The organism is Priestia sp. VA7 (assembly GCF_055710015.1).
The window spans coordinates 1,144,636-1,202,306 of sequence record NZ_JBVQPN010000001.1 but is presented as its reverse complement, the minus strand read 5'-3'; the positions used below and the strand labels follow the sequence as shown (position 1 = coordinate 1,202,306).

The window sequence follows — 57,671 nt, the reverse complement described above, 5'->3', positions numbered from 1 at the left end:
ATTACATATAATGAAATTAAAAACTATTAATGGATTTTATTACTTTAGGTCTTTCTATTCTAAAAACAATCTATATAAAAATTAAATTACCTTTAATCAGTAACAAAAATTAGTCGTTTTTGTTACTGATAACTCAAAAGTACAAGGAAGCTCTGAAATCCTTAATCCCTTTACATTGATTTATCAAGGATATAATACATAATCTATGATTAAGGCTGTCTAATGTAAATAATCTAAAAACGTATACCTTGACGGACTTTTATTGGTTCTTGTAATCCGTTTTATGAAACTAACTTTGTATATCATATATAGCCTAAATACAAAAAACAACTGGGTCCGTTCAGTTGTTTTTTCTGGTTCATGAATGATAAATCAATGTTTGGCTGACGTTGCAGAACGTCTTAAGTAGTTTGCTCAAGAGAGTAAAAAATATGTATTTACATTTATGTTTTGAAACATACACAAAAAGGGAAAAGTAACTTAGTTTTATTCTAAATGAATGTTAAATAAGAAAAATGGTTAATATGGGGAACGACCTATATTAGTGAATCAGGAGGGAAGGTATGTCAATTAATAAAGAAGTTTTATACCGGGGTAAACGATTTAAGATTATTCATATTTATAGTTCTGGTTATTGTAAGCTTAGAAAAGTTAATGATCCTTTTAAAGTAGAACTAGCTTTATTGAATGATATCCTACTAACAGGATAATGATTACTGCACATTCTTATTTAACTGACCAAACCGACTTCATTTGATTTTGTTATTAATGAAACGTATTAATCATTTTTCGATAAAAGTAGAAGCCAAATTCCTTATATATAAAGAATTTGGCTTCTATTAATGTTGATTATACTAACTAAAAAAGTATATGGTATCGAGTGTGAAAACAGAAAAATTCAGTTTTACAAACAATTAGTCGTTATCACGTTTGTTAGTGGATTTTCCGCCTTTTTCACCGATTTCCTGATAAAATTCTTTATCCTGGTTTTTAGATGTAGCTTTTCCACCTTTTTCGCCAATCTCCTGATAAAATTCCTTATCATGATTTTTGGCTGTAGTTTCTCCGCCCTTTTCACCAATTTCTTGGTAAAATTCTTGGTCATGATTTTTAGATGTAGCTTTTCCACCCATTCTTCCAGCTTCTTCACGGCTCATTTTGTCATTATTTTTATTAGTTGTCATTTTACATTCCTCCTAATAATTTTTAATATGTTTTTTATTTTCCACGTTTAAAAGGAGCTAAACTATTTATTTTATTTTCCTAGTAATTGAGAATCATGTCTCATTTTTTATTTTGTAACTCCCCTTTTTTAAAAATCTTACTTATATTTGCTGATATGCTTTCTTTTGATATGAGAGTGCCTATAAAGTACATTACGTTAAGTTATATAGGTTATACATATTTAAAATTAACACCCTAAATTTAACAAATAACCCAGTTATTATTCTGGAAAATGATACAATTCTCTAGTGAGGAGGATTGTATATGAGTACCTATGTTAAAAATAATTTTACAATTTCAAGTAACAAAAACTATTTAGATGTAGAGCTAATTTATAATTACCTTCATGATGAAGCTTACTGGTCTAAAGGAATACCTTTACGTTTAGTAGAAAAATCAATTCAACATTCAATCTGTTTTGGCGTGTTTGCGGGAGATCCTAAAAAGGAAAAATCTAAACAAGTTGGATTCGGAAGAATTATTACAGATTCATCAACTTTCGCTTACCTTGCTGATGTATTTATACTTAATGAATTTAGAGGATTAGGTCTTGGCAAATTACTTGTTCAAACTATGATTAATTGTCCAAGTATTAGAGAGGTACGAAGGATTTTGTTAGCAACAAAAGATGCTCATGGATTATATAAACAATATGACTTTCAAGCTGTTAAAGATAAAAACTTGTTCATGGAGATTACAGAAGGATATCTATAATAAGTTATCCTAAGGACCTTTCTTAATATTATGAGCGACAAAGCCTGTAGAATAATAATTCTACAGGCTTTTATATATATAAATACCGATAACTGTGATTATGGTGCGACAAGAAGTCGCTTTCTTACAGTGTAGCTGACGCTACTCATCTAGACGCGAAGATGATCTCCATCCGAAACGGCATTCTTGGTAACGAGCCTGTCGGTTGCATGAGGGGATGCGGAAACAGAGGACAATTGCATGGTCCAGAATACTGCTAGGAGAAGATAGGCATGGTAAACGCAAGTGAAGGTTTGTAAGCTTCGTAAAGGTTAGCCTAAGATAATGCATAAGTTTTGCTTGGGTCTTGGTAAGAGGAAAAGTAGAATCATAATGCTACTCTGATGCGTCCCGCATCTTACCCGGAGTAAAGAACCTACCTACCCCTATCGTATCTGTAGAAAGTGGAACTTGGTAAGCCCTATGTCATCTGCGTAAGCAGTAGGATGACTGCAAAGTCAAACGATGTGGCAGAGGGTATGGGATATGAGAAAAAGCGAAAGCCGTTACCCTGAAAAGGGACAGGAAATCAAGAACATTGTATAACTGGACGGATACTGTCGTCTTTACAGACGATGACAGGCTCGAAAGAGCGCCTACTTCTCATGGGTCTTCAACACGAAAATAAATTTGTGGCTATCTTCTAACGAAAAGGAGCGTGCTGTTATGAATACCTCTCTACGAGCGTCGGCGCACGTCTCGCATAAAGGTTGGTACTCTATTGATTGGAATACTATACAACAATATGTAACGAAGTTACGACAAAGAATTTATCGTGCCGAACAGCAAAATCAACGAAGAAGAGTAAGAAAACTTCAACGTTTACTCCTCCGGAGTAAAGCTAATTTACTACTCTCCATTCGCAGAGTGACGCAACAAAATACCGGCAAGCGAACACCTGGTATAGACGGCTATACGGCCTCACAACCAAACGAACGTATCAAACTGTATCAAGAACTACTAAGACATAATGTTTTTCAGCATCGCCCAAAGCCAGCGAAACGAACGTTTATCGCTAAGAAGAATGGGAAATTAAGACCTCTCGGTATACCGACGATACGAGATCGAGTTTATCAAAATGTCGTAAAGAACGCACTAGAACCGCAATGGGAAGTCAGGTTCGAAGCCAGTTCCTACGGTTTCCGCCCTAAAAGAAGCACTCATGATGCCATTAGCAATCTCTTTAACAAGCTCAATACGAATAGTAAGAAAAAGTGGGTGTTTGAAGGAGATTTCCAAGGGTGTTTCGACCATCTCAACCATAATTGGATAAGTAAGCAAACGTCTATGTTTCCAGCAAACAAGCTGATTGGAAGATGGCTCAAGATGGGATATATGGAACAAGGTACGTTACACAACACAATGGAAGGAAGTCCCCAAGGAAGTGTAGCTTCTCCCCTTCTAGCTAATATAGCGCTAGATGGAATGGAAAAAGAGATTGGTATCGTCTATAGAAAGACATACAAATCAAATGGAGGATATAAAATCGATCCCAAATGTAAAATAGGACGTATTCTTTACGCAGATGACTTCGTCATCGTAACGGAAACGAAGGAACAAGCTGAAAGTATGTATCAGAAACTCAATCCTTACTTACAAAAGCGAGGAATTAAATTGAGTGAAGATAAAACCAAAGTTACACATATCGAAAGTGGGTTTGATTTCCTTGGTTTTTCACTCCGACAATACAAAACGGAACAAGGCAATAAGTTATTAATTAAACCCAGTAAAGACAGTATCAGAAAAGCAAAAAGCAAGATAAAAGATACGTTCGCAGTGATGCGAGGTCGACCAGTAAAAGAAATCATACGTGTCTTAAACCCTATTATTAGAGGTTACGGACAGTATTGGAAACATGTCGTATCAAAGAAGACATTTAGTTACATGGACAATTATCTTTTCTTAAAGGTAAGAAAACACCTTAAACAATTACATCCAAGGAAGTCGTGGAAGTGGATTCGAAAGCGTTATTTTAAGAAACCCCACCATGGAGGAAATGATAAATGGATTCTCACATGTCCAATCACTAACATTCAATTGATGAAGATGTCCTGGATTAAAATAGAACGACATGTCATGGTAGCCTACAAAAACAGCCCAGATGATCCTAGTCTAAATGAATATTGGGAAAAGCGAGACCGAAAGGTCTTCAATCATGAAAATACCCTAGATAGGATGAAACTTGCAAGAAAGCAAGGGTATCGTTGTGCACTGTGTAAACACACTCTTCAAAATGGAGAAACGGTTACAGTACGAAATCTAGAAGTTACTACAGGTAAAGTTACTAAATTGGTACATGTACCCTGTATAAAGTAAAAGAGATGTTCGGATAAAAAGAAGGCTTGAGCCGTGTGAAGGGAAACTTTCAAGCACGGTTCTTAGGGGGGCGGGCGCTCGTGAGAGTGCCTGCCTACCCGACTTAACTGATATACACTATACAAAATATTTAAACAGATCCAGACTCTTGAACTTTAATAATAAGGATATTCATCCTTTTGCATGACAACAGAATCCCATATCCAATATATGATTCCTGCACCTGTTGCCCATATAACCATTCTGTCAGGTCGAAATATGGGTGTAGATATTCCTCCCTCAATTTTATAAGAAAAATAAAGAAAAATAATTGCTACAACACAATATATTATTAAATAAAAAACATTAAACTTTTTTGGCCTTTTGTTTACAAGCAACTGTAAGGGTACGGCAATAATTAAATAAGGGATAGATGCAACGAAGGGAATAAAAAGAAAAGCAATAAGAGCTCTATAACTTGGCTCAATGATAACCATAAATACAGCATAAGAAATACTAGAATAAATAACCGTCTTAAAGCTGTAATACAAAAGATCCATAGATTTCAACAATAAAGTACGCCCTCTTTTCTATAGTCAAGTACGTACTTTTACTATAATGCACAAGTGAATAGGAAACAATTACCTAAAAACAATTCAGGTAATACGTTTTATGGTAATTAAAAGTATATATACATAGTGATTTAAATCAATACTATTGATAAAATGGAAAAATAAAGGTAGTAGTGGAGGTTTAATATGTATATATGGAGTAATAGTGAGGGAGCTATAAGCCTTTTGTATTCAAGACCATTATTTATATTTTTCATTGTTGTATTGTTTGCTTTGTTCATCACAATTTTAATGCAAAATAAGAAGCAATTAGTTACTGGTTTGCATGTAATCACTATAGCAATCATTAGTTTATTTATTTCAGGCTTAATCCTTTTCTTAGAAGGGATAATTGTAGATGATCTTAATCTATCAGGAGATACGATTTCAACTTATATGTTTTTAATAATAGTGGCCCTATGTCTCATTAACTCAGTAACGTATTCTTTTAAAAATAGAAAGCTTTGATAAAGGTTAAAAAGAGGTCTCTTTTAGAGAGCTTCTTTTTTATTTACTACTTAGAATCCGTTTTATGTTAACTAGAAAAGACTACTTAAACATATAATTTAACACCGCTATATATAAGGGTGTTAAGTATGGGTATATCTTTTTATAATGGCCAAATATGCGTTGAAGGGATAATCTGCGGATCGTTTATAGAAATAGGCATTACTTTTATAGCCCTATTCGTCATATATGTAGCTTACGAAGCAATCTATAAAAAAGACCGTCCATAATTTTAGAAATTGTGGACGGTCTTTGATTTGTTTATTCGTCAATCTTTACTAAATGTAAATCGCTCTTGATAGTTGCTTACACAATATCTCGATTCAATTTTTCATCTTTAACCACTTTAATTCTTTCCACTTTTCCTACAAGGAAGATATACGAAAGTGCTCCTAGAAGAGCCAATGCCGCTATAAATACTAGCGCTGGGGCAAAGTTTCCTCCTTTTGCTAAGAAACCAATAACAATCGGAACAATAATAGAGGCTAGACCTCCGATAAAGTTAAACACTCCACCCGTTAAACCGACTAAATGTTTAGGCGCTAAGGTTGAGACAAAGACCCACGTAATAGAGGCCAGGCCATTTCCAAAAAACGCAATAGCCATAAACATGATAATGAGAGATGTGCTATTTACATAATTGGCTCCGATAATTGAAGTTGATAAAAGCAGCCCTACGATAATCGGTGTTTTTCTTGCAATCCCTAGTGATACTCCTTTTTTCACTAAGGCGTCAGATACAAAGCCTGATAATAATACCCCTACAAACGCTGCTAAAAACGGAGCAGATGCTAGGAAGCCTGATTTCAAGAAATCTAACCCTCTATATTCCACAAGATATGTTGGAAACCAGGTAAGGAAGAACCATAAAGTAGAGTTTACGGCAAACTGACCTAAGTAGATGCCCCATAGCTTCCGGTGAGAAAAAGCTTCTTTAAGATTTCCCCATTCAAATTTTGCTCTTTCTCCTTTCTTATACGCAGCTTTAACTAAGCCTCCACCTTCTTCGATATGCTGTAGCTCTGCTTTATTTACTTTGCTATGCTGAGAAGGATCACGGTAAAAAATGTACCATATAATGCCCCATGCTATACCGATAACCCCTGTAGTAATAAACAGACCTCTCCACCCTAAAAAGTGCTGAATGGTCACCAATGTAGGTGTTAAAAATGCTAGCCCTGCAAACTGTCCCGAAGTATAAAAAGCAATTGCTGATGCTCTTTCCTGATTTGGAAACCAGCTGGTAACTACTTTATTATTGGTAGGAAAAGCCGGTGCTTCGAATGCTCCTGTGGCTAAACGCAGACCAAAAAGACTCACAAATCCCTTAGTAAACCCTTGCAGCAGCGTAACAATAGACCAGGTAATTAGACTAACGGCATACGTAACACGAGCACCAAAACGGTCAGCCATTACCCCTCCTGGTATTTGTAAAGCGGCATAAGCCCATCCAAAGGCTGAAAATATAAGGCCCAGTTCTACTGATGATAGCTTTAAATCCTTGGACATGGCTGTGGCGGCTACAGAAATATTACTTCGATCCATATAGTTGATGACAACGCTTACGAAAATAAATGCTAAAACACGAAATCTAACGCGAGTCGGCTTTTCGCTATACCCCTTCATTCCCTTATCCCCCTGTATATGACTAGTTTAAAAAGGAGATCTGACTGACCGTTATTTATCAATCAGACCTTTCCTGCTAAAATGGTTTCCCCATTACCATTCTGCTACAGAACCATCTTTATGACGCCATACTGGATTACGCCAATTATGACCGATATCAGCCATTTTTCTAACATGGTCTTCATTAATTTCAATACCTAAGCCAGGTCCGTCAGGAATCTTTACGAATCCTTCTTCATATTTAAATACGTGGTTATCAACAATATAATCTAGTAAATCACTGCCTTGGTTATAGTGAATGCCTAAACTTTGCTCTTGAATAAATGCGTTGTGGCACGTTGCATCTACTTGAAGACAAGCGGCTAATGCAATAGGTCCTAACGGGCAATGAGGCGCAGCTGCTACATCAAAGGCTTCAGCCATTGAAATAATTTTCTTACATTCTGTAATTCCTCCTGCATGTGATAAATCAGGCTGAATAATATCAACGTAGCCGTCTGTTAAGAGCTTTTTAAACTCCCATTTTGAAAACATTCTTTCTCCCGTCGCAATAGGAATGGATACATGGTTGGCAATTTCTCTTAATGCCTCATTGTTTTCGGACAAAACCGGCTCCTCGATAAACATTGGACGATAGACCTCTAGTTCTTTAGCTAAAATTTTTGCCATTGGCTTATGTACTCGTCCGTGAAAATCAATACCTATTCCTACATAAGGCCCCACTGCTTCTCTGACAGCAGCGATACGTTCTACTACTTGATCAATTTTTTCATATGAATCCACGTATTGAAGCTCTTCTGTTCCATTCATTTTTACTGCTGTAAATCCTTGTGAGACAACTTCTCTGGCTGCTTCGCCTACATCTGAAGGCCGGTCTCCTCCAATCCACGAATACACTTTAATGGATTCTCTTGCTTTTCCGCCTAATAGTTGATGTACAGGAGCATCGTAATATTTTCCTTTTATGTCCCACAAAGCTTGGTCAATCCCGGATATGGCACTCATTAAAATAGGTCCACCTCGATAGAAACCACCTCGGTACATAACGTTCCAATGATCTTCAATATTTAACGGATCTTTGCCAATAAGATACTCCATTAGCTCGTCTACTGCAGCTTTAACGGTAGAGGCTCTTCCTTCAATAACTGGTTCTCCCCACCCAACAATTCCTTCGTCCGTTTCTATTTTTAAAAATAACCAGCGTGGCGGCACTTGAAACAATTCATAATTAGTAATTTTCATGTAATTTTTCCCCTTTCGTTATACCATTCACTGCGGCTACGTATGCTTTAGCCTTTTGTGTTAGCTCCTGCAGGTATGCATAAGTAATTTCACGATTTGTATCTACTAAAGAACTTCCAATCCCAAACCCTACAGCACCTGCTTCTTCAAATTCTTGAATATTGTCTAAGCTCACTCCTCCTGTTGGAAGAAGTGGAATATGAGGAAGCGGCCCTCGAATATCTTTAATATAGCTAGCCCCCAGCCTAGCAGGAAATACTTTGATAATATCTCCCCCATTTTCAAATGCCGTTAGGATTTCAGTAGGTGAAAAAGCACCAGGGATACTAACCGCACCGTATCTTTTTGTTAGTTTAATCGTTTCCGTGTTAACAGTTGGAGAAAGGATAAATTTTGCACCTGCTAAAATAGCTGACCGTGCTGTTTCAGGGTCAAGCACTGTACCCGCTCCTACTAGCACTTGATCACCAAGCTCTGTAGAAACCTCTTTAATGGCTGAAAGTGCGTCCGGCGAATTGAGAGTAATCTCTATATTTTTTACACCGCCGTCATTCAGCGCAGAGGCAATTTTCACTACATCCTGCGGTTTGGCTCCTCTAATAATCGCAACGATTTTATGCTCTAATAAATGTGATAAACTATCCGTCATGGGTAAGCCCCTTTCTTTTATCGTATAACGTCTTCTCTTGTAATCGCATTCATAAATTCGTAAAGCTCTTTCTTATCAGGCAAGCCTTCAATATCACCCTCTACGGTTACGACCATAGCTCCTATAGCGCACCCTCTTCTAACTGTTTCTATCAAAGAAGAATTATCTATTAGTCCCGATAGTATCCCAGCGGCGAACCCATCGCCAGCTCCTACTGGATCTATCACTCTAGCAACTTTAAAGCCTTCTACGTAAGCGGATTCATTTTCAGTTGAATAATAAGCTCCCTCCTCGCCTAGCTTAATAACGACTAGCTCTGCACCTAATTGATGAAGCGCTGATGCAATGTCTTCAGGGTTATCTTTCTCAAATAAAAACTGACCTTCATTCACTCCTGGTAAAATAACATCTGCATATGTAGCCATTTTAATGAGTGTTTGACGCGCAGTTTCTTCATCCCAAAGCGTCTTGCGTAAATTCGGATCAAACACTATTTTTACACCATTTTTTTTAGCTGCTTTCATCGCTTGAAATACAGCTTCGTGGCAGGAATCGCTTAGTGCAGGTGTAATCCCTGTCACGTATAAGTATTTGGCAGAAGTGATGTACTCTTCATTCATATCATGTGGATTCATAAAGCTTGCTGCTGAACCTTGTCTGTAATAAAACACTTTACTGTTCATTTCATTTGTTTTTTGCTTTAAAAAAAGACCTGTAGGAGCATGATCATCAAATGTCACATGTCTTACATCTATTCCTTCTCCTTTTATACTTGAAAGAATTCGCTCTCCTAACTCATCTTTTCCTAATCGGCTAACCCATCCCGTTTGATAACCGAGTTTTGACAGGGCAATTAACGTATTGCTTTCTGCCCCTGCAATTTTCGAAGAAAAATCTTTAGCGTATCGCATCTTTCCATTCGAGTGTGGGGTAAACAGAATCATTGTTTCCCCCATGCTTATCACATCCATTTTACCCCTCTTTTCATTTATCTCTTCGCCTCTTCATATCCAGCAATAAAAGATATGTTAGTTGCTGTTTGAAGCAGCCTTTCTACAATAAACTCCTTATGCTTCAGCATTCTTTCCTTAGGACCAGCTACACTAATAGCAGCTTGAATGCTTCCCTTTGCTCCAAATACAGGTGCAGCAAGGCAAAACAACCCTTCCTCATTTTCTTCATCATCAATTGCATAGCCCATTTGGATAAAAGAGTCTAGATTGTCATTAAGAACTTTTTTATCTGTAATTGTATAATCCGTAATAGGTAGCAGCTCCGTATGTTCAAGCAGCTGTTCTCGCTGATCTTTAGGAAGAAAAGCTAAAAAGGTTTTTCCTAATCCAGTACAATAGAGCGGCTTTCGGTTACCAGGCTGAGCTGTTGTTCTAATAGAGCGATTATTATCAATCTTAACAACATAGACCAACTCTCCATCTGACAGCAAGGCCATAAACACAGTTTCTTGAACATCCTCCATCAGCTTCTTTAAATACGGTTTTCCTTCTGAAGAAATATCCAACGATTCCATAGCCGCTGCTCCAATTTGAATTAGCTTTGGCCCTAGCTTGTACTTCTTTAATGAGTCCTGATTTAAATACCCTTCATTATGAAGTGTTCCCACAAGATTAAACGTACTGCTTTGTGGAAGCGAAAGTAAATCGCTAACTTCTTTTACTGTTAACCCCTCGGGATGTTGAGCAATCAATTCAAATACCCTTAATACACGTTCTGCTGATTTTACCGACATAAAGAAATCCTCTCTAAATCACATATGTGATTTTAAATTTTATATATGATTTAATGATTTAAATATTATCATAGACAGATCATTAATTCAAAATATTTTTATAAATCCAACAAAATATTTATGACAGAAAATGAAAAACTAGATTTATTGACCTAAAAGCCGTTTTAATTGCTGAAACAGGTATTATATATTAACCTAACTTATTTTTTCACTTCTTCCAAAGCAGCTTTAATAATATTAATTATGACCTGGAATGGGTTAACATGAAGAATTTTCTATGTCGTTAAAGAAACATTGGACGAATTATTTTGGATAGACAAGGAGTGATTTTGAATGAAAAAGATAGTTGATCAGAGGTTCACCTTTTTAAATTTGCAGCATATTAAAATTGCATATATTATTCAAACACTTGGAGTTTTACTTATTCTTGGTCATGATTTCTTAAAAGGTGGATTAGAAAAGATGAAGGCAAATTCACTATGGGTTTTGTTCATTCTATCTAGCGTTGTATACGGCTATTTATCTCTAAGTATTAGCGTAGAACAGGAAAAAGAAATAAAAAGACCTTTTCGCTCTTTTTTGCTGAGTTTATTCGTCCTGTTAGTAATCGGTTCAATTACTGCCTATTTAACATCTGTGACTTCAGGATTTAATTGGAGTAATGGAGTATTATTTGGAGGCATTATTTTTGTATGCGGTCTTATAGCCATGAACTATACGTACCATTTAAGAAAAAACAACAAAATGAATGGGAAGATGATGAATAAAAGAAGACCTTGTTCAAGGTCTTCTTTATTTCTACGGATAATTCACATTACGATAACTAGAAGTAACCCTATTTTATGCTATCAATACTTCACATTAAAATTTAGATGATTCCATATACCTTGGGTAGCTTGCTCAGTTTATAAAATTCACCCTAATTTGCGTTTGAATCCTTTACTAGCTAAAAAGTAAGCGATGACCATGATACCTAGGCACCAGGCGAGGGCACTCCAGATATCGTTGCCAACTGATCCTTCATACAAGAGTGCACGAATTGTATTCACGATTGAAGTCACGGGCTGGTTCTCAGCGAATGCACGAACAGCTTTAGGCATCGTTTCAGTGGGAACAAAGGCGGAACTAATAAAAGGCAGGAAGATTAGCGGGTACGAGTAGCCTGTGGCTCCTTCCATAGATTTTGCTGTCAATCCTGGAATAATGGCCAACCATGTCAGGGCTAGCGTAAACAGCCCGAGTATCCCGGCTACCGCAAACCAATCTAGGATATCAGCGCTGGAGCGGAAACCCATCAAGAGCGCGATGAGGATAACTACTACGATAGTAAGCGCATTGGAAACAAAAGATGTCAACACATGAGCCCATAATACCGAAGAACGTTTGATAGGCATAGTAATGAAACGGGCCATCAGTCCACTTTTCACATCATTAAATAGCCGCACGGAAGTGTAAGCGACGCCGGATGCGATAGCCATCAGCAGGATTCCCGGCAATAAATAATTGACGTAATTGGCTGTTCCTGTATTTATAGCGCCACCAAACACGTAGACAAACAGTAGCATCATCATAATTGGCGTAATTGCCACCGTAATGATCGTATCCGGGCTGCGCATAATATTTCGCATCAAACGTCCTAGTAATACACCTGTATTGTTTTTCATTTATATTTCCTCCTTTTTGCCGATGATTGCGAGGAAGATTTCCTCCAATGTTGGCTGTTTCTCAATGTATTCCACTTTTGCTGGCGGGAACATCTCTTTAAGTTCGGTAAGGGTACCGGTTTTGATGATTTTTCCGCCATGTAGGATGGCTATCCGATCTGCCAGTTGTTCAGCTTCCTCCAGGTACTGAGTCGTGAGCAAGATGGTCGTACCATCGCCAGCAAGCTCTTTGATGGTGTTCCAGACTTCAATCCTGGCTTCCGGATCAAGTCCGGTCGTCGGTTCGTCGAGAAAAATAACCGCTGGCCTGCCAATCAGACTCATAGCTATATCAAGTCGGCGCTTCATTCCACCGGAATATTGATCCGCCCGGCGATTGGCTGCATCGGTCAAGCTGAATCTTGCAAGAAGATTGTCAGCTACTTCATTAGGATTAGATACCCCTCGCAATTTGGCGATCATTATCAGGTTTTCCTTCCCAGTAAGCATGCCGTCTAACGCTGCGAACTGCCCCGTTAGGCTGATGTTCTGGCGGACGTCAGCCGGTTGACGTTGGACGTCAAATTCGCAAATACTTACTTCGCCGCTATCAGCCTTCATCAGTGTTGAAAGAATGTTAACTGTCGTCGTCTTGCCTGCTCCATTTGAACCCAGCAGTGCAAAAATTTCACCGCGCTGCACCTCAATATTCACCCCTTTTAAAACTTCTTTGTCTTTAAAAGACTTTTTTAACTCTTTTACAAAAATCGCTGTATTTCTCATACGTTTTTCCTCCTTTTAAAAAGCTCCACAAGCGGGTTCGCTAGAACTGTCATGATGTAACTAAGCTGAGCGTCTCGTAGAGCTAGTTTTTTTATACTCTACTATTAAGTCTGACTTATATTCTGTATTACTTAGTACTGAGTTTAAAAAATGACCGAATAGCGAAAGCAACTAGCTATTCAGTCGATGTTATTGATTAAATTTATTTTTTCCTAATCGTTCCTTAATACTCTGATTCAAATCTTCACGATACTTAACCATATAAGTTTTAGCATTTGCCACTAATTCGTCAGCAAAGGAAGCCACATCGTCTCCCGTAATTTCGAGCACCTGTCTACCTTCTGCAGCACCTGCTTCGAATAAATCAATTAATTCATACTGTATGTGTAGCATATCCATTCCATTGCCCGATGAGAAATTCCACATGTAGTTTTGAATTTTTTTAAATACAAACTGATAGTCCTCTGGCAAGGCTTCAACCCGTGCCATCATCATTTTATACTCTTTTTTATCACCAATCATTTTTTTGAATATTTCCAGCATGTCATTTTTCCTCCTTTTTATAAAACTTCATAAGATGCTTTAAAACTATCCGACGGTCTATCTTATGAAGTTAGTTTGACTTCAAGACGTTGATTTTTGATGATACAAAATCCCACCTTTTCCAAAACAGCTCAAGCTCCTTGTAGCCTGCCTCATTAAGCGAATAAAATTTGCGGGGTGGGCCCATATCTGATGGTTTTTTTTCTATATTCACAAGTTTTTTCTTTTCTAATCGTACGAGAATAGTGTAGACCGTCCCTTCCACGACCTCGATAAATCCAAGCTCGTTCAGACGGCGTGTAATCTCATAGCCATAGGTTTCATGCCGGCTGATAATTTCTAACACACAGCCTTCCAGCGAACCCTTCAGCATTTCAGTTAAATTTTCGATCTTCAGAACCTCCTCTATATCGTCTGACTTATATTCTGTATCACTTAGTACCAAGCCAATTTTCACTTAATAACTTTTAAAAATTAAGCTATTAAGTAATACTTAGTATATGTAGATTGTATTACTTAGTACCGGGCATTTCAACTATTTTTTAAAATATTTTCAAATGTATAGATATATTCAGGGATAATACTAAGCAAAAAAACTTATTAAAAGAATTCCATAAATCCTTTTAATAAGTTTTTTTCTTTACAGATGTACAGATGCTTTTACAGTTTTTCCGTATAACCCCTTGAATTTCGAATTAAAAAAGATATCCCTGTCAGTAAACAATTAAGAAACAAATATTTCGTCAGGTAGTGTTGAAAGCTATAGGTGAAGTAGAAGTATAAGAAGAACACAAAGCTAAAATAGAAAATAAATTTTAAATATTTTTTTAAAACAGTGTTATGAGGAGAATTCACGTTGACTACTCCTTTTAAAGTCATATAATAAAATTATTTTTCAACCTATATTCGAACGTGTTTCTGTGTCATTTTATAAAACAATTAGAAAAATGATAGGTAATGTAGCAAGGCTTAGAGAGGTACTAATTAACGTTGCGCTTGATACAAACTCCGGCTCTGTATTAAATTGCAGCGCGTACATAGTTGTATTCGCAGCTGTGGGCATAGCAGCCATAATAATCATAATTTGTTTCACCATCTCATCCACCGGTAACAGAAGTGTTAGTATATAAGCGATAAATGGTGAGATTACAAGCTTGATAGCTAATGACCATGAAACTTTTGCTTTGGCTAAATTTCTAATTGATATTTTAGCTAGCTGCATGCCCAGTACGATCATGATGGTAGGAATAGCTGCACCCGCTACTAAATCAACCGCTTCTTTTACAGAGTTGCTTAATGGAATATGAAGAAACTGAAATATAGCTCCTAAAAGTCCCCCATACACAATGGGTATTCGTCGAACTGCGTCAATGGCTGATTTTATACCATTTCCTTGTGGACTCCCTTTAGCGGCATAATAAACTCCAACTGTACACATGACCAGTTGCTGTATCACCATTAGAATGATGGCAGAGTCTAAGCCTGTAACGCCGAAAAGTAATAAAACAACAGGTGTACCGTAGTTTCCATTATTCATAAATGAGGACGCTAATATCATTCCACAGGTTTCTGAAGTAGAATATCGCTGAAAATAAGCAATAATATAGACGACAACAATTAATGCAAAGCAAAGTGCAAATGTGTATAACGTAAGATATAAGTAATCAATCGTAAATTTGGTTGTGTAAAATGTTTTGAACACTAGAACTGGAGACATCAAATAAAGTGCCATTGTTGAAATCGTTTTTGTATCAAATCCTATTTTCTTTTGTCCAATAAATCCAAGTGCAAAAATCCCGAAAATAGGAAGAAGGATTGTTAGGAACTCCATATTTGTTCACCTTCGTCATTTTTTCTTTGTTATTTTCCAAATGAAAGACCTAGAAAATTAAAAATCTAGGTCTTTCATTTAAACTAATAAATTATAAATTTAGAACAATGATACGTTCTTCCGTCATTTCTTCAATTGCATATTTCGGCCCTTCTTTTCCGTTACCGCTCTTTTTCACACCGCCATATGGCATGTGATCGACACGATACGCCGAAGCATCATTTACAATTAATCCGCCTACTTCGATTTCACGAGCTGCCTTCATAGCAAACTGTAAGTCGTTCGTAAAAAGGCCTGCCTGTAACCCATAGTCAGAATCATTTACTTTTGAAATCACTTCATCAATCTCATCATATTGAGCAATAGCTACTACTGGCCCGAATACTTCTTGACGACAAACTTTCATCTCATCATTTACATTAGTCAAAATTGTAGGAAGATAAAAAGCACCGTCACGCTTTCCTCCTAGTTCAATTTTTGCCCCTTCTTCCACCGCTTCTTTTACCCATTCTTCCACTCGCTCTGCTTCTTTAAGACGAATCATAGGTCCAATATCGGTTTGCTCATCCATTGGATTACCGACTACTAACTTTTCTGTTTTTTCTTTTAGCTTATTAACAAAAGCAGTATAAATATTCGTATGAACATAAATTCGTTGAACGGAAATGCAAACCTGTCCTGCATTATTAAAGCTTTTTTGAGAAATTAAAGATGCAGCTTTTTCTAAATCAGCGTCTTTATGTACGACAGTAGCCGAATTATTTCCTAGTTCAAGTGAAACTTTACGTAAACCTGCCTTAGATCGGATAAGTTCTCCTACTCTTGGGCTTCCTGTGAACGTAAACATATTAACATCCTGATTTTCTAATAACCATTCACCAATTTCTGCTCCATCTCCAGTCAATACTTGAAGGCGCCCTTTTGGCAGGCCTGCTTCTTCCATTAATTCAGCTAGCTTGAGCGCACAAATTGGAGTGACTTCAGCAGGCTTTAATACTACACTATTCCCAGCTGCGATTGCCGGTCCAAGTTTATGACAAACTAGATTGATAGGTACATTAAACGGTGTGATAGCTGCAACAACTCCAACCGGGACTTTTACTGTAAAAGCCATACGATTCTCCGAGCCTTGAGCCGATTCAACAGGCACACCTTCTCCATGAATACGTTTTGCCTCTTCCGCTGAAATTTGTAAAGTTGTAGCTGCGCGCTCAACTTCTCCGCGAGATTCACGAATAGACTTTCCAACTTCAGTAGCCAAAATTTCAGCAAATTCTTCTTGGCGGCTTAGTAATAACTCAGCTGCCTTCATTAATACCTCGTAGCGTTCATATGGTGAAAAAGTGTTTTTTAAAGCCTCTTTCGCGCTGGCCACAGCTTTATTTACATCATCTTTTGTAGCTACTGAGATTTCAGCTGCAGGCTGCTGTGTATATTTATTTAAGACTTCCATTTTTTCTGCTGTTGTTTCCCATTCCCCATTTACATATAAACCATATTGTTTGACTTGAGTTAAACTTGTCATTATCTCCACATCCCCAATTGTATTAGCGTTTTATCTTGTAAGCTCAATATTGTAATGATATTTATCACTGCGATATTTTGTTACCGTAAATTCAAGTGGCTTATCATCAAAACCGTAACTTACTCTTGTCATTTCAAGTAAAGCTTCTCCGCCTCGTATGCCTAACAGATCGGCTTCATAAATCGTTGCATTAATCGCAGATATCTTCTCTTTAGCTCGTTTTAAGAAGATTTCATTCTCTTCTAGCACTTCATAAAATTTTGCACGATTTAAATCTTGTTCAACTAGTATTTTCCCAATATGCAGAGGCCAGCAAGAACGTTCAATGGCAATAGGCACCTCATCGGCAAAACGAATTCGTTCAATAACTAAAACCTCTTCTCCAGCATCCAATTCCATCATGGAAGTTTCATAATATAAATCTTTTTTAAAATCAGTACGAATGAGTTTTGAATTCGGTGTTAATCCTTTTTCCGCCACTTCTTCTGCTAGTCCTTTAAGCTTGCCTAAGCTGCCGCCAATAAGCGGCTGAGGTTTTACAATTGTTCCTCTGCCTTGTTTTTTTTCCAGCAGTCCATCCTGTACTAGCATAGAAATAGCTTGTCTTAAGGTAGTACGGCTTACATCAAATTCTTGCATTAATTCTTGTTCTGTTGGAATTAACGTATTCGGCTTCCAAACTTTCTCTTGTATACGTTTAATTAAGACATCTTTTACTTGAAGATAAAGCGCGATATTTTTATTAGAACCTATTGTATCTTTCATGTTCTCAAACTCCTTTTAAGTTAGCGTTTGGTATTATTATATAGTATTGGCTAACTTTTACTGTAGCAGAGAAGTACGATTTTCTTAGATATAGACTTTTGTTTCTAGATTAAGCATACGGCCTAGTTCAATTAGATGTTCTGTCACATCACCATACACTAGTGCAAAGTGAGGTTCATACCCCGCGTGCATAAGTTCATAAAGTGTGTCTGATGCATTTGTCGCCAGTTCCACTTCTACAGATGTACCTGTAAAAGGCTGCTCTACATCTAAGGCATCTCCTTTCATCACTAGAAGGCGATACCCATCAGGCGTATGACTTACCCTGAAGATCGTTACTTCTCCTGCTTTTAATCCAAAATCCATCGCAAAACCGATTTTTCTGTTAGGATGTACCCCTGCTGTTGCTCCAGTAGAAGGGTTGGCAAGCGAATATGCTCCTGCACCGCAGTGCCAAAAAACAACTGAGTTTTTTTCTTCGTCTATGTGAACTAAATCCCCTAGGTAAGGTGCATTTCCGCCTGCTAACTCACGCAGGATAAACATGGAGATTGATCCGTGAATATCCGACTCACAGGATGTCACCATTCCGTCTTCCGTAAACTGAGATAGAGTTGAGCACGGAGCAGCTCCTAAATCATTAAAGAAATCGGGCCAGCACCGCATAGCTAATGCATCTAACTCTTCACGTTGAATGTGCTTTTTAATATATGTGGAAAATTGAGCGAATTTAGTAACGGTTTCATCGTTTCGATTTAGACCAATCACCTGCTTTTCTGCCCGCTCAACTTCACCTATCCATTCGTGTTCTGGAAGCTTTACGCACTCTTTAAACGCTTCTTGTAAATCCATCTTATGAAGCGTTACGCCAAGTGCGCTTTTTAATTCTTCTTCGTTAGCTTGTGAAAAGAAGAATCCCGGCGGATAATCTCCCACTACCCCAATTTTTAATTCATTTAATGCTTTTAACACGCGCATAACGTTAATTTGTCTTAATAGACGATCCTGCAACGCTTTCTCATCTGGATTTCCAAATACAAACGCAAACGGATGCTGATGATTACGCAGCACATTACTGGTGCTATTTCCGCCTGTTAGCGAGTTTAAACGTAAACGTCCCCCTACACTTGGCTCACGTACGGACCAAACAATTACAGGTTGTTTAAAATACTCCAATATCTTAACCATAAATTCACCGTCGGCAAACGTAACGCTTTGATATAAGACGGTATCAATCTTATCCCCTTTAATTGAATCAAGAAACCCCTGTAGTTCTTCAACTGAAGTTATAATTTGCTCCGGCGCGATAAGAGTACTACAGTTACCTTTCAGCCACTCCATACTTTTTTGACGATACATTTCAGCTGCTTCAATATCAAATGTTTTTCTACCTATAGGCACATATAAAACTGTTGTATTTTGCATATAGAGTTCCCCTTGTCATAAAACTATTTGTTATAACCATTTTAAAATACATCATTACCTTTATCAACACTATTTTTCCGTTTGAATTTTTCCGTTTGACTACATTTCTTATATAAATAGCTCTTAAATTAGATGTGAATTAGTTTAGAAAACAACTCACTCCATATAGATTTTTTACGGTAAAATACAGGTGGATAACCTAATGGCGCTTGAACAGTAACCGATCCTCCTGTGTGCTCTTCACCGCTCCATACATGGACCCACTGATCTTCTGGTAAATATACTTCCCACTCTGTTTGGTTTTCTTGATGAACCGGCGCAACAAGTACATCTTCACCAAATAAATATTGGTATTGAATATCATATGTTTTTTCGTCTTCTTCATAGTGCATAAACAAAGGTCGCTGAACAGGAATTCCACGTCGCGCATTTTCTTCTACAAGCGATTTAATATAAGGTGCCATCGTTACATAAACATTAGACATCCTTGCTAAATGCTCTAGTGTCTCCTCATCACCGTCAAACTGGAAACAATCATCCGGACGGTTTCCTTCGTGTGTTCTCATCATAGGCGTGAAGGCTCCCATTTCTGCCCATCTCATCAGCAGCTCTTTTGAACGTTTATTACCATGTAGACTTGTGTACCCTCCAATATCACTATGGTGTAAGCCACAGCCACTCATTCCAGATGATAAAGCTGCAGGAATAACGGAAGCCAAACCATCATCCAGCGACCAATCTACGCTTTGATCTCCGCCCCAAAGAAGCGTACAGTATTTTTGTATGCCCGTATATCCGGCACGCATAAAGTATACAATTTCACCAAGTTTCCCTGCCTCTGATACCGCTTCATAGTTCGCTTTTGCCCACATTGTCGGCCAGGCATTATGCATAATCTTAGCGTCGACTTCATTTTTGAGCACAACGTCAGTTGGTAAGTATTCGCCAAAATCGGCCATCCATCCGTCTAATCCAAAGTCAATCATGTTCTCTTTAATAACTTGTTTATACCATTCGGTAGCCTCTTCGTTGGTAAAATCAACAACTCCGCAATAAAATTCACCGAAATCCACTAAATACGTATTTCCTTCCGTATTTAATGCTAAGTATCCTTTATCTTCAGCTTCCTTATATAAATCACCTTCAATGGCTACATATGGATTAATGTAACCTAGAAAACGAATATCATTTTCTTTCCACTCTGCAATTTTTTTATCTAGCTCCGGGTATTCATTCTCGTTCCATTTCCAATTCCACATTAAACGTTTACCAAAAGAAGTAATACGTTTGCCCTGCCAATCTTGGCACCATACTCCAGATACTTTCATACCTTTTGCTAAAACTTTTTCTAATTTTTGTTCAACAACATCTGTACCACCTTGAATACCTAAAACCACGCCGTTATATACCCAGTCTGGTAGCTCGGGCTGTCTTCCGAATAAACCCGTAATCTTTTCAACTAATTCAAGGTACGTATCCGCCGTTTCAAACAGCATATATTCAGGTACTTCCCAAACCTGCAGTTCATGGAACGCCTCATTACGAAAATCAAAGTCCGCGTATGCCGTTGTTTCTACGTGACAATAGTACTTTTTACTAGATACATATGTAGGCTGAGGAAAGTTGGTATTATAGTAATCTCCTCCAGCCTTATCAATTACATCAGCTTGCCATGTTACATATGTTTGTTTATTTCTTCCTACACCCGGCTCAGATGTCCATAAAGGAAAGTTTTTTCCTCTCATATTAAAATGAGAAAGTTGTTCTCCGCATCCATAGACTTTTTCCTGTTCATCTGCAGCTACTCGTAGCCAAAAGCGATTAATGTTCGCATCGTGTTTTTGATATTCTACTTTTAGGCGGTTCTCTTCTTCCTTAACTATAAGAGACAGCATATGATCTCCATTTTTATAGTTGGAGAAATCTATTTTATATGCCCCTTTTACTTCTTCAACAGTTGCGTAGCGAAGAGCTGTACGTTCAGTCACGTAATCTTTAATATCAAAGTTCCCTCTATACATTTCAATCGTTTCTTCTCCATAACCAACAAACAACATTGGCTTTTGTATTGTATGCTGAAGCAGAACTACACCGTTAAGAGCAACTTCAAATCCATCTTGTAAGATCTCCACATTGACTCCTTTAGTTACGTTTAAGGTACCTGACATTTTTCTCTCTCCCATCAATTAATAGAGCTTAGTCTTTTGTCTAACATTCATGCGCTCTATTGATAAACTTTAATATTTTCTCCTTTTATACCTGGGTGTGCACCTTTATTGATTAATTGCTCTCTTTCAGGATGAGCAATTAACCATTTATTTTTCATAAACAATAATTCATCTTCTTTTGTTCTTTTTTGAATATTAGTTGACAACGGATCATTTGTTCCTTTAGGTAAAATGACGATTGTTTTAAATCCTTCGTTATTTACCTTGCAAGGAGCAAAATGTAATGTCGTACTATACAATTCAACTGCTGTTCCTTCAGGTACAAGGAAAGCGATTACATCACTTGAATTAAAAAAGTTATTTTCAACTCCCTGTACCTTACCTAATAAAAGAACCATATCCGTTATAGCGATATTAATTTCACTGCTTTTATGATACTCAAGACCATTTAAGGTTGAATTAGGACCATTACAATATCCAATTTGAATAGGCATCTCACCATAAAAAGCTTCTTGAAGCTGATCTTTAATAATGGTGTTTTCCATCTCAGTAACGGATGCTACGTATACATTCTGATCTTGAGGAATAGTTAAACTATCCATATATGTTTCTAGTTCACTGAAATCGTATTCATTAATTACCTTTCCATAAGGCTTAAATTTGCTGTCCTCTATATGATAAAAAGGTACATGTTTATTTAAGTCTTTCATGTATTGAAAGCTGCTCAACGTTTTCTTCTCTCCTTTTGCTATATAAAAAGCCCCTCCAAGAAGATAATAAGATTCTAAGAGGCGCCTTTTATAAAATACATATGTTTATTTTAAGACAGGAGCTTCTGTGACTGTATTATCCCAAGCGTTGCGGAATTTGTTTAAACCATAGTCTGTGAACGCATGCTGGAAGCTTTCTTTATATACATCAAATCCGCAAGTCACAATATGCGCACCAGCTTTTGCCGCATCTACAATTTGTTTACCATTACGTAAAGCAGCAACAATGATTTCTGTGTTGTAATCGTAGTTTTTATAGATATTCACAATATCCTGAATGTATTGAGTTGTATCGTCCCCGCTATTTTCTTTCCAGCCGACAAATGGAGATACAAATTTAGCTCCAATTCTTGCAGGCTGAAGTGCTTGTGATGGCGAGAAGACAAGAGTGACGTTAGTAGAAATACCTTCTTTTTCAAATTCCTTTGCTGCAATTAAACCAGGCTCTGTGCATGGAATTTTAATAACAAAGTTTGACGATAATTTAGAAATCTTTGTCCCTTCTTCTACCATATCTTTAGCATTATCTAAATGAGGATTGATTTCCACTGAAATTGGGAAATTTTCGACTCCTTTAAACTCACTTGCAAATTCATCTAGAACCGTTAAAAATGGTTTACCGCTGTTCATAATGTGGCGAGGGTTTGTTGTAACTCCATCAATTGCCCAGTTTTCATACGCGTAACGAATTTCCTCTAAAATTGCACTATCTAAAAAATACTTCATCTTTATACCTCCAGTTAAGTGACTATTACCTTAAAAGATAATAACCTTTATATAATTTGTAATAACCTTTGTATTTATAATATGAAAACGCCACCAATATTTCAAGTACTTTTTGCTAGATTATTAAATTAATTTTGTATTTCGTCCATTTTACCTATCATCTTACATTGGTATTCTATTTTTACTTTTAGCAAGATCCGCTACGATTTTATTGTATTTTTCATCTGAAAGTTTATAAAAGAAAAACATGACAATAATCGTTGCAATGGCTAATGCACTTGGATAAATAAACATTAACCCTCTGATTCCCTCCAGTACATTTGCACTTTGCACCGCGTTTGGAACGTAACCCACAACTCCTAACACAACGCCAGGAATAAAACCTGCAAGCGCTTGAGAAAGTTTACGGAAGAACGTAAAGAAAGAATACACAACACCTTCAGATCGATTTCCAGTCTTCCATTCGCCATACTCTACAGCATCAGAAACTAATGCCCAGTTCAAACTGTTTACAAATGAGCTTCCGAAGAAAGCAAAGCAAGCTAATGTAATAAAAATCACTGCGTTATCTGCAAAAACATAAGCTAAAATATCTCCTACAGCCCAAATTGCGCACCCTAATATGTACGTAGATTTCTTTCCAATTTTTTTAACCATGAAAGGAACCATTGCTACGCCGATAAATACACAGCCGATACTAAAAAAGCCCATATAAGGAACGATTGCTACATTTTTTAAAACGTACTGACAAAAATAGACTTGTACAGCAAGCTTGACGTTAAAAGCTGAAAAGGTAAATAAATTAACTAAACAAAGAATGAGTAAAGGCGTATTCTTAAAAAGCCCTTTATAGCTGTCAGTCAGCTTTACATTTGTATTTTGGGGTTTTTCATACACATATCTTTCTTTTACATTGGCATAACAATAGACTTGTAATAAAACGCCCAAAAATGCAAAAATAGATACAGCCACTAAATAACCAGTAGATTGATTGTTAAACATTAAGACAATCGGCATAAACCCTACAGTTGTAATAAGAAGGCCTAAATTTGAGCCTGCTTGTCTAAATGATGCCATTTCTGCTCGTTCAACGGGATCTTTTGTCATCGCAGGTACCATTGATCCATAAGGAATATTTGAAATGCTATAAATCGTTCCAAATGCCATATACGTTACATATGCCCATATAATCTTTCCGGTTATTGAAAAATCGGGATTAGTAAAGCTGACTATCGTTATCAAAGCAAGCGGTATTGCAGCATAGAGAAAGAATGGTCTAAATTTGCCTTTAGGACCTATCTTCTTTCGATTATCAATCCAAGTACCTACTGTAATATCAGCGAACGCATCCCATATTTTTGTAATTAAAAATACTAAACCTGCTGTTGCAGAAGGCAAGCCTAACGCGTCGGTATAAAACTTCAGCAAATAAATTTGACCCAAGTCTAACATAAAGTTATTTCCTACATCTCCCAATCCATAAGCAACCTTCTCTTTAAGTCTTAGTTTCTTAGGCGTATTAATTGAATGTTCTACATTTTGAACCAATGGCTGTTCCATAAGTCCTCCCCCTTTGATTAACACATTTTAAGACTTCACATTAAAGATAAATCACACAGAAGATTACAATTTTGATAGACTTCAAAACTTATAATCTCCTCTAGGCCGATACTAAAATCACCTCCTCCTCCATAACATCACAATGTTTTTAAAAAAGTTACTACCTTTTTATTTATAATATGAAAACGCATACAAATTATCAAGTGTTTTTTTATTTTATTTTTTAAAAAGAGGAACAATAATTCTAAAAATTCTATAGCTGTTCCTTGGAGAATAAGGCTACCCTATCCTTATAAACTCCTCGTTAACAATTTTGAGCGACAGGTAGAGAGTGTTTCAAAATCTACCTTTGGGCTATTCGAGAAAGAGAAAAAACTCGTTATATCGAGGATGGATAAAGAGCTGTATAAAACGGAAATTGTAGCTTCATTGAACCCCTTGCCTACCAAGGATTTTTTGGGGGTGTGTGCCGCAAAGAATGATTTATGTGTACTAGTTTTGGATATCATATATAGCTTAGAATAGAGAAAAAACCTACATAATTGTGCATAAAATGTCGGATAGCATTGTTTGAATCCTGCTATTCTGACAATAAGGGAGGTCATAAAAATGGATTTGCTTAAAAATATGAACAGAGCTTTGCATTATATTGAAGAGAATCTAACTAACGATATAAATTTTAGAGAAGTAGTAAAGCTAGCTCTTTGCTCGGAGTATCACTTTAAGAGAATGTTTTCTTTTCTTGCAGGTATTACTTTGTCAGAATACATTCGCAGAAGAAGACTTACTCTTGCAGCATTCGAACTTAAAGATAAGAACGTGAAGGTTATTGATATTGCGATTAAATACAGATACAACTCACCGGATTCTTTTGCACGAGCTTTTCAAAACTTACATGGTATAAGCCCTTCAGAAGCCAAAAAGGTTGGCCGTTCACTTAAGGCTTATCCACCCATGACCTTCCAGCTATCGATTAAAGGAGGAGATGAAATGAACTATCGAATTGAAGAAAAAGAGGCATTTCGTATAGTCGGCATTAAAGAAAGAGTTCCTATAATTTTTCACGGAGTTAACCCAAAGATTGCTGCTATGTGGGAAAGTTTACAGGATGAAACAATAGATAAACTAAAAAAACTTTCTAATGTTAAACCATTAGGGCTGCTTAGTGCGTCTGTAAATTTTTCTGAAGGACGAATGGAGGAAAAGGGGGAGCTTGATCATTACATCGGGGTAGCAACAACCAAGAATTGCCCCCATAATTTAATAAAGCTTGAAGTACCTGCTTTGACATGGGCTGTATTTGAAGCCGTTGGGCCATTTCCTGATACTTTACAAGATGTATGGGGACGGATTTATTCCGAATGGTTTCCATCCTCAAATTACGAACAAGTAGAGGGACCAGAAATTTTATGGAATGAACATAAGGATGTAACCTCATCGACTTTTAAAAGTGAGATTTGGATACCAGTATCAAAAAAATAATGCTGATTCAATAATAAATATTTTAATATAAGAAAAAGGGAGTCCACAAATGTAATCTCCCTTTTTTAAATTTATAGCTTTCTGTAATGCTGGTTATGACAACTATAAACTTACGAAATATAAGTCTTACTAAGCAAATTTTTTATTTATTATTATATTGTTTTATAACTGTAATTATAACTGCCAGTAACAGAACAATTGCGCTATTTATAAGTAAGTAGTATCCAACTTGTAAACCATAAAATATGGCAAAAGCGTCTCTAATGACCAACAGTGCTAATGTACCGCCTATTGCCCCAAATAAAGCCGCCAGTATCAATATTGTAAAAGCAGCAGCGTATAAACTTTTCTTTTTTTTTGCAGGATATAAATCCAACGATATTTGAAATGATAATAAAGAATCCGATAAGTATTAAGAAAAAGTTAGCCATTTTCTTTAATTCTCCTCTATGGACTATTAATTGGTTAAAATTATCAATATCTAATATAACTTTAACATAACATTCTATGTGAAAGTTTTGCTTCTTATAACATGTTTTATATTCATCAAAAAGAAGCTGACTTACAATTTAAGATCTTTCTTTATATTTTTCTTTATAACTAAACTGGCTAAGCATTTGCGCGCTGATTCCATAGGACCCATTTTAAAATAATGAAGCCACAAAGTAGCAAATAACATTTGAAACAAGCAGATTAGTATCCAAACAAAAATGACGAAGAATGAACGAGGGTGTCCACCCAACCCAGCGCCCCATCCATAAAATAAAATTGAGCTTACAACATTCTGTAACACATAGCAACTTAAAGACATCTTACCTACTTTTTCTAAGACGCTCCATAATAAAAAGTCCTGAAATTTTCCAATTAGGAAACTAATGGCTCCCATGTATCCAAGCGATAAAATAGGGGCAAATATATACCTTACTGGAAAATCAAAGTATCCTCCAGGAACAAATAATAATAGGTTTAGAGGTAGCCCAACTAAAAGTCCCGCCTTCATCATCCTCTTTCTAATATTAATACCATTGGAATTATTGTCAAAAACTCCTATTCTCACTAGTAAAACACCAATTAAAAACATGCATATATTAAATAGAATGACGAAAATTGCTTCTGTGCGCAGCTCCCAAAAATGAAAAAGTCGATACTGCATTTGATTCATCCATGATCTATGTTGATAAAGGTTCACCACTTCTTTTGGGACAGCAACTAGCTCATCTCCTATTGAGTTAGTTAGCACACCTAAGAACACAAGTACTATAAAGAAAAGATGAATCGCTGCTGCACTAATCATTGTTATTCGTATAAATCCAAAAGGTATACTCGCGTCTGCAGAGTACTAATTACAAAAAAAGAAACCCTCGTATTTTCAAGGTTTCTTTTTTAAAAATATTCCACTCTAAGCGACAATTGAAGATGAATTAAAATGCTGTTACTCCGATATAGGATTTTCCGACGTTTTGTAATTCATACAGTAAATAACGTCGTCAAATACGCACTTTTTAAAATCTGATACCTAGCTTTGTTTCTCAGGATCATTTATTTCTCTTTCAATAAGAGCCACTGAAAGCTCAAATGCTTGTATCCGTCTTTTAGCTAAAGTAATTTGAGATTTATATCTACCAGCATTTTCTTTAGCTTCAAACGTTTTTACTGTCTGTCTGAGTTTATGTAAAGTTGAATCGATTTGACGCTTTGCTTCAACTAATTCAGCTACATCAAATTTCATTTAAGTCTCTCCTTTTTATAATTGTTATTGGCAGCCTTCTTATATGAAAAAGCTGGTGCCTCATCTCTCTATAAAGCATATCATCAAGATCTATTCCTTGCTGCTCTATCTCTTATTAAATGACCATACATAAGAGTGAACAAATGCTAGAGTTTAACCCTCCCATTTATCTCCATCCGTAATCCACTTATCATTTTGCAAATCATAGCATGTATCATAATCATGAAAACTAAAATAGGTAGCTAACGTACTACCTTTTCCGTCTGCCTTATTTCGACACTCTACAAACCATTCTACAATGGCTTTTGTTTCACCTTCCTATATTTCCTGTGCGGAAGTTTTATAGAACGCCCAAAATCCATCTTCTTTGTCAACAGGTATACTATACATTTCAATCTCGTCAAACAAGTCGTAGATACCTGAAAAAATACTGCTATTTTCCCCTTTCAATTTATATTGTTATTGTATAAAATGAAATTTTCTTTTCTCTTACTTAAATCTTACGTTTTTCTTAATTTTCTTTTTATAAAAATTAGAATTTTACCCTTTATATTAAATAGAATAATAGTCAAGCTCGAATAAAACCTGATCATCTATAATAAAATTTAAGGAAAAACCTTTTTGATCATACGATGTAAGTTTTCATTAGGTTAATTCTATGAAATGTAATAGATTATTCAGATGGAAAAAGGAGTGAATACAAATGAGTTTAGCCACCTATATAGGTTCGAATGTAGAATTACCTATTAATGACGAACTGGATGATATAGTTACTATTGGAAGTTGCTTTTCAGATGAAATGCATCGATTAAACATAAAGAAACATCATTTTACTACTTCTTATGTTTATGAAGTGTCAAGTGACTGGGGAATTGAAATTACGGAATATATGAATAAAAGCAGACTGAAAGAATCAAAAGAGAAACTACTTGCACTGTGTCAATTGATGGATCACTATCTTAAATCAGGAGATTTTTTTGAATTGTATAGTTGTTGGATAGGAGAAGAAGCTGAAGAGCGAGAAGGAGAACTAACGTTAAACATCAATTATTTTGATATAGATGCTATTAAAATGCCTGAAAAAACATTAGTTAGAATCAAGAAATAAACTTCCCTTATTATGCTAACAATTTTGTCGCATCTATAATCTGAACGCAAAAAAGCTATTTCAATCGTATTGGCATCGGAGTGAAATAGCTTTTTCTACTTTACATTCAAGAGTGTGTTAGATCCTTATGGATATCTTCACATGTGAATTTTATCACAAACTTTTCTGCATGTGAAGATAAAAAGTGAAATTTGTATGACAAGTATCAAAAAAATAAAGAGCAACCTCGTTTGTCAATGACGAGGTTGCTCTTTATAAGGGTTCATTCATACTTATCCGAGTGCGAACGATAGCAGCATTATAACCCTTTTTTATTGTATCCTTATCTTTAGAGCCTTCTGGTCGTCCAATTCCTACTCCACCGCCACTCATAAGTAAGGATTTTTTACTAAATACCAATTCTCCTGTATATGCATAATTATAGTTTCGAATATACTCAGAATTAATTACTTCTTTTCCGTTGTAAATGCTAGCATATATAACTTTCAATTGTTAAATTAAAGGTTTATTTCTATATATTGCGTTATACTTTTAAACATGTATTACGGTTGTAGAGGAGTTTTCAATTGAAACAGAAAGAGATTTTTTCGTGGATTAAATCCATTATTATTGCCTGTATTCTGGCTTTTGTGGTGAGAGAGTACCTATTTACACCTATAGTAGTAGACGGTGAATCGATGATGCCGACTTTAAAAGACAGTGAACATATTATTCTTAATGAAGTAGGTAAAAATAAAGTAAATAATATAAAAAGATTTGATATTATCGTTTTTCATGCTACAAAGGAAAAAGACTATATTAAAAGAGTAATCGGTTTACCTGGTGATCATATAGAATATCGCAATGACACGCTATATATAAACGGTAAAAAATATGAAGAGCCTTATCTAGACCAATATAAAAAAGAAATAGGAACAGGCCCATTAACTGAGGATTTTAAACTTGAAGATTATACAGCCAGCAAAACCGTTCCAAAGGGTCAATTATTTGTCATGGGAGATAATAGAATGTACAGCTTAGATAGCAGATCACCTAAAGTAGGAACAATCTCCGTAGACAAAATCGTAGGAAAAGCCAAATTAGCTTATTGGCCTTTAAAAGAATTTCAATGGATTAAGTAAAATCTTTTAAAGCTCCCTTATGAAAGGGAGCTTTTTCTATTTCTTTGCCAGTCCGTCACATGAAATGAAGCATTGTTGCTTTAAGTCCCACACTAACTGCAGCCCCTGTTTAAATTCACTTTTCCTTATATTTTCTGCGAAAGTGAGAAATAGCTGACGCTCCTGCACCAGCAATCAAAATTGAAAAAATAGTAGATAGCGTATCATTGGCAACAAACGTCTTCACCAAAAATGCAGATAGAAAAATAGCTACAAAACCTATTCCCAAATATGAAAGATGAAAGATTAATAATTGATCACTCCAGCTATAACGTTATCCCTATGTAAAAGGTTTTACAATTAAAAACATGATGAACATAATAACGGCAAATAAAGCCCCCAGAAGAGCAAAGTTAAATGGCCTATGAGTATCTTCATTAGCCTTTACAAACAGCTTGGACCCTCTTGTATACATCACTAATTTTGTACAAAGACTAAACAAAACACCTGCAATGATTGAAGCAATTGCTATTTTTAAGATATGAACTCGCTCCTTTCTAACATACCAGAAGGATATCCATAACCTAACATAAACACCTAAATAATACAAAAATCCAAGAATCATAGGAAGTAGTCTTTCCACCTTCTATGCCGCCACTGGTTAACCGCCCTACCTTATTTTTAAACATAATTTTGATTTGTTATTATTGCTTTGCTACTAAATTTAATGCTGCAGATGCCTTTGGCCACCCCACGTAAAAAGCCATATGGGTTATTAATGCAATAATTTCTTTTTCAGTCACTCCATTCTTTTTTGCCAACTGCAGATGAAAAGGCATTTGTTCGGTGTTGCCAATACTGATTAAAGCGGAAAGTGTACTTAAACTTCTTTCTTTTGAGGTTAAAGTCGGGTCTCTCCACACTTCTCCAAATAAGATATGTTCTCCATATTTCACAAAGTCAGGAGCAAGATCTCTCATTTCTTCCAGCAGCTTAGACTCAATGCGGTTATTCATTATTATTTTTCCTCCTTTTGATTCACCATTTGTGCGATTCCTTGCCCAAATGACCAGTTTTCAAGCAGTGTCTCGTTTAATGTAATAAAAATATTGTTTGTAGAAATATTCAAGTGAGTGGAAAGCTCCTCTGCAATAGATTGATACAGCTTCTTTTTCTGTTGAATTGTTCTCCCCTGCCCACATGTAATGGAGATATAAATCATTTGATCTGTTCTTTTTTCTCCATTTTCTAAGAGGTACTGTGAGTCATAGAAAAAATGCTGAGGTGGATATGGTAAAAACAGTTGGAAATAATCGTCTTTTGGGATGTGAAAATGTTGGATTAACGATTGATGAATAAAATTGCTTACTTTTTTTAATTCCTTATCGTTTAATTGATATTCTGAATAGTAAACGTTAACAAATGGCATCTATCATCTTCCTTTCTATATTCAGTGTACTTCCACACTCTTCATTTGTATAATTGAAAATAAGTCTGATAATTATCGAAAAAACCGATAGAGATGGGGTTAGAAAGTGGAAATTAAAGAATTAACGACGTTTAAAACAATTGCGGCAGAAGGAACGTTTTCACTTGCAGCAAAAAAATTGAATTACGCTCAATCTACCGTCACTGCTCATATTAAAAAGTTAGAAAAAGATCTTGGATTTCTTTTGTTTGAACGAGGCTGGGAAGCAAAATTAACAAAGGAAGGTACACTATTTGTAGAAGAAGTAGATAGCTTGTTGAAGCACTGGGAGTATTCAATCTCTCAAGCGCAGCGTATAAGCAAAGAGGAAAAAGGAACAATCAAAATAGGTTTGTCAGAATCGATTGCTCAAAGGTTGATGCCTTCTATATTAAGCTATTTAAATGACGAAAAGCCTTACATACACTGCGATTTCACCATTGGAAACACGGCGCTTTTATCAGAACTATTACGTCAAGATAAGCTGGACTTTGCTGTTTGTGGACAGAATACGAGCCTTTCCAGCGTAACTTTTACTCCGCTTGGTAAAGAACAAATTCAATTTATTGTTAATACCCCTAACCATCCGCTGCTACAGCAGAAATCAGTTGAAATAGCCGATATTATTCACTATCCTATCTTAATAGGAGAAAATAGCTGTTATTACTATCAATCCGTTAACCACTTTTTAGCAGAGAATAATTTAGCCTTTAAACAAGTCTACAACTGCAGTGCTCTGCACCTCATTCCAGAAATGATATTTGGACATGCAGTGGGGATAATTCCTAGAGGAACTAGCTTAAAACCAAGTAATATCTCGTTTAAAGTACAAGGGTTTGACCCTGAAATGCCTATAGGATTATTAATGGCTGCTGAAAAAAGAACCTATTTGAGTCAGACAAAAAAGAATATTATAGAGGTAATTAAATCTTCGTTATCGTAGATCAACACTCACGTAGAATAACGTATTCACCTAAAAAAATCCTCTGCTCTAGAAGCAAAGGATTTTTTATAGTTATAGAGAGTTTGATCCCTTTTACAGATTAATATAATACTCATCCACTATCTCTATCATGAGCATAGTTTTTTGATAAGCTATCTTTAAAATCTTGAGGAAGCGTCATATTTCTAAAATTTAAGCCAATTAAATCTTCAATATCTTCATTTAAATACGACCATTTAGATGGTGATTTCATTAAATGGTCTAACAAAACAGATTCATTAAAACCTATGACACATATATCTAAGCTCCGCTCTCCCCATATCGCCCACTTCTTAGAAGAAGAAAACCATACAATTTTTTCTGAATGATAGTATGGAGCATCTGCAGGGTAGTCCTCCGGTCCAATTTCTAGGACATTCCTATACTCTTCACTTGATAAAGAAGTAGGAAGCTTCAAGTAATTAAAATAGCCAAACTCTTTATAAAAATAATTTGTGGGATGTGGATCTAAAACCGCAACTGTAACTTCCTTTTCACTAAAGATTTTTGTTAAATATTGTACAGTAGGCCAAAACTCCTCACACATGCCCCAGTAGAACTCTTCAAATAAGTAATAGTCACACCTTTGGTTAAATACTTGATAGGGCAATTCCTTATTTGTGTTGAAGATATTTTTTAGATTTTTATTAGCGGATTGAAATTCTTTGATATCTTTAATGAAGAAATTTGTGGGCTTCACAGTATAGCCTCCTTTTTTTATTAACTGGGCTTACTATTTTCAATCTTACATCTTAGTTCATAAAATTGCATAATTAAAGGGTGCACGTTCGAATTGTACTTTAGAGCTTCCAGCGTCCTTTTCCCTATCCTTCTATCTACTAATGCAAGAGCTTGAGAAATAATGTTCCCAGAATTTAATGCTCGATCAATGGACAGCTGAGGATACTGAATGAAAGCTTCATAAACATGGTCGACGTTAAAAATACCTCTATATTCTAGAATACTTGCAGTGTAGTCCATATCACTTACCTTCCCAATGAACTCCGGGAAACATTCATATAAACACTCTGGAAAGGGGTTGCTTGTTTTTCTCTGTACTTCCTTCCAAAGTTTATCATGTTCCAGTAAATATTCTGCTGAAGAAGCATTAAAAATCTCCTTCTTATCTAGAGTAATCCAAATACGTGCCTGTTCTCCAAGAGAAACGTTATATTTAGTCAAATGAATACTCAATCTATACTTCAACTTATCACAGAATAAATTCTCCATATTTTTCTTTACTTTCGTCCACTTCATGCTATTTTTGTACTCCTATTCCCTAAAATTATACGATTTCGCTTCTAGAAACATATTATACAAAATATACCTAGTTCAAATTGTTTTTCTTCATATATAGAACATACTTCATCGTTCTAGACAATAAAAAGAGCATCTAACTATTCGTTTAGATGCTCTTTTTATTCATTTCTTTCTCCTTCCGTTAAGAAAAAACGCCATCATAGTGTAATTTTACACTATAGTGGCGTTTTTTTGAATATTGTTAAATTAATAAATGTAATTGAGTTCCCAGAAAAGTATTTATGTAAACTAGCTTTGTATATAGTACCCATCGTTATATTTTAATCTTGAGATAAATAAATCCAGTTCATTTCATCAAATTCTTCGATAATATAATTTGAACCTATATCCTTTAAAATTTTATTAAAAAATTTTATATTAACGTCATGATCATACAAATCTTCTTGAATGTATTCCGTAATAATAAAATTTGTTAAATTTGTATTGTTAACAAAATCTGAAAAGAACGATTTTAGAAAAAGTGACTCTTCTTCACTTAATTTTTCATCATTGATTAATGAAATCCTAAACACATTTAAAATCGCGTTAATATCTTCTTCCTCCATATAACATAATGGATCTAGTTTTTTATCTTCTTCTGTAAATGGCTTTCTCGTGTCTTCTATGACTACATAAGAAAAGATAGATCCCTCTCTTTCTACTTGAAAAATTTCTAAATCACGTAATTTTAACACTCTATGAAGTGATATCATAAGGTCCCCCTGCTTAAGTATTAATTCAGGATATTTTAATAAAGTAGATACTGTTAAACCTAATGAGCATAGGATTCAGTTTACAGCAAAATCATCTTGTGCTCTGTTAATTAGAGGGCAAGGCTTATCGGCCGCCTGCGGAAAGCGGCGTCTTGCACCGAATCACCCCCAGTGTAACAAGCCATTCGCTCATGCATTCCATTCGTTCGTCTGTAGATTGTATTGATTTATTTATGTCTCATTCTCTTTTCATTTTAATACATATAAAGCGTAATCCTCTTCATTCGAAAACCCAAGTTTATTGGCTAGTGCTTTCGAGGCTTTATTGTTCTTATCGCAATCCCAAGCAGGCATAACATTCTTTTCTAAACATTTATTTATAAACGCCTGGCCCACTATCTTTCCCAATCCTTGTCCTCTATAGGTAGGATTAGTCACAATATCGATTTCAGCTATGGTTCCACTATGAAAAATAGACACACATTCAGCGATAATCTTTTCTTTATGGATTAGACAAACTCCCAATCCGTTTTTCAGAAAATTATTTTCTGATCCCCAGTACTCCACTATGTATGATTCATTGAAATTCTCACTTTTCCTTAAAGAATCAGCGTTAAAATCTTGTAACTCATAGGGATGGGACAAGCTGTATGTAGAATGCACTTTTGAAGGAAGAAACCTATACTTAGAACGCGTCATTTTCTTTACATACGTTTTGAAAGTTTCGTCAAAAACAGTTTCCCAGTCAGTGGATGGAGTAAAAACTGTAAACCGTTTCTCCTTACCATACACGTTCTCAACAAAATAACGATAGAGAAAGTTATTAAATACCTCGTCATTCCCTTGTCCAAATACATAATAGTCACCTGCACGTATTCTAAGAAATCCTGATGATGGCCTCACAATATCATTTACGTACACAGCTCCTGGAATAACATGATTAACGACAGAAAAAGCAAATGTAGGAGTCTTAAATGACGCTTCTAACATGTTATTTATCTTGTAATAATCTTTTGGTTTTAAACAATGCATTTGATTTCCCCCCTTAATACATATTACTGTCTTCATTATATAAGTGCATGCATAAATTTAGTTATCATAATGTGCTTTATCGGTACAAAAACAGCCCGACGAATAATTAAAATAAAGGTTAATTACTCTTTTTTAGGAGAGCTAAATCAAAAAAATTCATATATAAGTTTGTTATAATAAAGATTGTTAAAAGCAAGGAGGAGTATATAAGTGCACATAAGAAAACTTGAAAGACAGTCATTTTATGCCGGATGTCAATTCGTAGATATAGAAGATCAAGCAAATGAACACGCCTTGCCTCTCCTTATTATGTATCCTACATATAAAGAAGAACAAGTTGAAAAGATGGGACCTTACACGATAAGCGCTGCGCAAGATGCTCCGCTTTCAAATGGATCATTTCCTTTAGTAATTATTTCTCATGGAGATGGTAGCACGCCTCTTGTTTATCGAACCATTGCCCCGTTTTTAGCACGTAATGGTTTTATTGTAGGGGTACCTCAACATCCGTTTAATAATCGAGAGAATAATACACTATCTGGAACAATAGATAACCTAAAAAATCGGCCTAATCATATACGTACTATAATCGATTGGTTTTTAAAAGAAAGTTCCTTTTCGCCATCCATTAAATCAAATAATATTTCTCTTATTGGGCATTCCATGGGAGGATATACAGCTCTTGCTGTAGCAGGTGGAGTTCCCACTTCTTTTCCTTCTGAATCTCCTGATCAAAAGCCTTATTGTTTATCTGTTGATCATGACAAGCGGGTTCAATCACTGATTCTTTTAGCGCCAGCCACCGGATGGTTTAGGGAAAAAGGAGCCCTTGAAGACGTGAATATACCTATTTTAATGATTACAGGCGAAAAGGATACGATTACTCCTTCTTTTCACGGGGAATTTGTATTAAATGGTGTTTCTGATCCGGAAAAAGTTCAGCATATCGTTGTAGAAAATGGAGGGCATTTTTCATTTCTCAGCCCATTTCCCGACTTTATGAAATCTCCTTCTTTCCTCCCTTCTCAGGATCCTGAAGACTTTAATCGCAAGGAGTTTCATGAGGACCTGCAAAACACTATATTGAACTTTTTATTACATTCTTTTTAACAGATTAGTCAGTTGTATCATCTTTTCTTTTGAAGCAATTATATCTAGAAAGAGAAGTTAAAATCTCTTAGAAACCGATGAGCTTCTAAGGGATTTTTATTTCTTATAAGGCCCATTATGCTAATCTCCTTCTTTCTTTTTAAAAAGAAGTCAGTATTTACAAATAAATATTTTTAAATTCAAAAAACATAACACGCGATCTTGTTAATCTGTAATAATTAAGAAATAGAGATATATAGAAAAAGTGCTGCTTATTGAATTGATATTTTTGCTCTTTTACAAAACAAAAGGGGGATTTACAATATGGCTTTAAAAAAAGGTCAGCTAAGCGGACATGTATTTTTGGCTAAACTTATTACACAGTACGCAATGATTCATGAAAAAACGGTAGGCCCCGTAGCTGAAGAATATATTAAACAAATTGGTATTCGTACTGGAGAGTGGATGGAAGACTTTTATAGCGATAAGCATGAAAAGTGGACGGTAGAGGAATATGCAGAAGTTATAATTGACCTTAAAAATTCAATTGGAGGTCACTTTGAAATTATTTCCGTTCATCCAGATCATGTGGTTGTAAGCGCTACCCAATGTCCATTTGGTGACGTCGTACAGGATGCTCCTCATTTATGTAAGATGACGTCTAGTGTGTTTGGAGGAATTGCAGCTCGTAAATTTGGCTATGGAAAAGTGAGCTTGCGCCAACGTATTGCTCTTGGTCATCCAATGTGTGAAGTTGCTGTATATTTTACAAAGCACAGTGAAGAAAATGGAGATGTGTATGAAGATCTTCCTGTTACCCCTTCTTATGGTAACCCTTTCAATTGGGAAGAGGAAACGATTTATATGCTTAATCAAGAACTTCGAAGAAGCGATGAAATGATTGAAACCCTTCTTGCGGAATTAGAAGAATTACGTAAATAGTATTTCATTACCACACTTAACTATTAAGACATTTTGTTTTAGTTAGAAAAGCAAAATAAGATGTATAAAACAAAGAGCAGCCTTTAATTAAAGGGTTGCTCTTTGTTTTCACCACTCATTTTAGTTATTATGGTAAGCAGAAAAAATAAAGTAAAAGTTATTATAGCTATTTAGGGATTTTATTTGTAATCAGATGCGTCACCCTAAAGAATCCTTGGAGCGATCAGATGCCTTTGTTAATTGCATGAACTGATAAAAAAGAAGCGCCCTCCGGCAACTTCTTTTCGCTTTTCCTATTCATACGTCAGATTTCCACTTACAAAATAATCATTTATATTTAGTCTCTTAAAAATGACAGCAGCGCTTCGTTAAATTCGTGTGCATGCGTTGCATTTAAGCCGTGCGGACCGCCTTTTATTAAAGCTAACTTGGAACCAGAAATGGCTTCATGCGTTCGCTTTCCGCTATATTCAAATGGAACGATCTCGTCTGCATCACCGTGAATAATAAGAGTAGGTATTGTAAACTTGGCTAGATCGTCTCTGAAATCCGTTTTGCTGAAAGCAGCTATACAGTCTAGTGTCCCTTTAGGCGATGCGGCGGCTGCAATATCGCGGTTGTAAAGTCGAAATGGTTCGCTGACTAAGTCATTTCCGTCTTCAACCCCAAAAAATGTTTTTGTAAAATCATCAAGGAAAGCTAAGCGATCATTTTTTACGCCGTTTTCAAATTCTTGGATTCCTGCATCATCTAATGCTCCTTCAGGATGATCTTCTGACTTATAAAGAAATGGTGGTACAGCTCCTGCAAATACAGCTTTTTCTACTCTATCTGTTCCGTAAGTTCCTATATAACGAGCTACTTCTCCGCCGCCCATTGAAAACCCGACTAGTGTCACATTTGTTAGATCCAAATGTTCTAGCAGCTGATGTAAATCAGCAGCGAATGTTTCATAATCGTAGCCGTCCCATGGCTGAGAAGACTTTCCGAATCCTCGGCGGTCATACGTTATGACTCTGTATCCAGCCTCAACAAGAGCTGGAACTTGATATTCCCAAGATCGTCCGCTTAGCGGCCAGCCGTGAATTAAGACAACCGGCTTTCCTGTCCCGTGATCCTCATAGTATAGTTCAATAGGTGCTTCATTTTCTGTTCCTACATTAATTTTTGCCATTTCGCTACCTCCATTATATAGTCGTTCTTTATTTGGTTAAGTGGTCGTAAACCTAGCGTAGATAACAAAAAAGATGGCTAACTCTCCTACGATGAGGGGGCCCGGGACGACTAAAAGTAAGTTAATAATAAAAAATACAGCTAAAATCCCTAAAAACAAGCCTAAATGATACACTTTCAAACGATGTTCTTCGAATCTATACTGGTGAAAAACAAGAGTGGTTGCCATGAAGTAAAGCAGCACGGATCCGAATACAAAATATAAGCTGAATGTGTACCGAACTTCGTGTAAAAACATCAGCTTAATCGATGCTGCAATCATGCTTAGAGACATGAGGATAAGTAAGTGTCCGTAAATAATCGTTTGCCCGGCTCTTTGGATGGACTTGTTCACTTTCTTTTCTACGTTCTCAAAGTACTGCCACCACATGGCGATGATCAGGACAAATGAAATAACCGAAAATAAAATGGTGTTCCAGTCCCCTTTTTGTGGCTGTATCACAGCAAGAATGCTGACAACCGATTCTCCAAACAGAATTAATGTTAGTAACGCAAAGCGTTCTAACAAATGAGCCGTGTTGGTCGGTAATTTCGCCAGTCGCTTATGTCCTAAAATAGGTAAAATCATGTCCACGGCAATTCCTGTATATAACACGGCGTAGCGGACCCATGACTCAAAAAAGAGCGACAGAAGCGAGATAAAAATCCCAATTCCAAAGCATGTTCCTAAAAACACAGCAACTTTTTTTCTCTCACTCTGTTCAAATTTTTGAACAATGAGATATTGAATCGAGGTTAACGCTCTTAGACCAATATAGCCAATCAAAAAAGAGACGTAATATTGATCAAAATCTACGGACAAGCTTGAGATCATGATAAGAACAAACAGCATTTGAAGAATCATAAAGATGCGCTGATGCAAAAAATCTTGTCCAAATCGATTGATAAACATCGTTTGTCCCGTCCACGCCCACCATATCGGAATAAAGATCAGTACAAACTTTAACAAATACTCTCCATGAATATACCCTTGTTCAACGTGAAGCAAAACATGCGTAGCAGTCGCAACGGCTGCCACAAATAACAAATCATAAAAAAGCTCCAGCCACGTAACTTTTTTTTCTTCCACTACTCCGCATCCCTTCCTATCATTTATCAGGCTGTCGTTAATATACTTTATTTTATATACAAGAGACGCATATTTCATGACAGGTAGCGTAGTAAAAGATAGGTGAGCCAGCTGTTTATCAGTCGGCTCACCTATCTAACAATTACTTTTATGTCGTTACGTTTTCTCCGTCACATAAATGATCCACAGATGCCATTCTACTTTCATGTCTTATATGTAAAGAGAACGACCTTTAGCAAAACTTAATTTCTGCTACGTTAGACACCCTGCTTGCTGAAATCGCGCTGAGCTCCTCTATAGCTGCCCATTAAGTTTTGATAACCAGGAAGATGACTAGAAATTAAATTGCCAAAACCTTCAACGTCGTTGCGCCAGTCACGCTGCAGCTCGCACGCTACGCTAAACCAGTTCATAAGCTGTGCGCCTCCGTGAGCCATACGCGTTAATGCTGCATCTGCGACTTGCTTATTGAACGTTCCGGAAGCATCTGTCACAACAAACACTTCGTAGCCTGCTTTAATGGCAGAAAGTGCAGGAAAAGCAACGCAGACATCTGTCACTACACCGGCGATAATCAGCTGTTTTTTCCCGGTCGCTTTAATTGCTTTAACAAACTCTTCGTTGTCCCACGCGTTAATTTGTCCAGGACGAGCTATTTTTGGCGCATTAGGAAACAAGTCAACGAGTTCTTGCATGAGCGGGCCGTTGGGTCCATTTTCAAAGCTAGTTGTTAAAATAACCGGTAAATCAAAGAATTTAGCCGTATCACCAAGAGCCAATACGTTGTTTTTAAATTCATCAACACCATAGTCACGTACAAGGCCGGAAATAAGCCCCGTTTGGTGGTCAACTAAAAGCACAGCAGCATCATCTTTTGAAAGGCGAGAGTAAAGATCAGACATTTTATAATCCTCCTTAAATTAAGGCAAGTAAGGATACATGTACTTCTTCCATTCCTTACAAGCGGTCTATAATTTGAACGTTTTTTTGGATTTCATTTATGATCTGTTAGGTAAAACATGTATAGAAAGAAAAGCTATTTCTGAGGTGAAAGTTCGTGAGATGTGTTCTCTCTCTTAATCTAGAACAGGAACAGGCGCTTGATCAATCCAATGAATGAACTGCTGTAGGTAGCGCTGAAGATAGCGTTTTGTTGTTTCATCGGTTAGTACTTTTTGTTGCGAATCAATCTTTTCATGAACTTGCGAAATCAGCATTTTTTGAAATGGTAAAACGTTGACTTGCATAGCTTCCAGTACTTCTCTCGTTTGCATTTGAGCAAAAGCCGTACCGAAGCCTCCTGGAGTCGCTCCAATGAGACCAACTGGTTTTCTGTTTAAAACAGAAGAAGTCCGAGGTCTTGATGCCCAGTCTAAGGCATTTTTTAACACTCCTGGAATTCCTGAATTATACTCTGGACTAACTATAATAACGCCGTCAACATCTTGAATCGCAGCTCTAAAGGATGCGACAGATTCTGGTGATCCGTCAGCTTCTAAGTCTTCATTAAAAAAAGGCAGGCTGCTTATTTCAATCCAGCGATATTGAGCTGAGTCATCTAATGTAGTCAATGACTCAGCAATCATTCGGTTATACGAATTCTTTCGTAAGCTTCCACAAATAAGACCAATGGTTTTCGTCATCTATTCACCTCCTTACTTGGAATTAATTTCATATTACCACGGTGTTTCAAATATAGATATTAGTTTTATATATAGATAAATTAATTCCTTCTTTATACCTAAATTACGGTTGAACTAGCATTTTACTATTACTAAAAGAATTCTTTTAGTAAAATTCAGTCTAATTCTCTCACTTCAAAAGGAATCAAAGCTTTTTCAATTTGATCTCGATGGGTTTCGTACTGTTCAGGCAGCATGAGCTTTTCTCCCATTGTTTCAAGTGACTCATCATGTGCAAAACCTGGAGGGTCTGTTGCAATTTCAAATAAAATTTCTCCGTGTTCTTTAAAGTAAATTGCATTAAAATAATTTCGATCTCGAACAGCCGTTACTCCGTATCCGCTGTCGGCTACGTATTTCTGCCATTCTAATTGATCTTCATCATCTTTTGCTCGCCATGCAATATGGTGAACCGTTCCAACACCCATTTGCCCCCGTCCAATCGTTGTTAATTTTAAATCGATCACATTTCCAATGTCAGCAGATGATTGAAAACGTATAAAATCACCTTCTTCACCTATCTTTTTCAGCCCCATTACATCTTCTAATAACTGAGCTGTTTCATGAGGCTTAACAGATAGTAACGTAGCGCCTCCGAATCCTTTAATGGCAACATCAGGTTTAATTTCACCAGCTTGCCACGTGTTCTTTTCGCCTTCTTCTCTTTCCACAATCTCTAGATGCAAACCATGAGGATCGTCAAACTCTAAATACTGCTCTCCAAATCGCTCCATCTTTGTAGCTGGAATCCCAAACTTAGCTAATCGCTGTTCCCAAAAGCCCATCGCACCTTTTGGTACCACATAGGAAGTTACGCCAACTTGCCCGTCGCCTATTTTTCCTTGTCGTGCATTTGCCCACGGGAAGAATGTGATAATCGTTCCAGGTTTTCCGCCTTCATTTCCAAAGTAAAGATGATACGTTCCTGGATCATCAAAGTTCACCGTTTGTTTGACCAAACGTAATCCTAACACACCTGCATAAAAGTCAACATTTTCTTGAGGATGACCTACAATCGCCGTGATATGATGAATACCCGCTGTTCTTTTATTCATTACTACCATCTCCTTCGATACATTTTTCGTCATATGTTTCATTATCCCTCTTAAAATTACAACTATTTATCGCAAATATCTCGAATTCGAGATATTAACCAAAAAATAAAAGCGTCTTTCTTGTTTCAACCTATTTTCTCTTTTAGAAAATAAACGTGTCTAATGCATAATACCCTGGTCCTGCAATTGCTACACCGATTGCTACAACTAAAAGCGTAAGATTATATTCATAGCCATTTTGTGTTGCCCAGTATCCATTCGGACCGTGTACTTTCACAATAGCCATGACCATTGTTCCGGCAATCAAAAGCGCTCCTAGCGGTGTAAGAAGTCCTGCAGCAAATAAAGCTCCTCCTACTAGCTCGGATAATCCAGCCATTAACGCCATTCTAACACCTGGCTTCATTCCGATAGATTCAAACCATCCTCCCGTTCCTTTTAAGCCGTGGCCGCCAAACCATCCAAATAATTTCTGAGTTCCATGTGCCATAAAAGATAACCCAATGACTAAACGTATTAACAATAAACCAATACTCACCATTTTTTATTCCTCCTATTTTTTCATCAATTTAAAATCTCGAATTAAAATATCTTTAATTAAGGATAATTATAAAATCATATGGTTCTACTGTCAACATGAATTTTATTATTTTTTATAGAACCATTTAGCGACTTATTAAAAACATATTCGTTATTATGTATGGATATGAACATCAGGATGGAAAATATAACAGCTGAACTTTATTGATCCTGTTAAAAGCAGGATAGTTTTTGAGACGCAACTATACTTAATGATTCTGAGCCAAATTAAGACCCTTTTTTTGTTTCAAAACTAGCCTCAAAACCTATAAACAGAATCATATACATAAATAAAAGAAGCAAACGCCTTATCACTGGAGTTTGCTCCTTCTTTTCTGGTACATAGAGAATATCCAACTGTTAGATAGTACTTGTTGTGTACAACTAACGAAAGTTTTTTCTACTTTTAAATATTTAAGACCTTTTATTAAATGAGCTCAAACACGCGGATCCATTTGCAATTTAGTTCTCTAAAGCTAATTGTACTTTATACTAAATCATAGTTTAACTCTTACCTCCGTACCGTCAGTAGCTTTGACATCTACTAGTACCATTCCCTTATGTTTCTTCAGTTCCTTAACAATAGGCTTTAGCATGCTTTTATCTATTATCGGAAAAGTGAAATTCAGCTCTTTTCTTTTAAAATGCTCTTTTGTCCATTTAACCGCATGCTTCTGGATAAATTTCGAAAAAGCAACGCTAATAGCAATGTTTAAAAGAGCATATGGAACTGGAATGCTAAATCGAACATCTTTTGTTTTCACTTTTACATGAATCATAAGCAAACCATTACTCAATGATGACTGAAACGGTATCTCCGTTCGCCGATTTAATATCAACAATTTGGCCATCTAACTCGTTTTCAATTGCTTCAACAATCAGGTTTATGTCTATATCTTTTACATATTTTTCTGATTGAGGAATACTTGCTGCGATGCTGTGTCCCGCCATCAATACCAGCTTGACAAGCTTTATTGGCAAATTAACCTTCACATTATCATTTTCAGTTGAAACAACTCGAATTTTTAACGTTTTATCTAGATACGCATTCGGTTTCTTCAAAAGCTTATTGCCTGTTTCTTCTTTTTCTTTTAATACTTGTATCAGTTCTGATCCCTTTTCTGCATCAATTTTGCCTTCTTGAACCATTGTTAACACTTTTGTAATTTCCTCTTTCATAGACAATACCCCTATTCTTCTTTTAAGAGCTTGATGGCTTCTTCTGCTGTAATTTCACCATTTTCTAACATAGACACAACTTTTTTCTCATCTACTTCATTTTTCTTCTTCTCTACATATCCAAGAGATGTAATGATGTCATTAAGCTTACCTCGAACGGTTGGATACGAAACGCCCAGTTCTTTCTCAACTTCTTTGATATTTCCTCTGCACGTTAAAAACACTTCTACAAAATGAAGCTGATCACTCGATAAAGATGCCAGCTTAGATAATTCAAACTCATTTTCAATCGTCGTGTGACAATGGCTGCACTGTAGCTTTGTAATTTTTAACGTTTCACTGCAGACAGGACAATTTGTAAGTACTTTATAAGCCATAATCAAATCTCCTTCTTTTAGTTAATTTGATTATACAACAATTATTTAATATTAAAAACAATAAAATTAAATAATTTTAACTAATAAATTAAAAATTTAAATGTAAATTTCAATAATATTAATAATCCATTTTAACTCATCCACAAAATTAAATAAAAAAGAGAAGGATAAAAGCCTTCTCTTAAACTACATAATTGTTTTTAAACTATCATTCAACCACTCTATTTATCCTGCAATTTGAGCCCTAGTAAAAGTCCCATTTATATTTCCTTCTACAACGATACTATGTCCTGCAAACATATCTCCATCAGAAAAATCAAAATCACCTTCTGGATAAACGGATATAGTGTCTAAACTCATAAAATCCATAAACATTTCTTCTGTAATTTCCTCTATTTCATCCTCTTCCTGTAGCCAATCGGGTGCTAAATCGACCAGTTCCGCTGCCGCATACATTCTAATTTTTTGAATCCATTTATCCTGCTCCTCAAAAAGTGTATGTGCTGTCTTCAGCGCTTTAAACAAACTTTATAACACATATTCCGATTTAGCAGTAACGCTATAAACGGGTTCAATCCAATATATTGAAAATCAAGTTCTGCTTGGACAAATTGATGTAGCTTATACGATTGGATCATTAAACAATAAAAAGATAATGTATAAAGAAGTAGGAGTAGAAGAAATGGTTGTAATTGGTCGAGGAATTGATCAACACACAACATTTGATGATTATGTAAGACAAAAAAATATACTTGTACTATCTGATAAGTGCTTGTACATGACAATACTACATAATATTTATGTAAGCTTACAGATTGAGCAAGGTGCCATTATTAAAGTAGGCGCTCCAGAATTGCATTAATGGATATGGGTATTTCCTTAGTAGCTAAGCGCATCGCAAATCGTTATAATATAAACAATGATTTAGAAGTTCCATCACTTTATAGATACACTGACTTCTATCTCTCGCCTACATTATGAATTTACCCCTATAGAAAAACAGTTTATTGAGTTAAATAACTCCCTTAGCGACACTTTTAAAGGAATGGAAGTTTAACATCGAGGTTACAGTTCTTCCTGTAACCTCTTTTACAATTCCTTACCTGCAATTATCTTTTATATAAGTGTCATATGAGGTGTTTTTTAATTTCCACAAGTTTGATCATGGGAAGCAGCCTTGCTAATTCGTGGGCCGCCATTGGCTATCAACACTATCTTATTTTTAAACATAACGTTTACATCTCTTTTATTGTCAAGCTCTGGAGAATTACTATATTTGCGTGTTCACTCATTTTGCTTAGCCTTCTTTACTATCTTTTTTAAGTAGATTTCCTAAACCCAAAAGAACTCAGTTAACAGCTAGAGTAGAAGCTGGATTATAACAACAGATAATTTCAGAAAAAATTTTATGGTTTTGTAATTTCACGAAAGTTTCTCTTGCCTCCCTTTCTGTGTTAAATTCAAACATGATAATATTATGTTCTCTTGAATAAGCATTGATTACAGTAACCACCCACATTAAAAATCTCCTAGGGCTGTTACAATTACATTTGATTCTGATAAATAAATATCTCTGGAATTCTTATGAGTAGCTGCTATACTTGTAGACTTATTTGGAATAAACCCCTTTTCTAACCAAATAGAACCGCTTTGAAAATCCCATATTCCCAAGTAAATCTCCCCGTCTCTTACTATTGATATAATAGATTAGTTTATTTAATTGTTTACAGTGGCATCTTCTTTACATGCTTTGATAACATCCAACCAATGATCTGGCTTTTGTCCTTTAAACTTTTCTTTTAAATTAAATGAAGCCAATGTTTCTAACTTACTTTTTGCTGCTTTAGACATAACAGAATTTAAATTAGAAGCCTCTAGCATTTGAATAGAGCCGTCTAACTCAATTGATCTTCTTAATGCATGGATAGAGGTTCCAGTTACCAATCGGTTCATTGTTTCTCTAAAGCTCTTACTATCTAAAGTTTCACTAATAGAATCTAAGACTACTTGTTCTACATTAAATTCATGAGAAGCTTCTAATAACTCTAGATAAAGAGCGACTACACCTTTCATATAAATGCTGCGAATTAGCTTTACAGCAGAGGCATCACCAGGTTTTTCACTTACTTTAGTTATGTCCATACTGTACGGAGTCATTAATGAAATCAGTCGATCTACACCATTACCACTTGCTGAAATAGGAACCTTATGTTTATAAACTGGCAGGGGACCTAGCATTGCGGCATCTACAAAGAATGCATTCTTCTCTTGTATATTTATGTTAATTTTTTGCTTCACGATAGGAGTGGAAGCTGATACATCTACATAGATACATTCTTTCTTTATAAATGGTTTTAGCATCTCACTAACTTCAAGTGCTTTATCTGCGGGTACTGCTACTATTACTATATCCACTTGTTTTAAAACTTCTTCGGGTCTATAAAAAAGTTCTACTTGAGCTTGAGCAGCTCGTTCTTTAATTTGTGGACCATACGTAGGATGGTCTATCATAACATCATGAGCAAAAATGATTTCTAAACCTTCGCCTTTTAAGCCAACTGATAACTCAAAGGCCGCCTCTCCAAATCCAATAAAACCTAATTTCACTTTAAAGCTCTCCCTTCTGTTTATAATCCATATGCTTTCATCTGTTCTCTTAACCATGAAGGCTGAATGTTACCTCCAGATTCACCTTGCAGACGCGCTCTTTCAAATGCTTCGATCGTTTCTAAACGCGTTTTCTCATACTCTAGTTTTTTTTCCGCTTTAAAAAGAACCTCTTCAATCTTTTCTTTTGGAACTACAACAACTCCGTCATCATCACCTATAATTAGATCTCCTGGAATAACAGCTACGCCTCCACAAGAAATAGGTTTATGTAACTCACCTGGACCATCTTTAAGAGGACCATTCGGAATAAACCCTTTTGAGAAAATAGGAAATCCTGATTGACTAAGGGTCTCTTTGTCCCGAACTGCCCCATCTATAATAATCCCCTCAAGTCCAATAGCTTTAGCTGCAGCTGCCATTAATTCTCCAAGGTAAGCATTTGCCGTATGCCCCTTTCCATCTACAACTAGTACATATCCTTCTGTACCATCATAGATTGCCTGATGAAGAAATAAGTTATCTCCAGGTCTTAAACTTACAGTTAGAGCGGTTCCAACTACCTTCATTCCTGTAGATACAGGCTTAATTTTATAATCCATTGAGCCTGTACACCCCATTGCGTCGGATATAAGAGTTGTATTAAGAAGGTTTGCTCTCTTAATAATGTCTTCAGATAATACTGGTGCTAAATTACTCACTGATATACACTCCTCTTCGATTTTAATATATTTTAATCAATGCTCTACTCAGGATAACGCTTACAAAATTAAATTAATAAAATTAGATATTGCCCCCCCTATTCGCAGAATATCTACAGTTTATTTGCTGCATTTTTGAAAAAGATAGAAAAACATCGTAAAAAATAAATAAAGTAATAAAAATTACTACATTTTTTATTTAAGTAATATTTATTACTATAATCTTAAATGTATCTTATCACCGGTGCCTAATAAAGTAAATCTATTTTTGTAAATAAAGCACAGGAAAAACATATCCTAAGCTTTATTGCTTAGAAGAAACATTTTTACATAAAAAAGTAAACATGCTAAAATTCAAGTAAGTATTGTGATAAATACTTTTTATATGCTTAAAAAAATAAAATTTACAATATAATCTGTTTAATTGGAGCGAAGGTATGGAAAATCCAATATTAAAATTAAAAGATAATATCTCACAACTAACAGAAACTCAACGGAGAGTAGCAGACTATATCCTTAAAAATCCTGTCGATGTAGCTTTTTTAACGGTTGATCAATTGGCTTTGACAGTAAAAACTAGTACGACCACGATAATGAGGTTAGCTTTTAGTCTAGGCTATTCTGGATATGCAGAGTTTCAAAAAGGACTTCAGGAGCTTCTACGTAACAATGCTGCTCCTCAAATCAGATTAGAAACAAATTTGAAGGGCTTAGATGAGAGTGATTTGTGGATGCGCTGTGCAGAAAGTCAATTCAATAACATTCAATCAACAGTAGAAATGATTTCTACAGAGAGCCTAAATAAAGCGTTAGAAATGATTGTCTCTGCAGACCGAATATTTTGTACAAGCGTTAGAAGTGGTTTACCCGTGGCACAGCATCTATCTTTTGGGCTTAATCGACTACTCGGAAACTGTGAGCTAATTGTCTCTGACTTAAGTGATTGGGTGGATAAAGGAATTACTTTAACTTCTAAAGATTTAGTTATTGCAACCTCCTTTCCAAGGTACGCTAGAAGAACTGTTGAGTTTGTAACAGCTGCCAAAAGTAACGATGCCAAGGTCATTTCAATTACCGACAGTTATTCTTCTCCTTTAGTTAAGTACTCAGATTTAGTACTGACTTGTAGCTCGAGTAGTATCGCCTTTCATAATTCACCTATAGCGTCGCTACTTGTGGCCGATTATCTTGTAAGTGCGATAGCTATAAATTATCCAGAAAAGACAAAGGATCGTCTCGATAAAATCACTTCAGTCCTTACAAAAATTAATTATCATTACACTGATTAAATTTACGAATGTGGTAAAAGCATGAAATATCGAATGTATAAAATAATTCGATATTTTATGTTTTTACCACTTTTTTATTTTTTTAGTTAAGTCTAATACTTCCCTTTCACTTTTCATTTCTATAAAAAACATTTACTTTTCATTAGAAGCCATGATAGTATACTTTTAAATAGTCACAATTATTACAACAATTAAACAAAAAGTAATAATTATTACTTTAAACAATGAGTTGTAATAATGAATATAGTTAGTTCTGTAAAATCATTTTTAGATATCATCCGGAGATATCTAACTGCTCCCCTACTAAGATATTACAAAGTGACTATAAGTTTATTAATCCTAACACTTGTATTTTGCTTGTTAACACGCAAATAATGAGAGCACTACCTTTAGTTCTAAGCAATCATCAACAAAAGATTTTAGTAAAGGAGGGATTAGTTAAAGAAACACGAGAATAGAAAATAATCTATTAATGATTCTATATATACAGTGGGCTTAAAGGGGGAATTCACGCTAGATTTTTTGTAAACCCTTACATTCGTTCTGATAACAGGTTTCAAATCAATAATATGTAAAAAAATCCAATTGTTTTTACTAATGAATGATGGTGAAAAGCAGCTTTATAATAAAGAATGATAGTTAGATAGTTTAATGAGAATTTAAAAAGTATGACATTAAAGATAAACAAGAGGGAAAATGAAAGAAAGTTCTAGAGGGGGTATAATATGTTAACATTTTTAGGTTTTTCGATGATTGTAGTATTTATGTATTTAATCATGAGTAAGCGTTTGTTTGCCTTTAGTGCATTAACAGTGGTTCCTATTGTTTTTGCTTTATTGGGCGGCTTCACTGATTTAGGACCAATGATGATGAAGGGTCTTGAAACTATTGCTCCGACAGCAATTATGATTATCTTTGCCATTCTCTATTTCGGGGTGTTAATTGATACAGGATTATTTGATCCTTTAGTAGCGAAGATTATAAAGATGGTTGGCGGTGATCCTCTAAAAATTGTAATGGGTACTGCAGTACTTTCTTTAATAGTTGCTTTAGATGGTGACGGTACCATTACATATCTAATTGTAGTAACTGCATTTCTCCCACTATACAATCGATTAGGTATGAATAAACTTATTCTAGCCTGTATTCCTGCGTTAGCAATGGGTATTATGAATTTGACTCCCTGGGGTGGTCCTGCTGTACAAGCTACGGCGGCTGTAAAAGCAGATGTAACAGACTTGCTGTTACCACTTATTCCTTCTATGATTGCAGGCACGATTTGGGTTTTAGGGGTTTCTTATTTTCTTGGACGACGTGAACGTAAAAGACTAGGAGTTATCAATATAGATACAGAATTTAACGATGAAATTGCTGCAGCTCTTGATGTAGGAATGGATGCATCAATAAAGCGCCCAAAATTATTCTGGTTCAACTTAATCCTAACACTTTTACTTCTAACTGCTCTAGTTCTAGGGTTCTTGCCGTTACCAGCTTTGTTTATGATTGGTTTTGCTATCGTGATGATTGTTAATTACCCAAATTTACAAGATCAAAAAGAGCGCTTGCATGCTCATGCAGGAAATATATTAACGGTGGTTTCCATGATATTTGCTGCAGGTATATTTACTGGAATTATAGATGGAACAGGTATTGTTAAAGCTATGGCGGATACTTTAATAGCAGTTATTCCTGATGCTCTTGGACCAAAATTAACAGTAATTGTTGCGCTTATAAGTATGCCATTTACTTTTTTCATGGCAAATGCTCCCTTCTATTTCGGGATTATCCCTATTATGTCTGAAACGGCTGCTCACTTTGGCATCCCTCCACTAGAAATTGGTCAAGCTTCTTTACTAGGGCAACCCTTGCATCTATTAAGTCCACTTCAAGGTTCTATTTATGTCTTAGTAGGACTCCTTGGCATTGATATAGGTGACCATATTCGCTTTGCTGCCAAGTATGCCATTGGAACAGCGTTAGTTATGACGATTGTGGCTGTATTATTTGGAATACTATCTATATAAATGATTTATGGGAACATAAAAAAGAGAGAGCTGATTCTTCAAAACAGCTCTCTTCTATATATTTAACTTTAAATTACATTAAAGATTGAAATATAACATAAGCAAATCACTAATCAATCATGACTGATACAGTATCTCCGTTTGTCAATTTGATCTCAACAGTTTGGACATTAAATTTATGTTCAATTGCTTGAATAATAAGGGGGATGTCTATATCCGCGAAATTAAAAAATGGTGCCTATGTAATCCCACTTAAGGTTTTAAATCAACTTCATCTTTTCGCCTTTTCAAATAAATATTGCGCTCCATATAACAAATATGCTTTGTAATGAAGGTAGATAAAAAATTGAAAATGACTTAATCGGTTTAAACTTACAATTTTCAACCTTTTAAGAACATCAATAAAGTAAAAAGCAAAGATTCCATCAACTATAATATTCAGTAATAAAAACTTCTTAAAGTTTCCATACGAAGATTTAAGAAGCCACATTGAAAGAGGCATATAAGGCCCAATACTAAAAGGAAGTTCATCTTTTATAAACGAATCTTTTTTATCATAAAATTTCCACCACTTCCTCTGATGCCCATACAAATGATTAATAATTTCAAAGATAATAATAAAAATCCCCGCTAACGAATAACGTCTTATGCTGCGTTTTCCTATAAATAACAACGACAACCACGGAATCGCTATTATAGATAGGTTAAATCCTAAATGTTTTCTTGATATCATAAGTGAACTCACCTCAACGTACTTTATCTAGTTCTTCTTATAGTGTCCGCTTATTACAAAAAAACACAGACCATCCAATGGTCTGTGTTTTTTATTAATGTGCTTTTTGTTCAACATTGACTCTTTTGATAAAGAACGAGATAACCAATCCAACAATTGAAACAATAATCGCAAAGATGAACGCATGCTGAACACCGTTGGTAAAGGCAAGAACTTGATTTAATGGATCCATTTTATCTGATACCGTCTCAAGGAAGCTTCTTGAACCTGATGAAAGAATGGAAATTCCAACAGCTGTTCCAATTGCGCCAGAAACCTGCTGCAAAGTGTTCATAATTGCTGTTCCGTGCGGGTACAGCTCAGGGGGAAGCTGGTTTAATCCGTTTGTTTGAGCCGGCATCATAATCATCGAAATGGCTATCATAAGCGCAATGTGCAGAGCAACGATAAACGCTGTTGACGTTTCCAGCGTTACGGTTGAGAAACCATACATGGTGCCGGCTACAATCACAAGTCCAGGGATAACTAACCATTTGGGACCAAAGCGGTCAAATAATCCCCCCATAACCGGTGAAAGAATTCCGTTAATCACTCCTCCAGGAAGAAGCATTAGGCCAGCGGCAAAGGTTGATAAAGCTAATGATGTTTGTAAGTACAAAGGTAAAATCATCATCGCAGACAATAGTACCATCATGCAGACTAGAATTAATAAAAGTCCAATTGTAAACATTGGATACTTAAAGGCTTTAAGATCTAACATTGGCTCTTTCATCTTCGTTTGACGAATAGAGAATGCCACTAACGCAATGGTTCCAATCACAAGAGTTAGAATAACCTGTAGACTTCCCCAGCCCCCGCCTTCTCCAGCACTGCTAAATCCAAATACGATTCCTCCAAAACCTATTGTTGAAAGAACAACGGAAATCATATCGATTTTTGGCTTTGTTGGTGTGGTAACGTTCTGCATAAAAAAAGCTCCAAATACTAAGGCAACAAATAACAGTGGAAGTGAAATCCAGAAAATCCAGTGCCACGTTAATGTTTTTAAGATTAATCCTGATACGGTTGGTCCAACAGCTGGCGCAAACATAATAACAAGGCCGATGATCCCCATTGACTTTCCACGCTTATGCGGCGGGATAATAACAAGAATCGTGTTAAACATAAGCGGTAAAAGTAAAGCAGTTCCAACCGCTTGCACGACACGGGCAATCATGAGTACCCCAAATGTTGGTGCAACAGCGGCAATAAATGTTCCAATGATGGAGCAGATTAGAGATGCTATAAAAAGCTGTCTGGTTGTAAAGCGTTGAAGAATAAAACCTGAAATAGGTACCAAAATTCCTAACGTTAACAGATACCCTGTTGTCAGCCACTGTGCAGTTGTTTCGTGAATACCAAAGCCAGAAATTAGCTCTTTTAATGCCATATTTAGCGCTGTTTCACTAAATAAACCGATAAATCCAGCAATAAGAAACGACGTTATAATCGGCAGCACTTTGATGTTAGAGCTTTCGGCCACTGTTTGTTGATTACTCATATTAAATTGTCTTCCTCTCTTTTACATACTCTTTTTGGTGAACGTTTTTCTATCTCAATGATAAGTTGATTAGCAGACAAACAATGCATATTGATATAAAGATTAGTGATAAGTTTAAGGCATTATGTTGACTAAGCTTTTTCTTTCTCTTCTCTTTTGACCGAAGTGCTTTTTGTCTTCTAAATTCGTTTCTTTCCACAGATACCTCTCCATTCCATTTCTAAATCAACTTTAGAAACCTTCCTATGTAAACTAATTTCCATTCATAACATGGAATTTTTAATAAGTAAGTTAAAACGAAATAGAACTATAAAATGAATTTCATTTTACATAACAGGAATATTGTAACACAGCTATAAGTACTGTTTCTATCTAAAATATACTAAATAACAACAGCTATATACCCAACTTGGTACCATGTGACAATTAAAACTTGGTTCTGTTATATGCTTTTTGTTCTGTTCGCCCTAATAGAACACCGCTAACTTTTTAATCATCAGTCAAAAGAAAGAGTATCAGAAATGAAGTAATAGTAAAAATTGATACTATGGAGGTGTTTTCTTATGAAAAAGTATGAAGTAACGTTTCATCTAATTAATGGTGAAATAAGTCATTTAGTTGAAGCTAAATCACTTATTCGTGCAAAGAACTACATACAGTATAGGTTTGAAGACAAAAGTAAAATATTGGATCTAACAAATGATTTGGTCATTGTTAAAAGGAACGTCCAATACTTTACGGTAGTTGAAAAAGAATAATTAGCTATGTAAAAGGACGTTATCACAAAAGTAATGTCCTTTTATATGGATGTAATATCTTATAGGGTAGTCTCTTTTTCCCATTCTATCACTAAAATTCCCCTCCAACTTGAAGCCAAAATAGATTTGGCGCCCTCCAAGCGTATCTTTAATTTAAGCCTACTAATTTTCCTTTTTTGATAAAATTTCGCATTCCATACTTTTCTCCTTAAAAGTATTAGATCAACTAAGAAAAAAGCTAAATACATGCATTTAATATGCAGAGAGAAGCTCTCTGAGGAAATTATCTTTGAAACAAACAACTCGAATTCACATACTAAATATATCTAAATAAAAGGCTCTATTAAATTTTGGTATTGATATTAAGCGTAAAAACAGAACTCCCTATTTTATGAAAATTCTGTTTTGTTTATTCGCTTACTATGTATATTTTCTGCGTCACAACGTAATTTATAAAAATCCACATATCTGTAAAGAGTACGTATAGAAATGAAAAGAGCAAACTCTCTTACACGTGAGTTTGCTCTTTCTGTTCTTTATTCAAATTTCTTCAGTTTAACTTATTGTCCTATATCCTTCATCCTTTTAAGAGCTTTTCTATATTCTTGATCTCTTATACGCAGCATTTTATCAGCAGAAGGTTTAGGCTGACCAAACTTTTTTAAAGCTGCTCTATACTCGCTGTCACCAATGACTCGATTCGAAACAGCCTCTTTAGGCGAACGCTCAAAAACGGGAGTATCTTTTTTAATGTGAATCTCTTCGGTACTCTGCTTTTCTTTATTTTTTTCTTTATCATGCGGCTTATGAGCCAGCTTGTGGCCTTTACCTGTTAGGAACATCAAAAACGAAAGAATGAATACTACAATGCTTAATATACACGAAAACGTAGAAAATGTATGATAAGTAATGATTTCAGATTTTACATGTAGAGACTGAGTGAAATTTTCTTTACTAGCCACCTGGCTCTCTCCGCTTACCGTTGCAAAGTGACCTTTATACACCTTTGCAAAGACAATACTGCTGATTACAGGGATGACCGCAGATACTGTAACTCTTATAAATTGAACCGTGACCATCCGAGGGACTAAACTTGGTAGTGGTCCGCCTAAAGCTGCCCCCATAAGACCTGCAGCAACTGTGAAACCCACTCCTGCAATTAAAGCGGCAAAGCTACTAACAAAGAGAAAAGCTGAAGCATGACCGTCTAAATAAATCCATTGTATGTTCACTCCCATAATAATGACCGCTCCTATAATACCTAATACGCCCGGTCCAAATTTATCATATAATACGGCACTTAATATGGCGGCAATTACTATTCCAGCAAAAAGCCCGATATAGATCAGTGAAGTGTCTCCTTTATCAAAACTAGATCCACTTTTAAGCAATCCTTGTAGAGATAAAAGAGTTAAACTCATACTAATATTGCCTATAACAGCAATTAAGATAGCGAGAGCTGGTTTTCGAGAAGCCACTAATCTAAAGGGAATTAAAGGATTTTTAATATGCCATTCTGCGGCGAATAAAAAGCATAGAAAAATGATGCTTCCCACTATGCCTATCCATACATAAGTAGATGTCCACCCTGATTTTTGGAGATTAAGTAATGTAAACGTAATAAATGCAGTAACCATAAACATTAATGCTACACCGATGATGTCAAATGGTTCATGATGCTTGTGCTGTTGCTTGGCATGATCATTTGTTAAAAATTTGTAGCTGAAGCATATTCCCAGTAAGGAAAGGACGGCCGCTATATAGAATAACCATCTCCAGTGTCCGTAGCTGTTCACTAACATTCCGAGAAAAATGCCCACAACGCTAGATCCATAAAATCCGCCGATAAGAATCAGTAATGCCAAGTTCCGTTTCTGAATGGGAAAAGAAAGAACCAGCATTGGAATCATCATCATAAGTGCTAAACCTGTTCCTGTTCCTTGTAAAAAACGACCAATGCCCATTCCTAAGAAGCTGTTAGAAGCAATGCTTACAATAGCTCCTATAAAAAACAGACACATCGAAAGAACATACGTCCTTCTCTCCCCTAACTTATGTCGAAGAATAGGTCCAAACGGAATACAAAATGCAAAGCTCATAACCCCTATTAAAACCGGTGTTATCGAAATATAAGATTGATCATTATACGTTTGTTGGAGAATTTCACGTATAGAATTTAATGAAGTGTTTAACATTAAACCAGGACCAATAGCTAAAACTGCCAGTAAGGAAATCCCCCAATGTTTTTCTATTTTCATACTACAATTCCTTTCTGCCTTTCATGATTGTAAAAAACTAAAAATGCGGCGTTCATGTTTCTTCAAACCATCACGGTAGCTATGATAAAGAAGAAAGATATTTATCCGCATTTGAACAAACTAAAAAATAAAGCTTCAGTAAGGAAGCTTTATTTTTTTTTCTAAACCCGCCACTCGAATTGGCCCTAAAAGTGTTAGGCTGGTTAATTTATCAGCCATAAATGCAGGGCTAAATTTCATATCACTTTCTAACCAAGAACAAATGACACCTATATGAGCTGATGTGATATAGCTAATCAGAATATCTTCAGGGATATCAAGTCCATCCTCTGCTTCTCCAATTGAAGAAATCAGCTCTCCATACACTCTTTTCTTTACAATTTCCGTCATATGACTTCTAAATTGAGGCAACCCTCGATCACTTAGCATAACTTTAAAATAATCGGAATGGTCATAGATGAATTCAAAAAGCTTTAAGAAAGAAACGGATTCATCATTTTCTTCTACTGCTGCGGGATCCTCATTATTTTGTTTAGGCTTTACTTTCTCTATTAGCTCTTCTAGAACTTCATTCATACTCTGCATGAGAAAGTCTTGCTTATCTTGGTAATGCAAATAAAAGGTTCCCCGCGTTAATTCCGCTTTTTCCGTAATTTCTTGAATCGTAATGGATGTAACGTCTTTCTCTTTAAGAAGTTCGACTAAAGCGTCTCTTAAGTATTTATTTGTTCTTTTTATCCTAGGATCTACTTTTGTTTTTTTAGACATCGTTCGTCTCCTTGTATAACTTTTATTAAATATATGATTGTAACTTGCATAGTTGCAGTCATTGAGAACTTTTCTGATGATTGACTATTTAAACTATCCTGTATCATCAATGTACATTTTATACACGATGTAAACTAATGAACATTATGTATATTAAGTTTTACAAAGTATAACCAATCTGTCAATATCGAAAATTGGTTAAGAACAAATCTTTTGATCGTTATATATGGATTGCGTGAACTTGAGAGTGAAATCTTTTGTATGAAAGAAAAAGAACTGAAGGTTGTAACCAGTGATGTAAGATCTGCTTAGCTTTTATATAGCAAATTAATAAAATACAAACCACATCTTCTTTGTTTTCAGTAATTAATTCTTCTCGAGAAAGGTCTACCTTCTAAGGTAGACCTTTCTTTTTTATATACATATAAATAACGCATACAGAAGTACAATATAATATAGGAACGAATCTAGATTCTATGAAA

At 35.8% G+C, this 57,671-nt stretch carries 59 protein-coding genes and 1 pseudogene; 15 read left to right on the top strand and 45 right to left on the bottom strand.

The features are described from left to right. The first annotated feature begins 563 nt into the window (after positions 1-563). Positions 564-710 carry a hypothetical protein gene (locus AC0C45_RS06395; RefSeq protein ID WP_168797087.1) on the top strand — a complete coding sequence of 49 codons (147 nt, stop codon included), beginning with the start codon at positions 564-566 and terminating at the stop codon, positions 708-710. 219 nt (positions 711-929) lie between these two features. Here the strand turns inward: AC0C45_RS06395 and AC0C45_RS06390 are convergent. After that, positions 930-1,184, bottom strand: a pseudogene (locus AC0C45_RS06390) (KGG domain-containing protein); the annotation flags it as partial. 304 nt (positions 1,185-1,488) lie between these two features. Between AC0C45_RS06390 and AC0C45_RS06385 the strand changes: the two are divergent. Both AC0C45_RS06385 and ltrA read left to right on the top strand, forming a co-directional pair. Further along, entirely contained in the window at positions 1,489-1,938 is a 450-nt protein-coding gene (locus AC0C45_RS06385; protein ID WP_237892726.1) for a GNAT family N-acetyltransferase, read from the top strand. Positions 1,939-2,643: 705 nt separating this feature from the next. Then, a complete protein-coding gene (ltrA, locus tag AC0C45_RS06380; protein ID WP_472927970.1) occupies positions 2,644-4,293 on the top strand; it encodes a group II intron reverse transcriptase/maturase in 1,650 nt (549 codons plus the stop codon). Positions 4,294-4,448: 155 nt separating this feature from the next. On the opposite strand, the gene AC0C45_RS06375 is transcribed toward ltrA, so the two are convergent. Next, entirely contained in the window at positions 4,449-4,832 is a 384-nt protein-coding gene (locus AC0C45_RS06375; RefSeq protein WP_472927978.1) for a UPF0715 family protein, read from the bottom strand. A gap of 198 nt (positions 4,833-5,030) precedes the next feature. On the opposite strand from AC0C45_RS06375, the gene AC0C45_RS06370 reads away from it, so the two are divergent. Further along, positions 5,031-5,351 carry a hypothetical protein gene (locus AC0C45_RS06370; RefSeq protein WP_051975566.1) on the top strand — a complete coding sequence of 107 codons (321 nt, stop codon included), beginning with the start codon at positions 5,031-5,033 and terminating at the stop codon, positions 5,349-5,351. Between the two features lie 345 nt (positions 5,352-5,696). On the opposite strand, the gene AC0C45_RS06365 is transcribed toward AC0C45_RS06370, so the two are convergent. The 5 genes from AC0C45_RS06365 to AC0C45_RS06345 all read right to left on the bottom strand — a co-directional run bounded on the left by AC0C45_RS06365 (position 5,697) and on the right by AC0C45_RS06345 (position 10,654). Next, complete coding sequence (locus AC0C45_RS06365; RefSeq protein WP_257061734.1) at positions 5,697-7,016, bottom strand: MFS transporter; 1,320 nt, start codon at positions 7,014-7,016, stop codon at positions 5,697-5,699. Between the two features lie 93 nt (positions 7,017-7,109). Beyond that, on the bottom strand, positions 7,110-8,258 hold the full coding sequence (gene dgoD / locus AC0C45_RS06360) for a galactonate dehydratase (protein WP_237892730.1): 1,149 nt from the start codon (positions 8,256-8,258) through the stop codon (positions 7,110-7,112). Next, entirely contained in the window at positions 8,245-8,907 is a 663-nt protein-coding gene (locus AC0C45_RS06355) for a bifunctional 4-hydroxy-2-oxoglutarate aldolase/2-dehydro-3-deoxy-phosphogluconate aldolase (protein WP_171776803.1), read from the bottom strand. The genes dgoD and AC0C45_RS06355 overlap by 14 nt, the downstream gene beginning before the upstream one ends. Positions 8,908-8,924: 17 nt before the next feature. Beyond that, positions 8,925-9,878: a sugar kinase gene (locus AC0C45_RS06350; protein WP_237892731.1), complete on the bottom strand. Its 954-nt coding sequence runs from the start codon at positions 9,876-9,878 to the stop codon at positions 8,925-8,927. 17 nt (positions 9,879-9,895) lie between these two features. Next, on the bottom strand, positions 9,896-10,654 hold the full coding sequence (locus tag AC0C45_RS06345; RefSeq protein WP_034649889.1) for an IclR family transcriptional regulator: 759 nt from the start codon (positions 10,652-10,654) through the stop codon (positions 9,896-9,898). Positions 10,655-10,987: 333 nt separating this feature from the next. Between AC0C45_RS06345 and AC0C45_RS06340 the strand changes: the two genes are divergently transcribed. Beyond that, positions 10,988-11,530, top strand: coding sequence for a hypothetical protein (locus tag AC0C45_RS06340; RefSeq protein WP_237892733.1), 543 nt, complete (start codon positions 10,988-10,990; stop codon positions 11,528-11,530). A 38-nt stretch (positions 11,531-11,568) separates the two neighbouring features. On the opposite strand, the gene AC0C45_RS06335 is transcribed toward AC0C45_RS06340, so the two are convergent. From AC0C45_RS06335 to AC0C45_RS06280, 12 genes are all read right to left on the bottom strand, one after another. Beyond that, complete coding sequence (locus tag AC0C45_RS06335; protein WP_034649887.1) at positions 11,569-12,318, bottom strand: ABC transporter permease; 750 nt, start codon at positions 12,316-12,318, stop codon at positions 11,569-11,571. Next, entirely contained in the window at positions 12,319-13,080 is a 762-nt protein-coding gene (locus AC0C45_RS06330) for an ABC transporter ATP-binding protein (protein WP_034649885.1), read from the bottom strand. A 189-nt stretch (positions 13,081-13,269) separates the two neighbouring features. Next, complete coding sequence (locus AC0C45_RS06325; RefSeq protein WP_095378486.1) at positions 13,270-13,623, bottom strand: DUF1048 domain-containing protein; 354 nt, start codon at positions 13,621-13,623, stop codon at positions 13,270-13,272. A gap of 70 nt (positions 13,624-13,693) precedes the next feature. Continuing rightward, entirely contained in the window at positions 13,694-14,014 is a 321-nt protein-coding gene (locus tag AC0C45_RS06320; RefSeq protein ID WP_028414817.1) for a PadR family transcriptional regulator, read from the bottom strand. 537 nt (positions 14,015-14,551) lie between these two features. Beyond that, a complete protein-coding gene (locus tag AC0C45_RS06315; protein ID WP_171776799.1) occupies positions 14,552-15,454 on the bottom strand; it encodes an AEC family transporter in 903 nt (300 codons plus the stop codon). Between the two features lie 91 nt (positions 15,455-15,545). After that, positions 15,546-16,979: an aldehyde dehydrogenase family protein gene (locus tag AC0C45_RS06310; RefSeq protein ID WP_028414822.1), complete on the bottom strand. Its 1,434-nt coding sequence runs from the start codon at positions 16,977-16,979 to the stop codon at positions 15,546-15,548. Between the two features lie 30 nt (positions 16,980-17,009). Next, complete coding sequence (locus tag AC0C45_RS06305; protein ID WP_047933471.1) at positions 17,010-17,744, bottom strand: GntR family transcriptional regulator; 735 nt, start codon at positions 17,742-17,744, stop codon at positions 17,010-17,012. A gap of 84 nt (positions 17,745-17,828) precedes the next feature. After that, positions 17,829-19,169: a sulfoquinovose isomerase gene (gene sftI, locus AC0C45_RS06300; RefSeq protein WP_016766292.1), complete on the bottom strand. Its 1,341-nt coding sequence runs from the start codon at positions 19,167-19,169 to the stop codon at positions 17,829-17,831. Positions 19,170-19,297: 128 nt separating this feature from the next. Further along, positions 19,298-21,337 carry an alpha-glucosidase gene (locus AC0C45_RS06295; protein ID WP_171776798.1) on the bottom strand — a complete coding sequence of 680 codons (2,040 nt, stop codon included), beginning with the start codon at positions 21,335-21,337 and terminating at the stop codon, positions 19,298-19,300. A gap of 56 nt (positions 21,338-21,393) precedes the next feature. Then, positions 21,394-22,065, bottom strand: a complete 672-nt coding sequence (locus AC0C45_RS06290; protein ID WP_472927969.1) for a DUF4867 family protein — start codon at positions 22,063-22,065, stop codon at positions 21,394-21,396. 87 nt (positions 22,066-22,152) lie between these two features. After that, positions 22,153-22,833, bottom strand: a complete 681-nt coding sequence (locus tag AC0C45_RS06285) for a transaldolase family protein (RefSeq protein WP_047933465.1) — start codon at positions 22,831-22,833, stop codon at positions 22,153-22,155. A 162-nt stretch (positions 22,834-22,995) separates the two neighbouring features. Next, positions 22,996-24,393 carry a glycoside-pentoside-hexuronide (GPH):cation symporter gene (locus tag AC0C45_RS06280; protein WP_028414827.1) on the bottom strand — a complete coding sequence of 466 codons (1,398 nt, stop codon included), beginning with the start codon at positions 24,391-24,393 and terminating at the stop codon, positions 22,996-22,998. Positions 24,394-25,002: 609 nt separating this feature from the next. Here AC0C45_RS06280 and AC0C45_RS06275 point away from each other — a divergent pair. Further along, positions 25,003-25,875, top strand: a complete 873-nt coding sequence (locus AC0C45_RS06275; RefSeq protein WP_047933460.1) for an AraC family transcriptional regulator — start codon at positions 25,003-25,005, stop codon at positions 25,873-25,875. Positions 25,876-26,437: 562 nt separating this feature from the next. Here the strand turns inward: AC0C45_RS06275 and AC0C45_RS06270 are convergent. After that, positions 26,438-27,169 (bottom strand): DUF418 domain-containing protein, encoded by a 732-nt coding sequence (locus AC0C45_RS06270; protein WP_472927968.1) that lies wholly within the window; start codon positions 27,167-27,169, stop codon positions 26,438-26,440. A 222-nt stretch (positions 27,170-27,391) separates the two neighbouring features. Further along, the gene (locus AC0C45_RS06265; protein WP_016766300.1) at positions 27,392-27,604 is read right to left on the bottom strand and encodes a hypothetical protein; all 213 of its coding nucleotides are present in this window, start codon (positions 27,602-27,604) and stop codon (positions 27,392-27,394) included. A 703-nt stretch (positions 27,605-28,307) separates the two neighbouring features. Between AC0C45_RS06265 and AC0C45_RS06260 the strand changes: the two genes are divergently transcribed. Together AC0C45_RS06260 and lepB are read left to right on the top strand one after the other, a co-directional pair. Next, positions 28,308-28,712: a hypothetical protein gene (locus AC0C45_RS06260; protein ID WP_257061719.1), complete on the top strand. Its 405-nt coding sequence runs from the start codon at positions 28,308-28,310 to the stop codon at positions 28,710-28,712. A gap of 566 nt (positions 28,713-29,278) precedes the next feature. Beyond that, positions 29,279-29,833 (top strand): signal peptidase I, encoded by a 555-nt coding sequence (gene lepB / locus AC0C45_RS06255; RefSeq protein ID WP_016766303.1) that lies wholly within the window; start codon positions 29,279-29,281, stop codon positions 29,831-29,833. A 319-nt stretch (positions 29,834-30,152) separates the two neighbouring features. Here the strand turns inward: lepB and AC0C45_RS06250 are convergent, their stop codons facing one another. The 3 genes from AC0C45_RS06250 to AC0C45_RS06240 form a co-directional block, all read right to left on the bottom strand. After that, entirely contained in the window at positions 30,153-30,437 is a 285-nt protein-coding gene (locus AC0C45_RS06250) for a hypothetical protein (protein ID WP_472927967.1), read from the bottom strand. A 79-nt stretch (positions 30,438-30,516) separates the two neighbouring features. Next, positions 30,517-30,828 (bottom strand): carboxymuconolactone decarboxylase family protein, encoded by a 312-nt coding sequence (locus AC0C45_RS06245; RefSeq protein ID WP_257061715.1) that lies wholly within the window; start codon positions 30,826-30,828, stop codon positions 30,517-30,519. Between the two features lie 2 nt (positions 30,829-30,830). Next, positions 30,831-31,241, bottom strand: coding sequence for a tautomerase family protein (locus AC0C45_RS06240; protein ID WP_047933454.1), 411 nt, complete (start codon positions 31,239-31,241; stop codon positions 30,831-30,833). Positions 31,242-31,347: 106 nt separating this feature from the next. Here AC0C45_RS06240 and AC0C45_RS06235 point away from each other — a divergent pair, with 106 nt between their 5' ends. Continuing rightward, positions 31,348-32,223 (top strand): LysR family transcriptional regulator, encoded by an 876-nt coding sequence (locus AC0C45_RS06235; RefSeq protein WP_472927966.1) that lies wholly within the window; start codon positions 31,348-31,350, stop codon positions 32,221-32,223. 112 nt (positions 32,224-32,335) lie between these two features. Here AC0C45_RS06235 and AC0C45_RS06230 read toward each other — a convergent pair whose 3' ends face one another. The 4 genes from AC0C45_RS06230 to AC0C45_RS06215 all read right to left on the bottom strand — a co-directional run bounded on the left by AC0C45_RS06230 (position 32,336) and on the right by AC0C45_RS06215 (position 35,306). After that, positions 32,336-32,962 carry a hypothetical protein gene (locus tag AC0C45_RS06230; protein ID WP_047933452.1) on the bottom strand — a complete coding sequence of 209 codons (627 nt, stop codon included), beginning with the start codon at positions 32,960-32,962 and terminating at the stop codon, positions 32,336-32,338. A gap of 20 nt (positions 32,963-32,982) precedes the next feature. Next, complete coding sequence (locus AC0C45_RS06225) at positions 32,983-33,519, bottom strand: SF0329 family protein (RefSeq protein ID WP_095378503.1); 537 nt, start codon at positions 33,517-33,519, stop codon at positions 32,983-32,985. Between the two features lie 323 nt (positions 33,520-33,842). Beyond that, entirely contained in the window at positions 33,843-34,274 is a 432-nt protein-coding gene (locus AC0C45_RS06220) for a terpene synthase (RefSeq protein WP_472927965.1), read from the bottom strand. Positions 34,275-34,523: 249 nt separating this feature from the next. Next, entirely contained in the window at positions 34,524-35,306 is a 783-nt protein-coding gene (locus AC0C45_RS06215; RefSeq protein WP_472927964.1) for a GNAT family N-acetyltransferase, read from the bottom strand. A gap of 210 nt (positions 35,307-35,516) precedes the next feature. Here AC0C45_RS06215 and AC0C45_RS06210 point away from each other — a divergent pair, with 210 nt between their 5' ends. Together AC0C45_RS06210 and AC0C45_RS06205 are read left to right on the top strand one after the other, a co-directional pair. Continuing rightward, the gene (locus AC0C45_RS06210; protein ID WP_472927963.1) at positions 35,517-36,416 is read left to right on the top strand and encodes an alpha/beta hydrolase family protein; all 900 of its coding nucleotides are present in this window, start codon (positions 35,517-35,519) and stop codon (positions 36,414-36,416) included. A gap of 303 nt (positions 36,417-36,719) precedes the next feature. Next, complete coding sequence (locus AC0C45_RS06205; protein WP_237892743.1) at positions 36,720-37,337, top strand: methanogen output domain 1-containing protein; 618 nt, start codon at positions 36,720-36,722, stop codon at positions 37,335-37,337. 337 nt (positions 37,338-37,674) lie between these two features. On the opposite strand, the gene AC0C45_RS06200 is transcribed toward AC0C45_RS06205, so the two are convergent. The 10 genes from AC0C45_RS06200 to AC0C45_RS06155 form a co-directional block, all read right to left on the bottom strand. Then, complete coding sequence (locus tag AC0C45_RS06200; protein WP_047933965.1) at positions 37,675-38,511, bottom strand: alpha/beta fold hydrolase; 837 nt, start codon at positions 38,509-38,511, stop codon at positions 37,675-37,677. Between the two features lie 36 nt (positions 38,512-38,547). Beyond that, entirely contained in the window at positions 38,548-39,639 is a 1,092-nt protein-coding gene (locus tag AC0C45_RS06195) for a low temperature requirement protein A (RefSeq protein WP_472927962.1), read from the bottom strand. 257 nt (positions 39,640-39,896) lie between these two features. Continuing rightward, on the bottom strand, positions 39,897-40,541 hold the full coding sequence (gene ycaC / locus AC0C45_RS06190) for an isochorismate family cysteine hydrolase YcaC (RefSeq protein WP_016766316.1): 645 nt from the start codon (positions 40,539-40,541) through the stop codon (positions 39,897-39,899). A gap of 174 nt (positions 40,542-40,715) precedes the next feature. Beyond that, positions 40,716-41,282: an NADPH-dependent FMN reductase gene (locus tag AC0C45_RS06185; RefSeq protein WP_237892745.1), complete on the bottom strand. Its 567-nt coding sequence runs from the start codon at positions 41,280-41,282 to the stop codon at positions 40,716-40,718. 155 nt (positions 41,283-41,437) lie between these two features. Then, complete coding sequence (locus tag AC0C45_RS06180) at positions 41,438-42,376, bottom strand: ring-cleaving dioxygenase (protein ID WP_237892746.1); 939 nt, start codon at positions 42,374-42,376, stop codon at positions 41,438-41,440. Between the two features lie 142 nt (positions 42,377-42,518). Beyond that, positions 42,519-42,917: a DoxX family protein gene (locus AC0C45_RS06175; RefSeq protein WP_013084346.1), complete on the bottom strand. Its 399-nt coding sequence runs from the start codon at positions 42,915-42,917 to the stop codon at positions 42,519-42,521. 535 nt (positions 42,918-43,452) lie between these two features. Further along, positions 43,453-43,734 carry a hypothetical protein gene (locus tag AC0C45_RS06170; protein ID WP_047933973.1) on the bottom strand — a complete coding sequence of 94 codons (282 nt, stop codon included), beginning with the start codon at positions 43,732-43,734 and terminating at the stop codon, positions 43,453-43,455. Positions 43,735-43,744: 10 nt separating this feature from the next. Beyond that, complete coding sequence (locus AC0C45_RS06165) at positions 43,745-44,134, bottom strand: SHOCT-like domain-containing protein (RefSeq protein WP_016766321.1); 390 nt, start codon at positions 44,132-44,134, stop codon at positions 43,745-43,747. Between the two features lie 11 nt (positions 44,135-44,145). Next, the gene (locus AC0C45_RS06160; RefSeq protein ID WP_047933959.1) at positions 44,146-44,511 is read right to left on the bottom strand and encodes a DUF2089 domain-containing protein; all 366 of its coding nucleotides are present in this window, start codon (positions 44,509-44,511) and stop codon (positions 44,146-44,148) included. A 225-nt stretch (positions 44,512-44,736) separates the two neighbouring features. Then, entirely contained in the window at positions 44,737-45,036 is a 300-nt protein-coding gene (locus AC0C45_RS06155) for a DUF2262 domain-containing protein (RefSeq protein WP_233334964.1), read from the bottom strand. Positions 45,037-45,193: 157 nt separating this feature from the next. Between AC0C45_RS06155 and AC0C45_RS06150 the strand changes: the two genes are divergently transcribed. Beyond that, positions 45,194-45,373 carry a hypothetical protein gene (locus AC0C45_RS06150; protein ID WP_233334963.1) on the top strand — a complete coding sequence of 60 codons (180 nt, stop codon included), beginning with the start codon at positions 45,194-45,196 and terminating at the stop codon, positions 45,371-45,373. Between the two features lie 656 nt (positions 45,374-46,029). On the opposite strand, the gene AC0C45_RS06145 is transcribed toward AC0C45_RS06150, so the two are convergent. Genes AC0C45_RS06145 through AC0C45_RS06135 form a run of 3 tightly spaced genes read right to left on the bottom strand, consistent with a single transcriptional unit; the run spans position 46,030 to position 47,819 of the window. Next, the gene (locus tag AC0C45_RS06145) at positions 46,030-46,182 is read right to left on the bottom strand and encodes a hypothetical protein (RefSeq protein ID WP_160309932.1); all 153 of its coding nucleotides are present in this window, start codon (positions 46,180-46,182) and stop codon (positions 46,030-46,032) included. A gap of 45 nt (positions 46,183-46,227) precedes the next feature. Then, entirely contained in the window at positions 46,228-47,118 is an 891-nt protein-coding gene (locus tag AC0C45_RS06140; RefSeq protein ID WP_047933957.1) for a prephenate dehydrogenase/arogenate dehydrogenase family protein, read from the bottom strand. A gap of 20 nt (positions 47,119-47,138) precedes the next feature. Beyond that, positions 47,139-47,819: an S-adenosylmethionine--2-demethylmenaquinone methyltransferase gene (locus tag AC0C45_RS06135; protein ID WP_047933954.1), complete on the bottom strand. Its 681-nt coding sequence runs from the start codon at positions 47,817-47,819 to the stop codon at positions 47,139-47,141. Positions 47,820-48,256: 437 nt separating this feature from the next. On the opposite strand from AC0C45_RS06135, the gene AC0C45_RS06130 reads away from it, so the two are divergent. Continuing rightward, positions 48,257-49,108, top strand: a complete 852-nt coding sequence (locus AC0C45_RS06130; protein WP_013058390.1) for a MurR/RpiR family transcriptional regulator — start codon at positions 48,257-48,259, stop codon at positions 49,106-49,108. Between the two features lie 725 nt (positions 49,109-49,833). Then, on the top strand, positions 49,834-51,132 hold the full coding sequence (locus AC0C45_RS06125) for a CitMHS family transporter (protein ID WP_472927961.1): 1,299 nt from the start codon (positions 49,834-49,836) through the stop codon (positions 51,130-51,132). Between the two features lie 271 nt (positions 51,133-51,403). Here the strand turns inward: AC0C45_RS06125 and AC0C45_RS06120 are convergent, their stop codons facing one another. Further along, positions 51,404-51,865: a hypothetical protein gene (locus AC0C45_RS06120; RefSeq protein ID WP_472927960.1), complete on the bottom strand. Its 462-nt coding sequence runs from the start codon at positions 51,863-51,865 to the stop codon at positions 51,404-51,406. A 94-nt stretch (positions 51,866-51,959) separates the two neighbouring features. Further along, positions 51,960-53,405 (bottom strand): DHA2 family efflux MFS transporter permease subunit, encoded by a 1,446-nt coding sequence (locus AC0C45_RS06115; RefSeq protein WP_472927959.1) that lies wholly within the window; start codon positions 53,403-53,405, stop codon positions 51,960-51,962. Between the two features lie 563 nt (positions 53,406-53,968). Here AC0C45_RS06115 and AC0C45_RS06110 point away from each other — a divergent pair. After that, positions 53,969-54,163, top strand: a complete 195-nt coding sequence (locus tag AC0C45_RS06110) for a hypothetical protein (protein WP_034649834.1) — start codon at positions 53,969-53,971, stop codon at positions 54,161-54,163. Between the two features lie 560 nt (positions 54,164-54,723). On the opposite strand, the gene AC0C45_RS06105 is transcribed toward AC0C45_RS06110, so the two are convergent. Beyond that, complete coding sequence (locus AC0C45_RS06105) at positions 54,724-56,421, bottom strand: MFS transporter (protein ID WP_472927958.1); 1,698 nt, start codon at positions 56,419-56,421, stop codon at positions 54,724-54,726. A gap of 135 nt (positions 56,422-56,556) precedes the next feature. Then, positions 56,557-57,189, bottom strand: coding sequence for a TetR/AcrR family transcriptional regulator (locus AC0C45_RS06100; protein ID WP_233334962.1), 633 nt, complete (start codon positions 57,187-57,189; stop codon positions 56,557-56,559). Positions 57,190-57,671 lie beyond the last annotated feature (482 nt).

Bases quoted from the DNA above. Each gene is read 5' to 3' on its own strand.
- AC0C45_RS06395 (WP_168797087.1), top strand. From the start codon at position 564: ATGTCAATTAATAAAGAAGTTTTATACCGGGGTAAACGATTTAAGATT.
- AC0C45_RS06385 (WP_237892726.1), top strand. From the start codon at position 1,489: ATGAGTACCTATGTTAAAAATAATTTTACAATTTCAAGTAACAAAAAC.
- ltrA (WP_472927970.1), top strand. From the start codon at position 2,644: ATGAATACCTCTCTACGAGCGTCGGCGCACGTCTCGCATAAAGGTTGG.
- AC0C45_RS06375 (WP_472927978.1), bottom strand. From the start codon at position 4,832: ATGGATCTTTTGTATTACAGCTTTAAGACGGTTATTTATTCTAGTATT.
- AC0C45_RS06370 (WP_051975566.1), top strand. From the start codon at position 5,031: ATGTATATATGGAGTAATAGTGAGGGAGCTATAAGCCTTTTGTATTCA.
- AC0C45_RS06365 (WP_257061734.1), bottom strand. From the start codon at position 7,016: ATGAAGGGGTATAGCGAAAAGCCGACTCGCGTTAGATTTCGTGTTTTA.
- dgoD (WP_237892730.1), bottom strand. From the start codon at position 8,258: ATGAAAATTACTAATTATGAATTGTTTCAAGTGCCGCCACGCTGGTTA.
- AC0C45_RS06355 (WP_171776803.1), bottom strand. From the start codon at position 8,907: ATGACGGATAGTTTATCACATTTATTAGAGCATAAAATCGTTGCGATT.
- AC0C45_RS06350 (WP_237892731.1), bottom strand. From the start codon at position 9,878: ATGGATGTGATAAGCATGGGGGAAACAATGATTCTGTTTACCCCACAC.
- AC0C45_RS06345 (WP_034649889.1), bottom strand. From the start codon at position 10,654: ATGTCGGTAAAATCAGCAGAACGTGTATTAAGGGTATTTGAATTGATT.
- AC0C45_RS06340 (WP_237892733.1), top strand. From the start codon at position 10,988: ATGAAAAAGATAGTTGATCAGAGGTTCACCTTTTTAAATTTGCAGCAT.
- AC0C45_RS06335 (WP_034649887.1), bottom strand. From the start codon at position 12,318: ATGAAAAACAATACAGGTGTATTACTAGGACGTTTGATGCGAAATATT.
- AC0C45_RS06330 (WP_034649885.1), bottom strand. From the start codon at position 13,080: ATGAGAAATACAGCGATTTTTGTAAAAGAGTTAAAAAAGTCTTTTAAA.
- AC0C45_RS06325 (WP_095378486.1), bottom strand. From the start codon at position 13,623: ATGCTGGAAATATTCAAAAAAATGATTGGTGATAAAAAAGAGTATAAA.
- AC0C45_RS06315 (WP_171776799.1), bottom strand. From the start codon at position 15,454: ATGGAGTTCCTAACAATCCTTCTTCCTATTTTCGGGATTTTTGCACTT.
- AC0C45_RS06310 (WP_028414822.1), bottom strand. From the start codon at position 16,979: ATGACAAGTTTAACTCAAGTCAAACAATATGGTTTATATGTAAATGGG.
- AC0C45_RS06305 (WP_047933471.1), bottom strand. From the start codon at position 17,744: ATGAAAGATACAATAGGTTCTAATAAAAATATCGCGCTTTATCTTCAA.
- sftI (WP_016766292.1), bottom strand. From the start codon at position 19,169: ATGCAAAATACAACAGTTTTATATGTGCCTATAGGTAGAAAAACATTT.
- AC0C45_RS06295 (WP_171776798.1), bottom strand. From the start codon at position 21,337: ATGTCAGGTACCTTAAACGTAACTAAAGGAGTCAATGTGGAGATCTTA.
- AC0C45_RS06285 (WP_047933465.1), bottom strand. From the start codon at position 22,833: ATGAAGTATTTTTTAGATAGTGCAATTTTAGAGGAAATTCGTTACGCG.
- AC0C45_RS06280 (WP_028414827.1), bottom strand. From the start codon at position 24,393: ATGGAACAGCCATTGGTTCAAAATGTAGAACATTCAATTAATACGCCT.
- AC0C45_RS06275 (WP_047933460.1), top strand. From the start codon at position 25,003: ATGGATTTGCTTAAAAATATGAACAGAGCTTTGCATTATATTGAAGAG.
- AC0C45_RS06270 (WP_472927968.1), bottom strand. From the start codon at position 27,169: ATGATTAGTGCAGCAGCGATTCATCTTTTCTTTATAGTACTTGTGTTC.
- AC0C45_RS06265 (WP_016766300.1), bottom strand. From the start codon at position 27,604: ATGAAATTTGATGTAGCTGAATTAGTTGAAGCAAAGCGTCAAATCGAT.
- AC0C45_RS06260 (WP_257061719.1), top strand. From the start codon at position 28,308: ATGAGTTTAGCCACCTATATAGGTTCGAATGTAGAATTACCTATTAAT.
- AC0C45_RS06250 (WP_472927967.1), bottom strand. From the start codon at position 30,437: ATGATTCTTGGATTTTTGTATTATTTAGGTGTTTATGTTAGGTTATGG.
- AC0C45_RS06245 (WP_257061715.1), bottom strand. From the start codon at position 30,828: ATGAATAACCGCATTGAGTCTAAGCTGCTGGAAGAAATGAGAGATCTT.
- AC0C45_RS06240 (WP_047933454.1), bottom strand. From the start codon at position 31,241: ATGCCATTTGTTAACGTTTACTATTCAGAATATCAATTAAACGATAAG.
- AC0C45_RS06225 (WP_095378503.1), bottom strand. From the start codon at position 33,519: ATGAAGTGGACGAAAGTAAAGAAAAATATGGAGAATTTATTCTGTGAT.
- AC0C45_RS06220 (WP_472927965.1), bottom strand. From the start codon at position 34,274: ATGATATCACTTCATAGAGTGTTAAAATTACGTGATTTAGAAATTTTT.
- AC0C45_RS06215 (WP_472927964.1), bottom strand. From the start codon at position 35,306: ATGCATTGTTTAAAACCAAAAGATTATTACAAGATAAATAACATGTTA.
- AC0C45_RS06205 (WP_237892743.1), top strand. From the start codon at position 36,720: ATGGCTTTAAAAAAAGGTCAGCTAAGCGGACATGTATTTTTGGCTAAA.
- AC0C45_RS06200 (WP_047933965.1), bottom strand. From the start codon at position 38,511: ATGGCAAAAATTAATGTAGGAACAGAAAATGAAGCACCTATTGAACTA.
- ycaC (WP_016766316.1), bottom strand. From the start codon at position 40,541: ATGTCTGATCTTTACTCTCGCCTTTCAAAAGATGATGCTGCTGTGCTT.
- AC0C45_RS06185 (WP_237892745.1), bottom strand. From the start codon at position 41,282: ATGACGAAAACCATTGGTCTTATTTGTGGAAGCTTACGAAAGAATTCG.
- AC0C45_RS06180 (WP_237892746.1), bottom strand. From the start codon at position 42,376: ATGAATAAAAGAACAGCGGGTATTCATCATATCACGGCGATTGTAGGT.
- AC0C45_RS06175 (WP_013084346.1), bottom strand. From the start codon at position 42,917: ATGGTGAGTATTGGTTTATTGTTAATACGTTTAGTCATTGGGTTATCT.
- AC0C45_RS06170 (WP_047933973.1), bottom strand. From the start codon at position 43,734: ATGATTCATGTAAAAGTGAAAACAAAAGATGTTCGATTTAGCATTCCA.
- AC0C45_RS06165 (WP_016766321.1), bottom strand. From the start codon at position 44,134: ATGAAAGAGGAAATTACAAAAGTGTTAACAATGGTTCAAGAAGGCAAA.
- AC0C45_RS06160 (WP_047933959.1), bottom strand. From the start codon at position 44,511: ATGGCTTATAAAGTACTTACAAATTGTCCTGTCTGCAGTGAAACGTTA.
- AC0C45_RS06150 (WP_233334963.1), top strand. From the start codon at position 45,194: ATGGTTGTAATTGGTCGAGGAATTGATCAACACACAACATTTGATGAT.
- AC0C45_RS06130 (WP_013058390.1), top strand. From the start codon at position 48,257: ATGGAAAATCCAATATTAAAATTAAAAGATAATATCTCACAACTAACA.
- AC0C45_RS06125 (WP_472927961.1), top strand. From the start codon at position 49,834: ATGTTAACATTTTTAGGTTTTTCGATGATTGTAGTATTTATGTATTTA.
- AC0C45_RS06120 (WP_472927960.1), bottom strand. From the start codon at position 51,865: ATGATATCAAGAAAACATTTAGGATTTAACCTATCTATAATAGCGATT.
- AC0C45_RS06115 (WP_472927959.1), bottom strand. From the start codon at position 53,405: ATGAGTAATCAACAAACAGTGGCCGAAAGCTCTAACATCAAAGTGCTG.
- AC0C45_RS06110 (WP_034649834.1), top strand. From the start codon at position 53,969: ATGAAAAAGTATGAAGTAACGTTTCATCTAATTAATGGTGAAATAAGT.
- AC0C45_RS06105 (WP_472927958.1), bottom strand. From the start codon at position 56,421: ATGAAAATAGAAAAACATTGGGGGATTTCCTTACTGGCAGTTTTAGCT.
- AC0C45_RS06100 (WP_233334962.1), bottom strand. From the start codon at position 57,189: ATGTCTAAAAAAACAAAAGTAGATCCTAGGATAAAAAGAACAAATAAA.